The sequence below is a fragment of the Pseudomonas sp. Ost2 genome (genome assembly GCF_018326065.1).
GTDB lineage: Bacteria > Pseudomonadota > Gammaproteobacteria > Pseudomonadales > Pseudomonadaceae > Aquipseudomonas > Aquipseudomonas gingeri.
Genome location: NZ_AP021904.1, coordinates 6,650,001 through 6,707,671 on the forward strand (window position 1 = coordinate 6,650,001; position 57,671 = coordinate 6,707,671).

Annotated in this window: 50 protein-coding genes, 1 tRNA gene and 2 pseudogenes; 28 read left to right on the forward strand and 25 right to left on the reverse strand. The window is 62.1% G+C overall.

Going from position 1 to position 57,671, the window contains the following annotated elements; all coding sequences use genetic code 11:
- Position 1 precedes the first annotated feature (1 nt).
- A complete protein-coding gene (tyrS, locus tag KI243_RS29495; RefSeq protein WP_177084598.1) occupies positions 2 to 1,201 on the reverse strand; it encodes a tyrosine--tRNA ligase in 1,200 nt (399 codons plus the stop codon).
- Between the two features lie 210 nt (positions 1,202 to 1,411).
- Here tyrS and KI243_RS29500 point away from each other — a divergent pair, with 210 nt between their 5' ends.
- Both KI243_RS29500 and KI243_RS29505 read left to right on the forward strand, forming a co-directional pair.
- Positions 1,412 to 2,830, forward strand: a complete 1,419-nt coding sequence (locus KI243_RS29500; protein ID WP_177106785.1) for a peptidoglycan DD-metalloendopeptidase family protein — start codon at positions 1,412 to 1,414, stop codon at positions 2,828 to 2,830.
- Positions 2,831 to 2,833: 3 nt separating this feature from the next.
- Entirely contained in the window at positions 2,834 to 3,937 is a 1,104-nt protein-coding gene (locus tag KI243_RS29505; protein WP_212810187.1) for an anhydro-N-acetylmuramic acid kinase, read from the forward strand.
- A gap of 78 nt (positions 3,938 to 4,015) precedes the next feature.
- Here the strand turns inward: KI243_RS29505 and erpA are convergent, their stop codons facing one another.
- Positions 4,016 to 4,366, reverse strand: coding sequence for an iron-sulfur cluster insertion protein ErpA (gene erpA, locus KI243_RS29510; RefSeq protein WP_003176443.1), 351 nt, complete (start codon positions 4,364 to 4,366; stop codon positions 4,016 to 4,018).
- A 170-nt stretch (positions 4,367 to 4,536) separates the two neighbouring features.
- The gene (argC, locus tag KI243_RS29515; RefSeq protein WP_017128655.1) at positions 4,537 to 5,571 is read right to left on the reverse strand and encodes an N-acetyl-gamma-glutamyl-phosphate reductase; all 1,035 of its coding nucleotides are present in this window, start codon (positions 5,569 to 5,571) and stop codon (positions 4,537 to 4,539) included.
- Positions 5,572 to 5,706: 135 nt separating this feature from the next.
- On the opposite strand from argC, the gene hemJ reads away from it, so the two are divergent.
- From hemJ to coq7, 6 genes are all read left to right on the forward strand, one after another.
- Positions 5,707 to 6,135, forward strand: a complete 429-nt coding sequence (hemJ, locus tag KI243_RS29520; protein WP_017128656.1) for a protoporphyrinogen oxidase HemJ — start codon at positions 5,707 to 5,709, stop codon at positions 6,133 to 6,135.
- Between the two features lie 33 nt (positions 6,136 to 6,168).
- A complete protein-coding gene (locus tag KI243_RS29525) occupies positions 6,169 to 7,137 on the forward strand; it encodes a nitronate monooxygenase family protein (RefSeq protein ID WP_177084604.1) in 969 nt (322 codons plus the stop codon).
- A 72-nt stretch (positions 7,138 to 7,209) separates the two neighbouring features.
- Positions 7,210 to 8,100: a DUF805 domain-containing protein gene (locus tag KI243_RS29530; RefSeq protein WP_212810188.1), complete on the forward strand. Its 891-nt coding sequence runs from the start codon at positions 7,210 to 7,212 to the stop codon at positions 8,098 to 8,100.
- A 61-nt stretch (positions 8,101 to 8,161) separates the two neighbouring features.
- Complete coding sequence (locus KI243_RS29535; protein WP_017128659.1) at positions 8,162 to 8,950, forward strand: SDR family oxidoreductase; 789 nt, start codon at positions 8,162 to 8,164, stop codon at positions 8,948 to 8,950.
- Positions 8,951 to 9,013: 63 nt separating this feature from the next.
- The gene (locus KI243_RS29540) at positions 9,014 to 9,352 is read left to right on the forward strand and encodes a histidine triad nucleotide-binding protein (RefSeq protein ID WP_017128660.1); all 339 of its coding nucleotides are present in this window, start codon (positions 9,014 to 9,016) and stop codon (positions 9,350 to 9,352) included.
- 186 nt (positions 9,353 to 9,538) lie between these two features.
- Positions 9,539 to 10,186 (forward strand): 2-polyprenyl-3-methyl-6-methoxy-1,4-benzoquinone monooxygenase, encoded by a 648-nt coding sequence (gene coq7, locus KI243_RS29545; RefSeq protein ID WP_212810189.1) that lies wholly within the window; start codon positions 9,539 to 9,541, stop codon positions 10,184 to 10,186.
- 84 nt (positions 10,187 to 10,270) lie between these two features.
- Here the strand turns inward: coq7 and KI243_RS29550 are convergent, their stop codons facing one another.
- Positions 10,271 to 10,693 carry an OsmC family protein gene (locus tag KI243_RS29550; protein ID WP_017128662.1) on the reverse strand — a complete coding sequence of 141 codons (423 nt, stop codon included), beginning with the start codon at positions 10,691 to 10,693 and terminating at the stop codon, positions 10,271 to 10,273.
- A gap of 207 nt (positions 10,694 to 10,900) precedes the next feature.
- On the opposite strand from KI243_RS29550, the gene crp reads away from it, so the two are divergent.
- Entirely contained in the window at positions 10,901 to 11,551 is a 651-nt protein-coding gene (gene crp, locus KI243_RS29555; RefSeq protein ID WP_017128663.1) for a cAMP-activated global transcriptional regulator CRP, read from the forward strand.
- Here the strand turns inward: crp and KI243_RS29560 are convergent.
- The 14 genes and pseudogenes from KI243_RS29560 to KI243_RS29625 form a co-directional block, all read right to left on the reverse strand.
- Entirely contained in the window at positions 11,548 to 12,249 is a 702-nt protein-coding gene (locus KI243_RS29560; protein ID WP_177084608.1) for a lipoate--protein ligase family protein, read from the reverse strand. The two genes, crp and KI243_RS29560, sit on opposite strands and share 4 nt — an antisense overlap.
- Before the next feature lie 203 nt (positions 12,250 to 12,452).
- Positions 12,453 to 13,292, reverse strand: coding sequence for an indole-3-glycerol phosphate synthase TrpC (gene trpC, locus KI243_RS29565; protein ID WP_212810190.1), 840 nt, complete (start codon positions 13,290 to 13,292; stop codon positions 12,453 to 12,455).
- On the reverse strand, positions 13,289 to 14,338 hold the full coding sequence (gene trpD / locus KI243_RS29570) for an anthranilate phosphoribosyltransferase (protein ID WP_177084610.1): 1,050 nt from the start codon (positions 14,336 to 14,338) through the stop codon (positions 13,289 to 13,291). Before trpD ends, trpC begins: the two co-directional genes overlap by 4 nt.
- A gap of 9 nt (positions 14,339 to 14,347) precedes the next feature.
- Positions 14,348 to 14,941, reverse strand: a complete 594-nt coding sequence (locus KI243_RS29575; RefSeq protein WP_017128667.1) for an aminodeoxychorismate/anthranilate synthase component II — start codon at positions 14,939 to 14,941, stop codon at positions 14,348 to 14,350.
- Between the two features lie 13 nt (positions 14,942 to 14,954).
- Positions 14,955 to 16,442, reverse strand: coding sequence for an anthranilate synthase component I (trpE, locus tag KI243_RS29580; protein WP_017128668.1), 1,488 nt, complete (start codon positions 16,440 to 16,442; stop codon positions 14,955 to 14,957).
- A 70-nt stretch (positions 16,443 to 16,512) separates the two neighbouring features.
- Complete coding sequence (locus KI243_RS29585) at positions 16,513 to 17,331, reverse strand: phosphoglycolate phosphatase (RefSeq protein ID WP_017128669.1); 819 nt, start codon at positions 17,329 to 17,331, stop codon at positions 16,513 to 16,515.
- The gene (rpe, locus tag KI243_RS29590) at positions 17,328 to 18,002 is read right to left on the reverse strand and encodes a ribulose-phosphate 3-epimerase (RefSeq protein WP_177063045.1); all 675 of its coding nucleotides are present in this window, start codon (positions 18,000 to 18,002) and stop codon (positions 17,328 to 17,330) included. Before rpe ends, KI243_RS29585 begins: the two co-directional genes overlap by 4 nt.
- 116 nt (positions 18,003 to 18,118) lie before the next feature.
- Complete coding sequence (locus KI243_RS29595) at positions 18,119 to 19,267, reverse strand: iron-containing alcohol dehydrogenase (RefSeq protein WP_212810191.1); 1,149 nt, start codon at positions 19,265 to 19,267, stop codon at positions 18,119 to 18,121.
- Positions 19,268 to 19,403: 136 nt separating this feature from the next.
- Positions 19,404 to 20,228 carry an ABC transporter permease gene (locus KI243_RS29600; RefSeq protein ID WP_017128672.1) on the reverse strand — a complete coding sequence of 275 codons (825 nt, stop codon included), beginning with the start codon at positions 20,226 to 20,228 and terminating at the stop codon, positions 19,404 to 19,406.
- 13 nt (positions 20,229 to 20,241) lie between these two features.
- Positions 20,242 to 21,489 carry an ABC transporter permease gene (locus tag KI243_RS29605; RefSeq protein WP_017128673.1) on the reverse strand — a complete coding sequence of 416 codons (1,248 nt, stop codon included), beginning with the start codon at positions 21,487 to 21,489 and terminating at the stop codon, positions 20,242 to 20,244.
- Between the two features lie 222 nt (positions 21,490 to 21,711).
- Positions 21,712 to 22,755, reverse strand: a complete 1,044-nt coding sequence (locus tag KI243_RS29610) for an ABC transporter substrate-binding protein (protein ID WP_177084616.1) — start codon at positions 22,753 to 22,755, stop codon at positions 21,712 to 21,714.
- Positions 22,756 to 22,825: 70 nt separating this feature from the next.
- Positions 22,826 to 23,950, reverse strand: coding sequence for an ABC transporter ATP-binding protein (locus tag KI243_RS29615; RefSeq protein WP_017128675.1), 1,125 nt, complete (start codon positions 23,948 to 23,950; stop codon positions 22,826 to 22,828).
- Positions 23,951 to 24,209: 259 nt separating this feature from the next.
- Complete coding sequence (locus KI243_RS29620; protein ID WP_017128676.1) at positions 24,210 to 24,839, reverse strand: response regulator transcription factor; 630 nt, start codon at positions 24,837 to 24,839, stop codon at positions 24,210 to 24,212.
- Between the two features lie 28 nt (positions 24,840 to 24,867).
- Positions 24,868 to 27,287: pseudogene (locus KI243_RS29625) on the reverse strand (transporter substrate-binding domain-containing protein).
- 73 nt (positions 27,288 to 27,360) lie between these two features.
- Here KI243_RS29625 and KI243_RS29630 point away from each other — a divergent pair.
- Positions 27,361 to 28,347: an alpha/beta hydrolase family protein gene (locus KI243_RS29630; protein WP_177084620.1), complete on the forward strand. Its 987-nt coding sequence runs from the start codon at positions 27,361 to 27,363 to the stop codon at positions 28,345 to 28,347.
- Positions 28,348 to 28,387: 40 nt separating this feature from the next.
- Here KI243_RS29630 and KI243_RS29635 read toward each other — a convergent pair whose 3' ends face one another.
- From KI243_RS29635 to KI243_RS29645, 3 genes and pseudogenes are all read right to left on the reverse strand, one after another.
- On the reverse strand, positions 28,388 to 29,155 hold the full coding sequence (locus KI243_RS29635) for a TerB family tellurite resistance protein (protein WP_177084622.1): 768 nt from the start codon (positions 29,153 to 29,155) through the stop codon (positions 28,388 to 28,390).
- Position 29,156: 1 nt separating this feature from the next.
- Entirely contained in the window at positions 29,157 to 29,831 is a 675-nt protein-coding gene (murU, locus tag KI243_RS29640) for an N-acetylmuramate alpha-1-phosphate uridylyltransferase MurU (RefSeq protein ID WP_212810192.1), read from the reverse strand.
- A pseudogene (locus KI243_RS29645) lies at positions 29,828 to 30,852 on the reverse strand (phosphotransferase). Before KI243_RS29645 ends, murU begins: the two are co-directional and overlap by 4 nt.
- A 131-nt stretch (positions 30,853 to 30,983) precedes the next feature.
- Here KI243_RS29645 and KI243_RS29650 point away from each other — a divergent pair.
- From KI243_RS29650 to KI243_RS29700, 11 genes are all read left to right on the forward strand, one after another.
- Positions 30,984 to 33,809, forward strand: coding sequence for an LPS-assembly protein LptD (locus KI243_RS29650; RefSeq protein WP_177131854.1), 2,826 nt, complete (start codon positions 30,984 to 30,986; stop codon positions 33,807 to 33,809).
- Positions 33,790 to 35,106, forward strand: coding sequence for a peptidylprolyl isomerase (locus tag KI243_RS29655; protein ID WP_042936631.1), 1,317 nt, complete (start codon positions 33,790 to 33,792; stop codon positions 35,104 to 35,106). The genes KI243_RS29650 and KI243_RS29655 overlap by 20 nt, the downstream gene beginning before the upstream one ends.
- Positions 35,103 to 36,092 carry a 4-hydroxythreonine-4-phosphate dehydrogenase PdxA gene (gene pdxA / locus KI243_RS29660; RefSeq protein ID WP_017128684.1) on the forward strand — a complete coding sequence of 330 codons (990 nt, stop codon included), beginning with the start codon at positions 35,103 to 35,105 and terminating at the stop codon, positions 36,090 to 36,092. The genes KI243_RS29655 and pdxA overlap by 4 nt, the downstream gene beginning before the upstream one ends.
- Complete coding sequence (gene rsmA / locus KI243_RS29665) at positions 36,089 to 36,907, forward strand: 16S rRNA (adenine(1518)-N(6)/adenine(1519)-N(6))-dimethyltransferase RsmA (RefSeq protein WP_017128685.1); 819 nt, start codon at positions 36,089 to 36,091, stop codon at positions 36,905 to 36,907. Before pdxA ends, rsmA begins: the two co-directional genes overlap by 4 nt.
- Before the next feature lie 119 nt (positions 36,908 to 37,026).
- The gene (gene apaG / locus KI243_RS29670) at positions 37,027 to 37,407 is read left to right on the forward strand and encodes a Co2+/Mg2+ efflux protein ApaG (RefSeq protein WP_017128686.1); all 381 of its coding nucleotides are present in this window, start codon (positions 37,027 to 37,029) and stop codon (positions 37,405 to 37,407) included.
- Complete coding sequence (locus KI243_RS29675; protein ID WP_017128687.1) at positions 37,407 to 38,282, forward strand: symmetrical bis(5'-nucleosyl)-tetraphosphatase; 876 nt, start codon at positions 37,407 to 37,409, stop codon at positions 38,280 to 38,282. The genes apaG and KI243_RS29675 overlap by 1 nt, the downstream gene beginning before the upstream one ends.
- A gap of 35 nt (positions 38,283 to 38,317) precedes the next feature.
- Positions 38,318 to 38,647: a thiosulfate sulfurtransferase GlpE gene (gene glpE / locus KI243_RS29680; RefSeq protein WP_017128688.1), complete on the forward strand. Its 330-nt coding sequence runs from the start codon at positions 38,318 to 38,320 to the stop codon at positions 38,645 to 38,647.
- Between the two features lie 300 nt (positions 38,648 to 38,947).
- Positions 38,948 to 40,870: a PrkA family serine protein kinase gene (locus KI243_RS29685; RefSeq protein WP_017128689.1), complete on the forward strand. Its 1,923-nt coding sequence runs from the start codon at positions 38,948 to 38,950 to the stop codon at positions 40,868 to 40,870.
- 138 nt (positions 40,871 to 41,008) lie between these two features.
- Positions 41,009 to 42,280: a YeaH/YhbH family protein gene (locus KI243_RS29690; RefSeq protein WP_017128690.1), complete on the forward strand. Its 1,272-nt coding sequence runs from the start codon at positions 41,009 to 41,011 to the stop codon at positions 42,278 to 42,280.
- Positions 42,277 to 43,848, forward strand: a complete 1,572-nt coding sequence (locus KI243_RS29695) for a SpoVR family protein (RefSeq protein WP_017128691.1) — start codon at positions 42,277 to 42,279, stop codon at positions 43,846 to 43,848. The genes KI243_RS29690 and KI243_RS29695 overlap by 4 nt, the downstream gene beginning before the upstream one ends.
- 64 nt (positions 43,849 to 43,912) lie before the next feature.
- Complete coding sequence (locus tag KI243_RS29700; RefSeq protein ID WP_017128692.1) at positions 43,913 to 45,142, forward strand: multifunctional CCA addition/repair protein; 1,230 nt, start codon at positions 43,913 to 43,915, stop codon at positions 45,140 to 45,142.
- Positions 45,143 to 45,263: 121 nt separating this feature from the next.
- On the opposite strand, the gene folK is transcribed toward KI243_RS29700, so the two are convergent.
- Both folK and folB read right to left on the reverse strand, forming a co-directional pair.
- Positions 45,264 to 45,794 (reverse strand): 2-amino-4-hydroxy-6-hydroxymethyldihydropteridine diphosphokinase, encoded by a 531-nt coding sequence (gene folK, locus KI243_RS29705; RefSeq protein WP_017128693.1) that lies wholly within the window; start codon positions 45,792 to 45,794, stop codon positions 45,264 to 45,266.
- The gene (gene folB / locus KI243_RS29710; protein ID WP_017128694.1) at positions 45,785 to 46,138 is read right to left on the reverse strand and encodes a dihydroneopterin aldolase; all 354 of its coding nucleotides are present in this window, start codon (positions 46,136 to 46,138) and stop codon (positions 45,785 to 45,787) included. Before folB ends, folK begins: the two co-directional genes overlap by 10 nt.
- A gap of 74 nt (positions 46,139 to 46,212) precedes the next feature.
- Between folB and plsY the strand changes: the two genes are divergently transcribed.
- On the forward strand, positions 46,213 to 46,782 hold the full coding sequence (gene plsY, locus KI243_RS29715) for a glycerol-3-phosphate 1-O-acyltransferase PlsY (RefSeq protein WP_017128695.1): 570 nt from the start codon (positions 46,213 to 46,215) through the stop codon (positions 46,780 to 46,782).
- A gap of 43 nt (positions 46,783 to 46,825) precedes the next feature.
- Here the strand turns inward: plsY and tsaD are convergent, their stop codons facing one another.
- Complete coding sequence (tsaD, locus tag KI243_RS29720) at positions 46,826 to 47,851, reverse strand: tRNA (adenosine(37)-N6)-threonylcarbamoyltransferase complex transferase subunit TsaD (RefSeq protein ID WP_212810193.1); 1,026 nt, start codon at positions 47,849 to 47,851, stop codon at positions 46,826 to 46,828.
- Positions 47,852 to 48,046: 195 nt separating this feature from the next.
- On the opposite strand from tsaD, the gene rpsU reads away from it, so the two are divergent.
- The 6 genes from rpsU (at position 48,047) to KI243_RS29750 (ending at position 56,536) form a co-directional block, all read left to right on the forward strand.
- Positions 48,047 to 48,262 carry a 30S ribosomal protein S21 gene (rpsU, locus tag KI243_RS29725; protein ID WP_002551877.1) on the forward strand — a complete coding sequence of 72 codons (216 nt, stop codon included), beginning with the start codon at positions 48,047 to 48,049 and terminating at the stop codon, positions 48,260 to 48,262.
- Between the two features lie 142 nt (positions 48,263 to 48,404).
- Positions 48,405 to 48,599 carry a hypothetical protein gene (locus KI243_RS29730; protein WP_146049139.1) on the forward strand — a complete coding sequence of 65 codons (195 nt, stop codon included), beginning with the start codon at positions 48,405 to 48,407 and terminating at the stop codon, positions 48,597 to 48,599.
- 99 nt (positions 48,600 to 48,698) lie between these two features.
- Positions 48,699 to 50,663, forward strand: a complete 1,965-nt coding sequence (gene dnaG, locus KI243_RS29735; RefSeq protein WP_177084770.1) for a DNA primase — start codon at positions 48,699 to 48,701, stop codon at positions 50,661 to 50,663.
- Between the two features lie 67 nt (positions 50,664 to 50,730).
- Complete coding sequence (gene rpoD, locus KI243_RS29740) at positions 50,731 to 52,578, forward strand: RNA polymerase sigma factor RpoD (protein WP_017128699.1); 1,848 nt, start codon at positions 50,731 to 50,733, stop codon at positions 52,576 to 52,578.
- Between the two features lie 122 nt (positions 52,579 to 52,700).
- Positions 52,701 to 56,444, forward strand: a complete 3,744-nt coding sequence (locus KI243_RS29745) for an EAL domain-containing protein (RefSeq protein ID WP_017128700.1) — start codon at positions 52,701 to 52,703, stop codon at positions 56,442 to 56,444.
- Positions 56,445 to 56,459: 15 nt separating this feature from the next.
- A tRNA-Ile gene (locus KI243_RS29750) sits at positions 56,460 to 56,536 on the forward strand.
- Positions 56,537 to 56,680: 144 nt separating this feature from the next.
- On the opposite strand, the gene KI243_RS29755 is transcribed toward KI243_RS29750, so the two are convergent.
- Entirely contained in the window at positions 56,681 to 57,070 is a 390-nt protein-coding gene (locus tag KI243_RS29755) for a hypothetical protein (protein ID WP_212810194.1), read from the reverse strand.
- Positions 57,071 to 57,671: the final 601 nt, after the last annotated feature.

Here is a 57,671-nt window from a genome sequence, read left to right on the forward strand (position 1 = left end):
TTTATTCGGATTTCAGCGTAATACGCGCAAACGCCTTCTTCCCGGCCTGGCAAACATGGGTAGCGCCCAGCTTGTATATAAAGGTGCGATCGACAACCTCACCATCTATACGCACACCACCCGAACCGAGCAGGTCACGAGCGACCGCCGAGTTCTTGACCAGGCCCGCCTTGTTGAGGATCGCCGCGATCGGCATGTCTTCTGCCGCGCTCAGCTCGACTTCCGGCAGATCATCCGGCAGCTCGCCGTCCTTCATGCGGTTGCCGGCACCGCGATGCGCATTGGCCGCAGCCTCCTCGCCATGGAACCGCGCAACGATCTCTTCCGCCAGCTTGATCTTGATATCGCGCGGGTTCGCACCAGCCTCGACATCCTTGCGGAACTGATTGATCTCATCCATCGAGCGGAAGCTCAGCAGCTCGAAGTAGCGCCACATCAACGCATCGGGGATGGAGACCAGCTTGCCATACATCACACCCGGCGCCTCCTGGATACCGACGTAGTTGCCCAGAGACTTGGACATCTTCTTCACGCCGTCCAGGCCTTCGAGCAACGGCATGGTGAGGATGCACTGCGCTTCCTGCCCATAGGCACGCTGCAACTCGCGCCCCATCAGCAGGTTGAACTTCTGGTCGGTACCACCCAGTTCGACATCGGCACGCAAGGCCACCGAGTCATAACCCTGCACCAGCGGATAAAGGAACTCGTGGATCGCGATAGGCTGCTTGGAGCTGTAGCGCTTGTCGAAGTCATCACGCTCGAGCATGCGCGCCACGGTGTACTGCGAGGTCAGGCGAATGAAGTCCGCCGGCCCCATCTGGTCCATCCAGGTGGAGTTGAACGCCACTTCGGTCTTGGCCGGATCGAGGATCTTGAATACCTGAGCCTTGTAGGTCTCGGCATTGTCGAGCACCTGTTCACGCGTCAGCGGTGGACGCGTCGCACTCTTGCCGCTCGGATCACCGATCATCCCGGTGAAATCGCCAATCAGGAAGATGACCTGATGGCCCAGCTCCTGGAACTGGCGCAGCTTGTTGATCAGCACCGTATGACCCAGGTGCAGGTCCGGCGCCGTCGGGTCGAAGCCAGCCTTGATCCGCAGCGGCTGGCCGCGCTTGAGCTTCTCGACCAGTTCGGCCTCGACCAATATCTCTTCCGCACCACGCTTGATCAGCGCTAGCTGCTCTTCAACCGACTTCATAACCAACCTGCAAGGCTCAGATTCAAAGGGATCCAACCATACAAGATCGCCGCCCAAATACAAGTTTTGCCCGGCGTACGGCCAAGGTTCTGCGGGCCGGCACATGACAGACTTGCTTCAGAGATGTTTTGGTTATATTTTATACAGTTATTTCATCTTCATCATGTCATTCATCTTTTCCAATTCATCTTCTTCAAAGTCAAATTACCTATGACCACAGAACCGTCTAAAGCGCCGCCGCTTTATCCGAAGACCCACCTGCTAGCCGCAAGTGGTATCGCCGCCCTCCTCAGCCTGGCGCTGCTGGTATTCCCTTCCAGCGATGTAGAAGCCAAAAAGACGACCCTGAGCCTTGAACTGGAAAGTCCTGCCGCTCAACTGACACAAGACAATGACGCTGTAGACCTCGATCAAGCCACAAATGAAGGCAATCCATCGCCCTTCGCCCAGATCGACAACAGCGCCGAAGATACCAAGGACACCGCCAAGACCGAGGCGGCGCCTGCTGTAGAAGAGAAAAAGGCCCCCGGCCACCGCGAAGTGATCGTGGCCCGCGGCGATACGCTCTCCACCCTGTTCGAGAAGGTCGGCCTGCCTGCTGCCTCAGTACATGAGGTCCTGGCCAGCGATAAACAAGCCAAGCAGTTCTCCCAGCTCAAGCATGGCCAGAAACTGGAGTTCGAACTGAGCCCCGATGGCCAGCTGAACAACCTGCACAGCAAGGTCAGCGACCTGGAAAGCATCACCCTGACCAAGGGTCCGAAAGGCTTTACCTTCAATCGCGTAGTCACCAAGCCCACCGTGCAGTCGGCTTATGTCCACGGCGTCATCAACAGCTCCCTGTCCCTCTCGGCCCAGCGCGCGGGCATGCCCCACAGCCTGACCCGGGAAATGGCCAGCGTGTTCGGCTATGACATCGACTTCGCCCAGGACATCCGCCCTGGCGACGAATTCGAGGTGATCTACGAGCAGAAAGTGGTCAACGGCAAGTCCGTCGGCACCGGCAATATCCTTTCCGCCCGTTTCACCAACCGCGGCAAGACCTACACCGCCGTGCGCTACACCAACAAGCAGGGCTCCAGCAGCTACTACACGGCCGACGGCAACAGCATGCGCAAGGCCTTTATCCGTACGCCGGTGGATTTCGCGCGTATCAGCTCGCGCTTCTCCATGGGCCGCAAACACCCGATCCTGAACAAGATCCGCGCCCACAAAGGCGTCGACTATGCCGCACCGCGTGGCACCCCGATCAAGGCAGCGGGCGATGGCAAGGTACTGCTGGCCGGTCGCCGTGGCGGCTACGGCAATACCGTGATCATCCAGCACGGCAATACCTACCGTACGCTCTATGGCCACATGCAGGGCTTCGCCAAGGGCATCCAGACCGGCAGCAACGTCAAGCAGGGCCAGGTGATCGGCTATATCGGCACGACCGGTCTCTCCACCGGCCCGCACCTGCACTATGAGTTCCAGGTCAACGGCGTCCACGTCGATCCACTGGGCCAGAAGCTGCCCATGGCCGACCCGATCGCCAAGTCCGAGCGCGCCCGCTTCCTGGCCCAGAGCCAACCGCTGATGGCGCGCATGGACCAGGAAAAGGCCACCAAGCTCGCCTCGGCCAAGCGCTGAGTCATGGCGCTCTATATCGGCGTGATGTCTGGCACCAGCCTGGATGGGCTGGATATCGCGCTGGTCGAGCTGGATACACGGATCAGGTTGCTGGCGACCCACTACATCCCCATGCCTGACGCCCTGCGCCGCGAGTTGCTCGGCCTGTGTGCCAGCGGCCCGGATGAAATCGCCCGGGCCGCGATTGCCGAGCACAACTGGGCAACCCTCGCCGCGCAAGGCGTCAACACCCTCCTCGCCCAACAGTCACTGGCGCCTGAAGCGATTCGCGCCATCGGCAGCCACGGCCAGACCATCCGCCACGAACCCGCCCGCGGCTTTACCGTGCAGATCGGCAATCCGGCGCTATTGGCGGAGCTGACCGGCATCAGCGTCGTCAGCGACTTCCGTCGACGCGACGTCGCCGCCGGCGGCCAAGGTGCGCCCCTGGTTCCAGCCTTCCATGAGGCACTGTTCGAAGAGCGCAACGGCAAGGCGCTCAATAGTAGCGCGGTGTTGAATATCGGCGGCTTCAGCAACCTGAGCCTGATCGAACCGGGCAAGCCCGTCTCTGGCTTCGACTGCGGCCCCGGCAACGTGCTGCTGGACGCCTGGATCCATGACCAGCGCGGCGAAAGCTATGATCGCAACGGCCAATGGGCGGCCAGCGGCCAGGTCGAGCCGGCGCTACTGCAAGCGCTGCTCGGCGATCCCTTCTTCCGCACCACCGGCCCCAAGAGCACCGGACGCGAAGTCTTCAACCTGAACTGGCTGAAACAGCATCTGGGACAACTGCCCGCCTTCAAGGCCGAAGACGTCCAGGCCACACTGCTCGAACTGACAGCGCAGACCATCATCGAGTCGCTGACGAGCGCCCAGTCCGCCACGCAGGAATTGCTGGTGTGTGGCGGCGGCGCCCATAACGCGGCCCTGATGAGCCGCCTGGGCCAACTGCTGCCAGGTGCGACGGTCGCCAGCACCGCGAGCCATGGTGTCGATCCCGACTGGGTGGAAGCCATGGCATTCGCCTGGCTGGCCCATTGCTGCCTTGAAGGCATCCCGGCCAACCGCCCCAGCGTCACCGGCGCCCGCGGCTTGCGGATACTGGGCGCGATCTACCCCGCCTGAATCCCTCGAGAAAAAAGGCCCACACAGCAAAACGCCGCGAAGATTCGCGGCGTCGAGGGTGAAACACTTGCCAATCGATCAGATCGAGAACGACGAGCCGCAACCACAAGTCGTGGTGGCATTCGGGTTCTTGATGACAAACCGGGAACCCTCCAGGCCTTCCTGGTAATCCACCTCTGCGCCTGCCAGGTACTGGAAGCTCATCGGATCAACCACCAGACTGACGCCCTCGCGCTCGACGATGGTGTCATCATCGGCGACATCTTCATCGAAGGTGAAGCCGTACTGAAACCCTGAACAACCGCCGCCCGTAACGAATACGCGCAGCTTCAAGCGATCATTACCCTCTTCATCGACCAGGCTCTTCACCTTGTGCGCGGCACCGTGGGTGAATTGCAAAGCCGTGGGGGTGAAGGATTCGACGCTCATGCTGACTATCTCCCGGCGTTACGCCGCCATAATGCGTGATGACGCGCATTATCCGCTTCTCCTAGAAAAGCGGTCAACTATTGTTATGGTATATCAATCAACCCGCACGGCATCACGGAATGCAAAAAGGCCCGCTTGACGGGCCTTTTCCGTTGAACGAGGGCGCTGCGTTACGGCAGCATGCCGGCATGGGACAAGCCCAGGCGTTCATCCAGGCCGAACAGGATGTTCAGGTTCTGTACCGCCTGGCCCGAAGCGCCCTTGACCAGATTGTCGATCACCGAAAGCACGACCACCAGGTCGCCATCCTGTGGGCGATGCACGGCAATCCGGCACACGTTCGCACCACGCACACTGCGGGTTTCCGGATGGCTGCCGGCCGGCATCACGTCAACGAACGGCTCGTCGGCATAACGCTTCTCGAACAGTGCCTGCAGGTCGACGGAACGATCCACCACGGTCGCGTAGAGCGTCGAGTGAATACCGCGAATCATCGGCGTGAGGTGAGGAACGAAGGTCAGGCCGACGTCCTTGCCCGCGGCACGGCGCAGACCCTGGCGGATTTCCGGCAAGTGGCGGTGGCCCTTGACGGCATAGGCCTTCAGGCTTTCCGAGGTCTCGGAGTACAGCGAACCGACACTGGCGCCGCGGCCGGCGCCGCTGACACCGGATTTGCAGTCGGCGATCAACCGCGAAGTGTCAGCCAGGCCGGCTTCGAGCAACGGCAGGAAACCCAGCTGGGTAGCGGTCGGATAGCAGCCGGGCACGGCAATCAGGCGCGCCTGCCGGATCTTCTCGCGATTCACTTCCGGCAGGCCATAGACCGCCTCGTCCAGCAGGGCGGGCGCGCCGTGCGGCTGGCCGTACCACTTGGCCCACTCATCGGCGTCCTGCAGGCGGAAATCCGCGGACAAGTCGATCACCTTGGTCCCGGCGGCCAGCAATTCACCGGCCAGGGCATGGGCAACACCGTGAGGCGTGGCGAAGAACACCACGTCGCAGGCGCCGAGGGTCTTGATATCCGGCACGCTGAACGCCAGGCCATCGTAATGGCCGCGCAGGTTCGGATACATGTCGGCCACGGCCAGCCCAGCCTCGGATCGAGAAGTGATGACCACCACTTCTGCCTGCGGATGCTGCGCCAGCAGACGCAGCAATTCGACACCGGTGTAACCCGTGCCGCCGACGATACCGACCTTGACCATGACCTGCCCCTCAACGAAACCACTGGAAAGCCCACGATAATAGGGGCCGCGCGCGCCTGCGACAACCGTCAAGGTGACGTGCGGACGCTCAAGCCTCTACTATTCGGCCTACCGTGAACCTGGGAATAACCAAAAATGCTTTATCTATGGCTCAAAGCCTTTCATATCGTCAGTGTCGTCTGCTGGTTTGCCGGCCTGTTCTACCTGCCACGCCTGTTCGTCTACCACGCCCAAAGCGAGGATGCGCTCAGCAAGGAACGCTTCAGCGTCATGGAGCGCAAGTTGTATCGCGGGATCATGGGACCGGCGATGATCGCCACGCTGATTTTCGGTGGCGGGCTGATCGCCCTCAACCCGGGCATCTTCAGCCAGGGCGGCTGGATACACGCCAAGTTGACCCTGGTGGTGTTGCTGATCGGTTACCACCACATGTGCGGCGCCCAGGTGAAGCGTTTTGCCCGTGGCGAGAACACCCGCAGTCATGTCTTTTATCGCTGGTTCAATGAAGTGCCGGTTCTGATATTGCTGGCTATTGTAATTCTGGTCGTGGTCAGACCGTTCTGAATTCAACCCGCCTTCACTCTCGGAGTACCGCCAATGTCGCTGCCCGCTCTGCTCGAACAACGCCTGCGCCTCCCCGTCGTGGCCGCACCCATGTTCCTGATCTCCAACCCGCAACTGGTGCTGGCGTGCTGCCGCAACGGCGTGGTGGGCAGCTTCCCGGCACTCAACCAGCGGGAAAGCAGCGGCTTCAAGGCCTGGCTGGAAGAAATCGAGGCCGGCCTGGCACAGCTGGATGATCCGGCACCCTATGCCGTCAACCTGATCGTGCACAACAGCAACCCGCGCCTGCAGGCAGACCTGCAGATCTGCATCGAGCACAAGGTGCCGATCGTCATCACCAGCCTGGGTGCGGTCAAGGAGCTGGTGGATGCGGTCCACGACTATGGCGGCCTGGTCTTCCACGATGTGACGACCCGGCGCCACGCGGAAAAAGCCGCCGAAGCGGGAGTCGACGGCCTGATCGCGGTTGCCGCCGGTGCCGGTGGCCATGCCGGCACCTGGAGTCCGTTTGCCCTGATCGCCGAGATCCGGCAGTTCTTCGACAAGACCCTGCTGCTGGCCGGCTGCCTCAACCACGGCCATGAGATTCTCGCCGCACAGTTGCTGGGGGCCGACCTGGCCTATTTCGGCACCCGCTTCATCGGCACCACGGAAAGTCATGCCCCAGAAGCCTATAAGGAGATGTTGCTGACCTCCCGCGCCGCCGATATCGTGCATACCGCCGCCGTCTCGGGCGTGCCGGCCAGCTTCATGCGCCAGAGCCTGGAAAATGCCGGCTTCGACCTCGCCGCCCTGCAGGGCAAGGGCGAAGTCAACTTCGGTTCGAAGCTCAAGCCCCTCAGCGACGAGGCCAAGGCCTGGAAGACCGTCTGGTCGGCGGGCCAGGGCGTCGGTGAGATCGGTGACTTGCCGAGCGTCGACCAGTTGATCGCACGACTCGATGATGAGTACCGCAAGGCCCAGGCCCTCGCCGCCCAACTGCCACAGCGCTGGCCACGCTAGCAACCGTATGGCCTGCAAGCACCTTGCGGGCCTACACTACGCGCCAACACTGCCGCGACAAGGACGCCCTCCATGAGCAACAACCGCTTCAAAATCGTATTCGACGGCGCCCTGCTGCCCGGAGTGGAACAAACCACTGCCCAGTTCAACCTGGCCGAACTGTTCAGGACCGATGTCGCCTCCGTGGAAAAACTGTTCAGCGGCCGGCCGATCGCCCTGAAACGCGATCTTTCCTCCGTCGAGGCGCACTCCTACCTCGAAGCCCTGCGCAAGACCGGTATCGATGCCCGCATCGAAGAGGAAGCGCCAGCCGTCGAACTGAGCCTGGCGGATATCAACGAACTTCCGCCCAGTGTCGCACCGCCGGCCACCCGCATCGCAGATTCGCCTTACGCACCACCAACCGCCCAGGTCGGCGAGAGCCTGCCGACGTTCGGCCCGCTCAAGGCCTTTACCGCCAAGGGGCGGATCGGTCGGCTTCGCTACCTGGCCTGGAGCATGGTTGCCACGTTTATCGCGCTGATCGCCGTCGCCGTGATTGCAATCGCCCTGAGCGGGTCCACCTCCGCCGGTATCAGCCTGGCCCTGATCGCGATGACCGTGTTCATTGTCTGCACCATCCAGATCGCCATCCAGCGCCTGCACGACATCGGCTGGTCCGGCTGGCTCTGGTTGTTGACGCTGGTGCCCTTTGTCGGCAGCGTGTTCCCTTTCGTCCTCGCGTTCTACCCGGGCAATGCCGGCGCCAACCAATACGGCGCCCCGCCACCGCCCAACAGCACCGCGGTCAAGGTACTGTCGGTTCTGGCGGTGATCGGTATCGTCGCCATTATCGTTTTTGGCGCAGGAGGTGGCGTCAAGGACATCGAGGATCGCTACAACAATGAAGCGGCCAGCCAGTCCGACAACCGCGACGAGGCAGCCGAAGCCGCCGCGCCCGCTGTAGACTATGAGAAAGAATAAACAGCGCTGACCTTGCGACCTCCCTGTCCCAAGGCTCTGCGCCGTTGCCATGGAGAATTGCATGACCCGTTACGCCCTGATCACCGGCGCTTCCAGCGGTATCGGCCTGGCCCTGGCCGAAGCCCTGGCACGCCGCGGTCGCAACCTGATCCTGGTTGCCCGTCAACGTGATCGGCTGGAAAGCATTGCCATCGAGTTGACCCAGCGCTTCGGCGTCGAAGTACTCTTCCGGGCCTGCGACCTGGGCGAGCCGCTGCGCCTGTCCGGATTCCTGCTGGAGCTGGAGGAAGGCGAGCGCCAGATCGACCTGCTGGTCAACTGTGCCGGCATCGGCACCTGCGGTCCGTTCCTCGCCCAGGACTGGGGCACCGAGCAGGACCTGATCGAAGTGAATATCCTCGCCCTCACCCGCCTGTGCCACTCACTGGGCAACCTGATGGCGATACAGGGCGGCGGGCAGATCCTCAACGTGGCGTCCGTTGCCGCCTTTCACCCCGCGCCATGGATGAGCAGCTACTACGCGAGCAAGGCCTACGTCCTGCATTTCAGCGAAGGCCTGCGCGAGGAGCTGAAAAAAACCGGGATCAAGGTTTCGGTACTCTGCCCCGGCCTGACCCGCACCGCGTTCTTCGATACCGCCCAGTTGCAAGTCGACAAGCTGCGTAACAACAAGCTGATGATGAGCCCCGAAGAAGTTGCGCTCTACACCGTCCGCGCCCTGGAAAAAAATCGCGCGGTGATCATCCCCGGCTGGCGCAACCGCTGGTTGTCCCGGGCTCCGCGCCTGGGCAGCCGCTGGATGGTGCGCAAGCTTGCCGGCTGGGTCACCCGCGGCTATTGCCCGCGCTGACACTTGAACTCATGGCCCGCTGCAGACAGACTCTGGCCCGCCCCCACCCAAGGAGAAATAGCTGTGGATACTCTGTTCACCAAGATCATCAACCGGGAAATACCCGCGAAGATCATTTACGAGGACGACCAGGTCCTGGCCTTTCACGATATCGCCCCGCAGGCCCCGGTGCATTTCCTGGTGATTCCGAAGAAACCGGTACGCACCCTCAACGACCTGACCGAGGATGACAAGGCGCTGGCCGGGCATATCCTGTTCACCGCCCAGCGCCTGGCACTGGAGTTGGGCTGCGAAGAAGGTTTCCGGGTGGTGATGAACTGCAACGAGCTGGGCGGACAGACGGTCTATCACATCCATATGCATGTGCTGGGTCAGCGCCAGATGAACTGGCCACCGGGCTGATAAACCAGAAAGCACGCAATTGCCCTGTAGGCACTGGTTTGCGGCCGCCATCGCTGGCAAGCCGGCTCCTGCAGGTCTGGCGGCGCCTGAAAAATCGTGTCCCGTCGTCTCTACCTCATGACCCAACGCAAACCTTCCCCGCCCGATTGCGGTAAACTGCAGGCCGAGATTCCTCCGGAGGTCAGCATGACTACCCAACGTCACTACTCGCCGATTGACCGTCTGCTACTGCAAGCCGATACGGCGATGCGCACCTTGCTGCCATTCAGCGGCCAGCCATATCGCCCGTCGCCGGCCGTTGTCCAGCCCGAAGCGCAGATGAGCGAGGACGACACCCGGCACGTCGCGGGGCTGATGCGGATCAACCACACCGGCGAAGTCTGTGCCCAGGCGCTGTATCAGGGCCAGGCACTGACCGCCAAGCTGCCTCATGTACGCGAAGCGATGGAACACGCTGCCGAGGAAGAAATCGATCACCTGGCCTGGTGTGAGCAACGCATCCGCCAGTTGGGCAGCCATCCCAGCGTGCTGAACCCACTGTTCTATGGCCTGTCCTTTGGGATCGGCGCGGTTGCCGGACTGATCAGCGACAAGGTCAGCCTGGGATTCGTCGCAGCGACCGAAGACCAGGTGTGCAAACACCTGAACGAGCATCTCGAACAGTTGCCCGTGGAGGATGAGAAATCCCGGGCGATTCTCGAACAGATGCGCATCGACGAAGAACACCACGCCGAATCCGCGCTCGACGCTGGAGGCTTCCGCTTCCCGGCACCGGTGAAGTTCGGCATGAGCCTGCTGGCCAAGGTCATGACCAAAAGCACCTACCGCATCTGAGGCACCAGATCGCGAAGACAAAAAAGGGCGCCCTGTGCGCCCTTTTCGCTGCCTGCCCGTTTTCAGCGCAGGCGAAACCTCGACTCAGCCGAGCTCGATGATCTCGTAGTCATGGCTGATGGCGACGCCCGCGGCACCGAGCATGATCGAGGCCGAGCAGTATTTCTCGGCGGACAGCTCGATCGCCCGCTTGACCTGGGCTTCCTTCAAGCCACGGCCCTTGACCACGAAATGCAGGTGGATCTTGGTGAACACCTTCGGATCTTCGGTCGCCCGTTCGGCTTCGAGGAAGGCTTCGCAGCTTTCGATGGCCTGACGCGACTTCTTCAGGATGCTGACCACGTCGAAATTGCTGCAACCGCCCAGACCCAGCAGGAGCATTTCCATGGGACGCACGCCCAGGTTGCGGCCACCGCTTTCCGGCGGGCCATCCATCACCACCACATGCCCGCTACCCGACTCTCCGAGGAACATGGCTTCGCCAGCCCATTGGATGCGTGCCTTCATCGCCAAGACTCCACTGCTAAAAAAGGGTCGCCAGCTTAGCACAGCGCCAGACGCGTCCAGGCGACGACCGGCCGGTCGACCCGCTAAATTCCCAAATCTCGACACAATGTGTCTGTTAAGCTGGCGCCAAATCGCTGGCGTTCTGCCAGCTTTCGAGCTACGACTAAAAAAACAAACCACACCGTGCAGTCTTTTCGGGATACAACCATGGTTGCTCTGGCTTCCGCTTCCGCCCCCAAGATCAAGAACCTCGACAAACTGCTGATGCATTGTCAGCGCCGACGCTACCAGGCCAAGAGCAATATCATTTGCGCCGGTGACCGTTCGCAAACCCTGTTTTTCATTGTCAAAGGCTCGGTCACCATCCTGATCGAGGACGATGACGGCCGGGAAATGATCATCGCCTATCTCAACGCCGGCGACTTCTTCGGTGAGCTGGGCCTGTTCGAGCAGGCCGGCCATGAACAGGAGCGCAGTGCCTGGGTGCGCGCCAAGATCGAATGTGAAGTGGCGGAAATCAGCTACTGCAAGTTCCGCGAACTGGCCCAACAGGACCCGGACATTCTCTACGCCCTCAGCGGACAGATCGCCCAGCGCCTGCGCAACACCACCCGCAAGGTCGGTGACCTGGCGTTCTTCGACGTCACCGGACGTGTCGCCCGCTGCCTGCTGGAACTGTGCAAGCAGCCGGATGCCATGACGCACCCGGACGGCATGCAGATCAAGATCACCCGCCAGGAAATCGGGCGTATCGTCGGCTGTTCACGGGAAATGGTCGGCCGCGTGCTCAAGGATCTGGAAGAACAGAACCTCGTTCACGTCAAAGGCAAGACCATGGTGGTGTTCGGGACACGCTAGACGGACAGCATGTCCGCCAGCATCTGCTGGTACACGCCGGCCAGGCGCTCAAGGAATAGCGGGGCCGGATACACCTCGTGCAGGGCAATATGGCTTGAAGCACGTACACGCTGCTCCAGCCCACACGCCTGATTGAAACGATTGACCGCCGCGACCATCGAATCGCGTTCGTCGTCGATCAGCATCGCCCCGTGCACCAGGCCCACCGGGCGGGTTCCGCCGCGACTTTGCCGCCAGCGCTGGGCAGTGCCGACCATCTTGCGACCATTGAGGTTGACGTTATAGCGGCCATCGCAAAACGCACCCTCGATTTCCCCCAGGGAGGCCGTCCCGCCCAACTCGTCCAGCACCGCACAGATCGGCTGGCACAGACGCAGGTAGCCGGTTTCAATACGGTTCTGATCACCCTCGCTGCGCGGCGGCGCGTAGACCAGGGCGACATTGACCGTCGAGGCGGATTGCGGCACCGGTTCGCCACCGGTCTCGCGTAACAGCACCGGCCAATCGTCGGCCGCCAGCGCTTCACAGGCCGCCTCGAAGCCCGGCAGACGGCTCAGGCGCCGGGGCATGACCAGCGCGCGGTCGGTGGGCTGCCAGAACAGCAGGCCCCACTCCTGCTCACCGGCACAGACTGCCGCGAGCAAATCCTGTTCGGCGCGCAGGCCGGCTTCGACGGTAAGGGCAACGGGCAGTGTCATGGCAAGAAGATCCCTCTTTATCGTGCCTGCAAGCAAGGCCGGTGGGAGCGGTTTGTGTGGGAGCAGGTTGTGTGGGAGCGGGCTTGCCCGCGAAGAGGCCCTCAAGACCGCCAAGAGCTTCGCGGGCAAGCCCGCTCCCACAAAAGCACCTCATAAAGGCTCACATCGCAAACAAGCCCATTCCTGCATACGAACAGCTCGATTCAATCGAGGGTAGAACCGCTGACCACGGGCGATCCGCGCTCCGGGAAGAACAGTCGCTGCAGCTCGTCGCCCGGGCTTTCCGCGCGCATGAACGCTTCGCCAACCAGGAACGAGTACACCTCGCTGATTTCCATCAGCTCGACGTCGGCACGATTGAGGATACCGCTCTCGGTAATCACCAGGCGGTCGCGCGGCACGATCGGCAGCAGGTCGAGGGTGGTTTCGAGGCTGACTTCGAAGGTATGCAGGTTACGGTTGTTGATACCGATCAGCGGTGTATCGAGATACTTCAGCGCCCGTTCCAGTTCGGCGGCGTCATGGGACTCCACCAGCACATCGAGGCCGACGCCCTTGGCGACCGCGGCCAACTCGGCCATCAACCCGTCGTCCAGTGCCGCGACGATCAGCAGGATACAGTCGGCGCCCATCGCCCGGGCCTCGACGATCTGGTATGGATCGACCATGAAGTCCTTGCGGATCACCGGCAACTTGCAGGCCCCGCGGGCCTGTTGCAGGTACAGGTCCGAACCCTGGAAGTAATCGACGTCGGTGAGTACCGAAAGACAGGTCGCCCCACCCTTCTCGTAGCTCCTGGCGATATCGGCAGGGATGAAGTTCTCGCGAATGACGCCCTTGCTCGGCGAGGCCTTCTTGATTTCGGCAATCACCGCCGGCTGCTTCAGCCGGGCCTGCTCGATCAGCGCCTTGGCGAAGCCACGCGGTGCGTCAGCGGCCCGGGCCAGGTTCTCCAGCTCGGCCAGGCTCACGCGAGCGCGACGCTCAGCCACTTCCTCGGCCTTGCGGGCGAGGATCTTCTCCAGAACGGTCGGCACACTCATGCTTCATTCTCCTGCTTGAACACGGCGGTGAACGCGCCCAGCTCTTCGAGCTTCTCACGGGCCAGGCCGGTGTGAAGTGCGTCGTGAGCCAGGGCAACGCCCTCTTTCAGGCTGCTGGCATGATCGGCGGCATACAGCGCGGCACCGGCATTGAGCACGATCATTTCCGCGGCTTTCTGGCCATTCTCGGTTTTGCGGCGACCCAGCGCATCGCGGATCAACTCCAGGGACGCCGCCGGACTATCCACCACCAGGCCGAACAGACTCTGGCTTTTTATACCCAAGTCTTCGGGCTGAACCCAATATTCTGTTATTGCATCGTTTTTCAGCTCGGCCACATAGGTCGGCGCCGCCAGGCTGAATTCGTCCAGGCCGTCCTGGGAGTGCACCACCAGCACATGCTTGCTGCCCAGGCGTTGCAGGACTTCAGCCAATGGACGGCAGAGCGCCTGGGTGAAAACGCCCACCACCTGATGCTTCACGCCGGCCGGATTCGTAAGCGGGCCGAGCATGTTGAACAAGGTGCGCAGGCCGAGATCACGGCGCGGACCGGCCGCGTGCTTCATCGCACGGTGATGGGTCTGGGCAAACATAAAGCCGATGCCGACATTGTCGATGCAGCGTGCCACCTGGACCGGTGTCAGGTTCAGGTAGATGCCGGCCGCCTCAAGCAGGTCGGCGCTGCCGCTCTTGCCCGACACCGCGCGGTTGCCGTGCTTGGCGACGGTACAGCCGGCCGCCGAGACCACGAAGGCCGAGGCGGTGGACACGTTGAAGATATTCGCGCCATCGCCGCCGGTGCCGACCACGTCGACCACGCCGTCGAGGCTCTTGAGCTCGACCTTGTCCGCCAGTTCGCGCATGACCGATACCGCGCCGACGATCTCGTCGATGCTTTCGCTCTTCATGCGCATGGCCATCATGAAGGCGCCGATCTGCGCCTCGGTGCATTGCCCGGTCATGATTTCACGCATGACATCGCGCATTTCTTCGGTACTCAGGTCCAGATGGCCGACGATACGGCTCAGGGCAGTCTTGATATCCATGAAAAGTCCTTAGCGCGTGCCGCCGGTCTGCTTGAGAAAGTTGGCGAACAGCTGGTGGCCCTGCTCGGAAAGAATCGACTCGGGGTGGAATTGCACCCCTTCGATGTTCAGTGTCTTGTGGCGCAAGCCCATGATCTCATCGACCGAGCCGTCCTCCAGTTGCGTCCAGGCGGTCAGCTCCAGGCACTCGGGCAGGGTTTCGCGCTTGACGATCAGGGAATGATAGCGGGTGACGGTCAACGGCAGGTTGAGACCTTCGAACACGCCCTTGCCTTCGTGGAACAACGGGCTGGTCTTGCCGTGCATGACCTGGCGGGCACGCACCACATCGCCGCCAAAGGCCTGGCCGATGGACTGGTGTCCCAGGCAGACGCCGAGAATCGGCAGCTTGCCGGCGAAATGCCTGATCGCCTCCAGGGAAATACCGGCTTCGGTCGGCGTGCAGGGCCCCGGCGAGACCACGATGCGCTCAGGCTTGAGGGCTTCGATTTCGGCCACGGTCAGTTCGTCGTTACGCACGACCTTGACGTCCGCGCCCAGCTCGCCGAGGTATTGCACGACGTTGTAGGTAAACGAGTCGTAGTTATCGATCATCAGCAACATGACAAAAAGCTCCTCAGGCGTCGGACGCGGGGGTTTGTTCAGCGAGGGCGACCGCACGGAACATCGCGCGACGCTTGTTCAGCGTTTCTTCCCACTCCAGCGCCGGCACCGAGTCGGCGACGATACCGCCACCGGCCTGCACATGCAGCTCGCCGTCCTTGATCACCGCGGTACGAATGGCGATAGCGGTGTCCATGTTGCCGTTCCAGGCGTAGTAACCGACCGCGCCGCCGTATACGCCGCGCTTGACCGGTTCGAGTTCGTCGATGATTTCCATGGCGCGGATCTTCGGCGCACCGGACAAGGTGCCCGCCGGCAGGATCGCCCGCAATGCATCCATGGACGTCAGGCCGCTTTTCAGCTGGCCGGTGACGTTGGACACGATGTGCATGACGTTGGAATAGCGTTCGATCACCATCTTCTCGGTGAGTTTTACCGAGCCGATCTCGGATACCCGCCCGGTATCGTTGCGGCCCAGGTCGATCAGCATCAGGTGCTCGGCGATTTCCTTGTCATCGGACAGCAGGTCCTCTTCCAGCGCCCGGTCGGCTTCTTCGGTGGCGCCCCGCGGACGGGTACCGGCGATCGGCCGCACGGTGATCAGGTTGTCCTCGACCCGCACCAGCACTTCCGGCGAACTGCCGACGACATGGAAATCGCCGAAATTGAAGAAGTACATGTACGGCGTCGGGTTGAAGCAGCGCAGCGCCCGGTACAGGTCGATGGGCGCGGCCTTGAAGTCGATGGACATGCGCTGGGACGGCACCACCTGCATGCAGTCGCCGGCCAGGATATATTCCTTGATGGTATCGACCGCACGCTCGTAGTCGCCCTGGGTAAAGCTCGAGCGGAATACCGGGTCGGCGGCCGGCGGCCGGTCGAGTTCCAGCCCGCGGCGTGGCGTGATCGGCTGGCGCAATTGCCCCAGCAACTCCTGCAGGCGTGCCTGGCCCTGTTCGTAGGCATTGTCCCGGGAAGGGTCGGCCAGAACGATGGCGTGCATCTTGCCGGCCAGGTTGTCGAAGACCACCACGGCGTCGGAGACCATCAACAGGATATCCGGCACGCCCAGCGGATCCGGATTCGGGCATTTGCCCAGGCGCTTCTCGACGTAGCGCACGCAGTCATAACCGAAGTAGCCCACCAGGCCGCCGTTGAAACGCGGCAGGCCGGCGATGGTCGGTACATTGTAGCGGGCCTTGAATTCCTCGACGAAGGCCAGGGGATCCTCGGCTTCGCAGCTTTCGATCTCGACGCCGTCATGGGTCACGCTGATGCGGTGGTCATGCACTCGCAGCACGGTGCGGCACGGCAGGCCGATGATCGAGTAGCGGCCCCATTTCTCACCGCCCTGCACCGACTCCAGCAGATAGGAATTGGGCTGGTCGGCCAGTTTCAGGTAGATCGACAACGGCGTATCGAAGTCGGCCAGGGTTTCGCAGGCAAGCGGGATGCGGTTATAGCCGGCAGCGGCCAAACGCAGGAATTCTTCGCGGGTCATGATATGCCTCGTGGCTTGAGGTTCAAACAGTCAGGTATGCAAACGCGCCGCACAGGCGGCCAGGATCATGTCAGGCGCGCCAACGCCAACGGGCCAGGGCCTTGATGACTTTCATCCAGAGTTTGCGAGTGACCACCACGATGGCGTTTCCAGGAGGGGATTGAAGACAGTCCGCCGACATTAGCTCAGCGCCAGCTTCCAGGCAACCGGGAATCAGTGCCCGCAGGTCGTCGATGACCAGCGCCGGCTGTTCTTCGGCGATCGGCCGGCCATGGTTGTAGCCATAGCTGAGGGCCACGCAGATGACACCCGCAGCCTTGGCGGCCTGCACATCGTTGCGTGAATCGCCGACGAACAGGCACTGCGATGCCGGAATCCCGGCCATTTTCATCACATGGAACAGCGCCGCGGGGTCGGGCTTGCGCTGCGGCAGGGTATCGCCGCCGATGATCCAGCGGAAAAACCGCCCCAGCTTCATTTCATCGAGCAGCGGCGCGACAAAGCGTTCGGGCTTGTTGGTGATCAGGGCCATTTCCACGCCCTGCTTCTGCATCCACTTCAGGGCTTCGCGCACGCCGGGGTAGACCGTGGTCAGGTCATGGCCGCCGTCATAGGCGTCCATGAAGATTTCCAGCGCATGTTCGGCTTCGCTGTCGGCCACCGCCGCATGATCGAGACCGCCGGCCAATGCCCGGCGCACCAGCACCAGGGCACCGTTGCCGACCCATTCGCGCACGGCCTCGAGGCCGGCGGTGGGACGTCCCAGGGTGAGCAGCATCTTGTCCACCGCCGTCGCCAGGTCCGGCACCGAATCGATCAACGTGCCATCCAGATCGAACATCACCAGTTTGGGCAGACGGCCCGGAAAGAGCTGCTCGAAGCCGCTCATGGACGAGCCAGCGCCAGTTCGGCGCGCATCTTCTCGATCACTTCCCGGTAGTCCGGGGCGTTGAAGATCGCCGAACCGGCGACAAAGGTATCGGCTCCGGCGGCGGCGATTTCGCGGATGTTGTTCACATTCACGCCACCGTCGATTTCCAGGCGGATATCCCGGCCCGAGGCGTCGATCAGCGCCCGCGCTTCACGCAGCTTGTCGAGGGTGCCGGGAATGAACTTCTGCCCGCCGAAGCCCGGGTTGACGCTCATCAGCAGGACCATGTCGACCTTGTCCATCACGTACTTGAGCACGTCGAGCGGCGTCGCCGGGTTGAACACCAGGCCGGCCTTGCAACCACCTTCGCGGATCATCTGCAGGGAGCGGTCGACGTGCAGCGTGGCTTCCGGGTGGAAGGTGATGTAGGTCGCGCCGGCTTCGATGAAGTCGCCGATGATGCGGTCTACCGGGCTGACCATCAGGTGCGCGTCGATCGGCGCGGTAATGCCGTATTTGCGCAACGCCGCACAGACCATCGGGCCGATGGTCAGGTTGGGGACGTAATGGTTGTCCATGACATCGAAGTGAACGATGTCGGCGCCGGCGGCGAGAACATTGTCCACTTCCTGGCCCAGGCGGGCGAAGTCGGCGGAGAGAATCGACGGAGCAATTGCGAAGGGCTGCATGACGCACCTTTTTTGAGCAGAATCACGGTGGCGCGCATTGTATACCTCCTGCTTCGCCACGCGCACCGTGACCGCGATGATTGGCCGCACCGTCGCCAGGCAGCCTTGCTGCGACTTCAGTAGGCGGCGCGGTAGATCTTCTCGATATCCATCGCACTCAACCGCCGCGGGTTGTTGCGCATCAGCCGCTCGATGCCCGCCGCCTCCACGGCCATGGCCGGGATCGCGTCCATGGGTACGCCGAAGCTGTTCAGGCCGACCGGAATCTCCACCGCGCGACACAGTTCACTCATAGCGGCGACCGCCTTGTCCGCCGCCTCGATGGTACTCAGGCCGGCAATATTCACGCCCATGGCAATGGCGATGTCCTGCATGCGCTCGACACAGGCCAGCTTGTTCCACTGCATGACATACGGCAGCAACAGTGCATTGCTCACCCCGTGGGCGATATTGAAGCGCCCGCCGAGAGGATAGGCCAGGGCATGCACCGCGCCGACGCCGGCATTGCCGAAGGCCATGCCGGCCATCAGGCTGGCCGTGGCCATGTCTTCGCGGGCCGGCAGGTTGGCCGGGTTGGCATAGGCCTTGGGCAAGGCCCTGGCAATCAGCTTGATGGCGCCAATGGCCAGGGCGTCGGTGATCGGCGAGGCGTTGAGCGACAGGTAGGCCTCGACCGCGTGCACCAGCGCATCGACACCGCTGGCGGCGGTCACGCCACGGGGGCAGGTCAGGGTCATCTGCGGGCTGACCAGGGCCACGTCCGGCAGCAGGTAGTCACTGACAATGCCTTTCTTCAGTTGCGCCTGCTTGTCGGAAAGGATCGCTACATTGGTCACTTCGGAACCGGTGCCGGCGGTGGTCGGGATGGCAATCAGCGGCGGGCCTTTGCGCGGTACATGATCGATGCCGAACAGGTCTTCGAGGGCGCCGTGATAACCGGCGTAGGCCGAAACACTCTTGGCGATATCGATGGCGCTGCCGCCACCCAGGCCGATCAGGCCATCGTGCCCGCCTTCGCGGTAGACCTGCATGCAGTCTTCGACAATGGCGATTTCCGGGTCGGGCATTACCCGATCGTAGATCTCGTAGCTGCGTCCGCCCAGATGGGCGAGGGCCAGTTCGACAGTACCGGAGGTGACCAGCGCGGCATCGGTCACGATCAACGGGTTGTCGACATCCAGCCGGGTCAGTTCATCGGCCAGTTGCTCGATGGCGCCGGAGCCGGTGATCAGTTTATGGGCGATCTTGAATGCGGAAATGCTCATGGTCGCAGCCTTCTTGTCGTGATGATCAGGGCACGAGCAAGAATAGCCGGGGATTGGCCTTTTTCAGCCTATTCAAACGATGAATGGCAAGCCGATCGTTCCCCCGCAGGCGCGAGGGAACGATCGGACAGGTTGTTCATACCTGGGTGGTACGCAGTTTCTCGCTGCGTCCGCGCAACCACTCCAGGGTCAGCAACAGGATCACCGAGAAGACGATCAGCAGCGTGGCGGCGGCGGCAATGGTCGGGCTGAGGTTCTCGCGGATACCGCTGAACATCTGCCGCGGCAGCGTCGCCTGCTCGGGACCTGCCAGGAACAGCGTCACCACCACTTCATCGAACGAGGTGGCAAAGGCGAACAGCGCCCCGGAAATCACCCCCGGCGCGATCAGCGGCAAGGTCACCCGGCGGAACGTTGTCAGCGGCGAAGCGCCGAGGCTGGCCGCGGCCCGCACCAGATTGTGGTTGAAGCCCTGCAACGTCGCCGAGACGGTAATGATCACAAAGGGCACGCCCAGCACCGCATGCACCACGATCAGGGAAAAGAAGCTGTTGCCCAATCCCAGCGGCGCGAAGAACAGGTAGCTCGCCACGCCGATGATCACCACCGGCACCACCATCGGTGAAATCACCAGGGCCATGACCAGCGACTTGCCCGGGAAGTCGCCGCGGGTCAGGCCGATCGCCGCCAGCGTGCCGAAGACCATCGCCAGCACGGTCGCCGCCGGCGCCACGATGATGCTGTTCTTCAAGGCACGCATCCACTCGGCCGAGCCGAAGAAGTCCTGGTACCAGTGCAGGGAAAAGCCTTGCAGCGGATAGACCAGGAAGCTGCCCGAGTTGAACGACAGGGGAATGATCACCAGCACCGGCAGGATCAGGAACAGCAGGATCAGCCCGCACAGAATGCGCAAGCTGTAGAACCAGACCCGCTCGACGGGCGACATGTACGGACTCAGCATTTCGATTCTCTCCTTAGCTCAGGCGCAGGCGGCTTGCACCGACCAGCCGGCTGTAGATCAGGTACAGCAGCACGGTGGCCAGCAGCAGCAAGCCACCCAGTGCCGTCGCCATGCCCCAGTTGATGCTGGTGTTGGTGTAGAAGGCGACGAAATAGCTGACCATCTGGTCGTTCGGGCTGCCCAGCAGTGCCGGGGTGATGTAGTAACCAATCGCCAGGATGAACACCAAGAGACAGCCCGCGCCAACCCCGGCATAGGTCTGCGGGAAGTACACCCGCCAGAAACTGGCGAACGGATGGCAGCCCAGGGAAATCGCCGCCCGCATATAGGTCGGCGAGATACCCTTCATCACGCTGTAGATCGGCAGGATCATGAACGGCAGCAGGATGTGCACCATGGAGATGTAGACCCCGGTACGGTTGAAGACCAGTTCCAGCGGCTTGTCGATCACGCCCATGGCCAGCAGGGCGCTGTTGATCAGGCCGCCCGACTGCAGCAGCACTATCCAGGCCGCGACCCGAACCAGGATCGATGTCCAGAACGGCAGCAGCACCAGGATCATCAGCAGGTTGCTCTTGCGCGCCGGCAGGTTCGCCAGCAGGTAGGCCAGCGGATACGCCAGGACCAGGCAGATCGCGGTGATGACCAGGCCCATCCAGAACGTGCGGGCAAAGATATCCAGGTAAATCGCTTGGTCCGGAGTGGCCGGGGCCAGTTCGCCGAGGTCGTCGATCCGATGGTCGACGGCCGCCAGCAGGTAATAGGGGGTCATGCTACTGGTGTTGCGGCGGATCGCCTGCCAGTACGCCGGGTCGCCCCAACGCTCATCGAGGGCTTCCAGGGCTTCTTTATAAGAGGCCGGCTCGGTCTTGAACGGCAAGGCGCGGGCGGTCTTGGTCAGCAGGCTGCGGTAGCCGGCCAGTTCCATGTTCAGGCGCTTGGACAGATCGCCCAGGGTCTGGTTCTTGCGCGCTTCGCCCAGGTCTTCGCTGAGGGCCTTGTACACCGGCTCGCCGGGCAGGCTCTTGCCGTCCCAGGCAGCGACGGCGGCCACGGTCCGTGGCATGGCACCGACCACCTCCGGGTTGCCGACGCTTTTATAGAGCAGCGCCACGATGGGGACCAGGAACACCAGCAACAGAAACAGCACCAGCGGCGCGATCAAGGCCTGGGCCTTCCAGCGGTTGACCCGCTCGGCACGCGCCAGGCGCTGCTTCAGGGTGGGACTGGTCCCCTCGTTCAGAGGAACGGTGATGGCCATGGCGAACTCCGGAATACTTTATTGTGACAACGGCCGGTATCCCGTTACGGGACACCGCCTGCTGTTCTTCTGAAACACACAAACCCAACGGGTTGAACAGGGTCCCTGTGGGAACCGGCTTGCTGGCGATGAGGCCCGTAAGGCTTGCATCGCCTGATCGGCCGTCATCGCCGGCAAGCCGGCTCCTACAGGGTTATGCAGCGTCTGCGAGACCGTGTTCCGTTACTTCGCGGCCCAGGCGTTGAAGCGCTGCTCCAGTTGCTCGCCGTTGTCAGCCCAGAAACTGACGTCGATCTGCACCTGGTTGGCGATGTTTTCCGGAGTGGTCGGCATATCCTTCAGGATGTCCTTGGCCAGCAGCGGTACTGCCTGGGTATTGGCCGGGCCGTAGGCGATGTTTTCCGAGTAGGTCTTCTGCTGCTGCGGCATGACCGAGAAAGCGATGAACTTCTTCGCCGCATCGGCACGCGCCTTGTCCAACCCCTTTGGAATGGCCCAGGCGTCGAAATCGTAGATCCCGCCGTTCCAGACCACTTTCAGGTTGCTTTCCTTCTGCACGGCAGCAATCCGGCCGTTGTAGGCCGAGCTCATGACCACGTCGCCGGAAGCGAGGTACTGCGGCGGCTGGGCACCGGCTTCCCACCACTGGATGTAGGGCTTGAGCTCATCGAGCTTCTTGAATGCGCGGTCCTGGCCATCCTTGCCGGCCAGTACCTTGTAGACGTCCTTGGGTGCGACACCGTCGGCCATCAAGGCGAATTCCAGGGTGTACTTGGCGCCTTTACGCAGGCCGCGCTTGCCCGGGAATTTCTTGGTATCCCAGAAATCGGCCCAGCTGGCGGGTGCCGAAGACAGCTTGTCGGCGTTGTAGGCGAGCACGGTCGACCAGACGAAGAAACCGACGCCGCAAGGCTGGATGGCGCCCTTGACGTAGTCTTCGGACTTGCCGAACAGGGCCGGATCCAGTTGCTCGAACATGTCTTCATCGCAACCACGGGACAGTTCCGGCGATTCGACTTCCACCAGGTCCCAGGACACGCTCTTGGTGTCGACCATGGCCTTCACCTTGGCCATCTCGCCGTTGTATTCGCCGGCAACGATCTTGCCGTTGCCCGCCTGGGCTTCCCAAGGGGTGTAGAAGGCCTTGACCTGGGCCGCCTTGTTCGCGCCACCAAAGGACACCACGGTCAGGTCGGTCGCCGCCATGGCATTTGCCGCGCACATCAGCCCTAACGCGAGGGCACTGAATTTCAGGGATTTGAGCATTTATTCTTCTCTCCACGAGTGCAGGTTGGTGAAGCACGGGGCGATTGATTCGCCTCTTGGGTTACAGCGCTCAGCCAGCGTCGAGCAACGGGTCCAGCGCGCGAACGTGCTCGACCTGCCAGCCAATGGGTACGACATCGCCGACCGCCAGTGCCGGATCCAGCTCGGCAATGGGTTGTTTTACGAAGAAGTCGGTCTTGCCGCAGACTTCCAGGCGCACACGAACGTGGTCGCCCAGGTAGATGAATTCGGCCACGCGGCCCGAGAAGCGGTTGACGCAGGATTCGCTGGAGCCGTTGAGGCTGATGCGCTCCGGCCTGATCGACAGGGTGACCGGCTCGCCGGCCTTGCCGACATTCACCGCCAGCGCCTCGACCTTTTCCCCGCGCCCCAGCTCGACCACGCAGCGATCGCCGGTGTGGCTGTGCAGGCGACCGTTGAGGCGGTTGTTCTCGCCGATGAAGTTGGCGACGAAGGTGTTCTTCGGCTCTTCATAGAGGGTGCGCGGCGGGGCGATCTGCTGGATTTCCCCCTGATGGAACACCGCCACGCGGTCGGACATGGTCAGGGCTTCACCCTGGTCGTGGGTCACATAGACCACGGTCACGCCCAGGCGCTGGTGCAGGTGCTTGATCTCCATCTGCATGTGTTCACGCAATTGCTTGTCCAGCGCCCCCAGCGGTTCGTCCATCAGTACCAGTTGCGGCTCGAACACCAGGGCCCGGGCCAGTGCCACGCGCTGTTGCTGGCCGCCGGACAGTTGCGCCGGATAACGCTGGGCGAACTTGTCGAGCTGGACCATGCCCAGGACACGCTTGACCCGCTCGCTGACGTCGGTCTTGCTCAGACCGCGCACGGTCAGCGGGAACGCCAGGTTCTCGGCAACGGTCATGTGTGGGAACAAGGCATAGTTCTGGAACACCATGCCGATATCGCGCTTGTGCGGCGGCACGTTGTTGATGGAGCGTCCGGCCAGTTGGATCTCGCCGGCGGTCGGGGTTTCGAACCCGGCCAGCATCATCAGGCTGGTGGTCTTGCCGGAACCGGAAGGCCCGAGCAGGGTAAGGAATTCGCCCTTGCGAATGTCCAGGTTGAGGTCCTTGACGATCAGGTTCTCGCCATCGTAGCTCTTCTGCACACCACGAAAGCTGACCAGAATGTCCTTCGCCCCAGCGCTTGAATCGACCTCGCTCATACCCACACCTTTTGTTTTTGACTGCCGTGGTCTAAGCCTAGTGAACCCTTGCGGCAGCGCAAATCGGGGGGTGTGAGAGATTGTCCTCAGCAGTGTGGAAGAATTGGGGTAGGGATTGCCCTACAAGGATGGCGTTATTGGATAAGCGGGAAAGCCCTGCCCGGCGAAAGGGCCCGAAGCACCGTTGGACGCACGCGCCAGCCTGTCGTTAATGAGCATGTACCGCCCCTCTGTCTGTCGGAACCGCGGGCGTCGATCCCTACAACAGCTTGTGCTCCATCGCGTATTTCACCAGCTCGGCAAGGGAAGTGATGTTGAGCTTCTGCATCAACCTGGCCTTGTGGGTGCTGATGGTCTTGCTGCTCAAGGCCAGTTGCTGGGCGATATCGTTCACATTGGCGCCCTGGGCGAGGCGCTCGAACACCGAGAACTCCCGCTCCGACAGCAGGGCGTGCAAGGGACGCGAGTCGGTCAGGCCGACTTCGAAGACCATCCGGTCGGCCAGGTCCGGGTCGATATAACGACCGCCAGCCGCCACCTTGCGAATGGCCGTCAACAGCAGTGCCGGATCGCTGTCCTTGGTGGCGTAGCCGGCGGCACCGACCTTGAGCGCGCGGGCAGCCATCTGAGCTTCGTCATGCATCGACAACACCAGGATCGCCGGCGGATTATTCAACGCCCGGATCCGCGGAATCGCTTCCAGGCCGTTGACGCCGGGCATCGAGATGTCCAGCAGCACGACCTCGCAGGGCGTGTGCCGCAGGGCTTCGAGCAACTGCTCGCCATGGCTCGCCTCCCCCACGACCTGGAGATCCTTGGCCAGGCCGATCAATTGCTTGATGCCTTCGCGGACAATGGTGTGGTCTTCGGCTACCAGTACACGGATCACGCGCTACTCCTGCTCGATCAAAGGGGGATCATCTATCCTGGGGCCGATCCAACGGCACACGGACGCTCAGGGTCGTGCCCTCGCCGACGTGGCTTTCCAGCGAGAGGCTGCCGCCGAGCATCAGCACTCGCTCGCGCATGCCCACCACCCCGAAGGATGTCGGCCGGCCACTGGGGGCGACAAAACCCACGCCATCGTCGCTGATACTCAGGCACAGGTCCTGGCCATCAATCGCCAATGTCAGTTCGACAGTATGCGCCTGAGCGTGGCGCATGACATTGGTCAACGCCTCCTGGAGGATCCGGAACAGGCCGATGGCCTTGGCGTCGCTGAGTCTCGGCAGGTTTTCCGGGACCTGCACCAGGCACGGGATCTGCGTGCGCGCTTCAAAGCGCCGGGCCTGCCACTCGATCGCCGAGGCGATACCGGCATCGAGAATCGGCGGACGCAGCGCCGTCGCCACATCACGCACCAACTGGAACAACTGGGCGATCAGCTTTTTCATGCTGTTGAGGCGTTCATTCAGCCCGGGGTTCAGTTGAGCGTAGGCCAACTCGCACATGGAGGTTTCCAGCTTGAGCACCGTCAGCATCTGACCCAGTTCGTCATGGACCTCACGGGCGATACGGGCCTTTTCTTCTTCGCGGACACTCTCCAGGTGCGCCGACAGTTCGCGCAACTGCTCGCGGGAACTGGCCAACTCCAGTTCGATGCGCTTGCTTTCACTGATATCCCAGACGATACCGTCCCAGACCACCGTACCGTCCTCGAGGCGGCGGGTGATGGCCTTGATCTCCGCCCACCGCTGCCAGCCCTCGCGGGTCATGATCCGGCCCTGCCAGGACCAGTCGCTCCCGGAGTCCACGGCCAGGTCCTGGACGCGGTGATAATCGGCCCGGTCGTGCGCATGCACCAGGCTGCGCAGGCCGATATCCGGCTGGCGCAGGGTGGCCGGGGGATAGCCCACCAGGCTCTCGCTGCCTTCGCTGATATAGGGAAAATACAGTTCGCCGGTCTGCGGCACGCGCTCCAGGCGAAACACCAGGCCGGGGACATTCGCCGCGATCCCCTTGAGCCGCGCCTCGCTTTCCTGCAAGGCCGCCAGGGCACGGCGGCGCTCCGTGACGTCGTTGATATAGACCACCAGGTACTCACCGTCGCGAAAGCGCAGGAAGCTGAGGGACACATCCGCGGGCAGGATGCTGCCATCGGCGCGCAGGCAGCGGGTCTCGAAACTTTGCGGTGCCTCGTCACTGGCCCGGGCGCGTTTCCACAGGTTCAGCCAGCGGTCCATATGCAGGTTCGGCTCGAAGTCGATCAGCGGCCGATCGAACAGGGCACCGGGCGGGTAACCCAGCATGGCTTCCGCCGCCCGGTTGGCATAGCGTACATGGCTGTCCCAGTTGACCCAGAGGATCCCCACCGTGCTCTGGTCGATGGAGAACTGGGTCAGGCGCAGGGCCTCTTCGCTGGCTTCGCGCAAGGCGAGATCTTCACGAGAGGCCAGCAGGGCCTGCTCGAGGCTGCGTTGCTGACGACGCAACCAGAACACGATCGCCAGGCTCGCCAGCAACATCACCGCCAGCAGCAGGCAGAGGTTCTGCCAGAACCCCGGCGAGGCGGAAAGTCGCGGATACTTGGGCTGCAACCAGCGCATATGCAACTGGTCGAGGTCCCGGGCCGGCACCGCATGCAGGGCCTTCTCGACGATCCCGGCCAGTTCCGGCCAGTCGCGCCGGGTCGCCACCCGCAGCAGTTGCGGCAGGCCGATATCCCCCACCACCGCCAATCCGGCAAACTCTTCCTCGGCGGACAAACGACTGAGCTGGGCCTCGTCGACCACCGCGTAACGGGCCTGCTGGCTCAGCAGCAATTGCAGTGCCTGGCGTTCCAGCGGCACGCCCTGCAGATTGAGGTTGGCATAGGTGCTACGCAGGTAATCGGCAATGGCACTGGGCATGCGCACGGCGACACGGGTCTGGCTGTCGAGCTTTTCCAGCTCGACAGCCCCGGCACCGTTGCGTTCGCCCACCACCAGCTGCGGCACGCGCATGTAGGGATCGGAGAACAACCACAGGCGCAGACCGGCCGGCGTCTGGGTCAGGCCCGGGGCGAGGTCGATCTCGCCTTCGCCCAGGGCTTTTTCCAGTTGGGCCTGATCGGGAAAGTTACGCCAGGTCAGCTCCACATTCATGGCCTTCGCCAACCAGTTCATCAGCTCGACATTGGCCCCCGACAGCCGCTGCAAGCGTCGGTCGTACTGGGCATAGGGTGCCTGCAGCACCAGGCCGACACGCAATTCCCGATGCGCGTCGAGCCACTGCTGCTGCGCGCCGGACAACGGCAGGCCGGTCCCGTGAGGCGCAGGCGCAGCCCAGGCCCCGAGGGAAAAGCCATCAAGGGAAAACACAAACAGCCGATAACCCACAGGCAGCAAAAACGCATGATACGACTCATCCACACTGACAAATACTGACCAACCCATTAGGCTGCCAGGATTACTTCTGGCCTGGAAAATCCGATGCCCCCTGTCTACCGCTCGGCACTCCCCGCGCTGTGCCTGTCGTTGATACTACCGCTTGCCGCGCCGGTCCTGGCGGCCGATCCGGCACCCGCAGCAGCACCAGCCCCCGCCGAAAAACCGGTCGAGCGCCAGCCCTTGCCCGAGCGCAGCCAGGAAGACGCGACCGCGCTGGAGCGACAACTGCCGCAGCAGGAGCAGCAACAACTGCAAGCCGCGGGCGACAACTTCCTCGCCCTGTGGAAACCGGCCAACACGCCCTCGCCCACCGGGGCGGTGATCATCATCCCGGGCGCCGGCGAAACCGCTGACTGGCCCCAGGCCGTCGGGCCCTTGCGACGCAAGCTGCCGGACGCCCAGTGGAGCAGCCTGAGTCTGACACTCCCGGACCTGCAAAGCGAAGCCAGCCTGCCGCGGGTCGTCGAAGCCGCCAAACCGGCCGAGCCGGCATCCACCAACAGCAAGGACGCCAGTACCACCGCCAAACCCATCGAGCAGGCGGCCAGCGCCGAAGCCGACAGCCCCGACCCGGCCGTGGTGGAGAATAGCGAAGACCCGCTCAAGGCCGATGCCGAACGGATCTTTGCCCGATTCGATGCCGCCATTGCCTATGCGCAACAGCAGAATGCCCGCAGCATCGTTCTGCTCGGCCATGGCACCGGTGCCTACTGGGCGACCCGCTACATGACCGAAAAGGCCTCGCCGCAGGTGCAGAAGCTGGTGCTCGTGGCGGCGCAGACGCCGATCAGTGCCAAGCCGGACCTGGGGCAACTGACGCCGGGGTTGAAACTGCCGATCGCCGACTTCTTCTACCAGGACAACCCGCTGGATCGCAAAGCCGCCTTGCAGCGCCTGCAGGCCAGCAAGCGTCAGAAGACCTCCAGCTACACCCAGGTGTCACTGAAGGCGCTGCCGGGCAATCCGGGCCAGGAACAGTTGTTCCGTCGTATTCGTGGTTATCTGAATCCCCAGGACGACAGCCAGTAGTTTCCTGGCTGTTGCTCCTGGCTGTTCATGGGCAAACGCCCTAGCGAAAATCCCGCCGCTCGCGGATCAGCGCATAGGCCTGGTGCAGCTCGCGGGTTTTCTCGGTGGCGTCCTGCACTTCGGCGGGTGTCGCCCCGCCGCCCGCCACCTTGTCCGGATGATGGCGACTCAACAGGCGCCGATACGCCCGCTTGATCTGCGCCGGTTCGCTGGTGGGCGCTACCCCCAGGATCCGCAGGGCATCCTGATAGCTTCCGGCACTGCTCATCAGCGGCCTGCGCGCGGGTTCGTAGTCGCTGGCCAGGGCCTGGATCTGCTGCGATGTCCAGCCCAGCCACTTGCCCCAGAGCAGAATCAGTTCACGCTCCTCGCGCCCGGCCCGGCCATCGGCCCAGACCATCCGCCAGCAGGCCCGCAGCACACCTTCCGCGGCGTGGGGTTGAGCCTTGAGGTGGCGCAGATAGCCACGCAGGCGGTCACTCCCCGACTTGCCGCGATTGAACGCGGCAATCGCCCGGCGCTGCGCGGCTTCGCCCATATCCAGCTGGCGCATTTCCTGACGTGCCTGCTGGATATGCCCATCCACTACCCGCCCATCGCTCTTGGCAAGGCGTCCGAGCAGGACAAACAACAACTCGTCGTTGCGCAATGCCGGCTTGCCGCCCAGGCGCTCGCGCAGATGCGCCAGGCTGTGCAGTTGCAGGCGCCGATCCAGCGCCTGCCCCAGCAATGCGCCGAGCATGGCCCCCGGAATGCTGGCAATGGCAAAGCCCGCCCCGGCTCCAATCAGAGTCCCTGGCCACAACATATCAGTGTCTCTCTTCCAGCAATTGCTCGACCTGGGCCAGGCGCTCGACAGTGCCGACGTCCACCCAGTGCCCCTTCATATGTTCTCCGCTGACCTGCCGCCGGGCCATCGCCTGACGCAGCAGCGGTGCGAGCTTGAACGCCCCCGCGACGCAACCGGCAAACAACCCGGGATGCAGCACCGAGATGCCGCTATAGGTCAGCCTGGCCGCATACGGCTCATCATCACGCACCTGACCGTCATCCAGGACAAAGTCTCCGCCCGCCGGATGATGAGGCGGATTGTCGACCATCACCAGGTGCGCCAGCCCGGCCAGCGGACGACGCAGTGCCGAAAAGTCGTAGTCGGTCCAGATATCGCCGTTGACCACCAGGAAGGGCTCTTCTCCCAACAACGGCAGCGCCCGGAAGATTCCCCCACCGGTTTCAAGCGGCTCACCTTCCGGCGAATAGGCGATGCTCAAGCCATAACGCGAGCCATCGCCAAGGTAGTCTTCGATCTGCTGCCCCAGCCAGGCATGGTTGATGACAATCTCCTTGAAGCCCGCCGCCGCCAGAGCCCGCAGGTGGTAGTCGATCAACGGGACGCCCCTGGCACGAATCAGCGGCTTTGGCGTGTGCAGGGTCAGCGGGCGCATGCGCTCGCCCTTCCCCGCCGCCAGGATCATCGCCTTCATACGACAGCACCCGCGGGCTGGCGCAGGCTGGCCAACAACTCGCCCAGCTCGGCCAGTTCCGGACGGCGCGCCAGTACCGCCTCTATATAGGCAAAGAAGCGCGGTACATCCGCCAGGTAGCGCGGCTTGCCATCACGATGGCAGATACGGGCGAAGATCCCGATCACCTTCAAGTGACGCTGCACGCCCATCAGGTCGCTGGCCCGGCGAAATTCCTCGAAGTCCGGCTGGACCGGAATGCCCAGGCGCCCGGCTTGCTGCCAGTAGCTGTGCAACCAGTCACCGACCCGGGCTTCGGGCCAACTGAGGAAGGCGTCCTTGAACAGACAGGTGATGTCATAGGTCACCGGCCCATAGACCGCATCCTGGAAATCCAGCACGCCCGGATTGGGCTCGCTCAGCATCAGGTTGCGCGGCATGTAGTCGCGGTGCACCAGCACTTTCGGCTGCGCCAGCGCGCTGTCGATCAACAGCGTACTGACCCGTTGCCAGCGCTCGAGCTGTGCCTGGCTGAAATCGATGCCCAGCTCACGCCCCACATACCACTCGGGAAAGAGTTCCAGCTCGCGGCGCAACAGCGCGACATCGTAGCTCGGCAGTCCGGCATCCATCGGCAGTTGCTGAAAAGCCAGCAAGGCATCGATGGCATCGGCGAACAGGGCATCGGCGTTTTCGGCGTCGATCACATCCAGATAGGTCCGGTTGCCCAGGTCGTTGAGCAAAAGAAATCCGTTCTGCAGATCCTGCGCATGAATTTTTGGCACGTTGATGCCGGATTTCGCCAGCAAATGGGCGATATCCACGAAGGGTTTGCAGTTTTCCCGGGGGGCGGAGCGTCCATCACGATAAAGCTGCGGCCCTCGCCTTCCCAACGGAAATATCGGCGGAAACTCGCGTCGCTGCTGGCCGCGGTCAATGTGGCCGCGGGCACGGCACCCCAGCCTTCAGTCAGGAACAACGTGGTCAACTGCTTATCCAGCCAAACTTTCAGGTGTTGCAAGCGTAGATCTTGGTCAGGCATTACAAGGGTCTCCGACGGCGCTAGCCGTCAAGCGGGTCATGCTTTATTATCCAGCATCTTTTTCAGACCATCGATAGGCGTGCGGCCCTTTACCGCGGGCAGATGGCACGCAGGAAGCCCGGACTAATAAGATGGCATTGAAATCCCCCGCGTTTCGTAGAAAGTTTCCGTTGCTGGTCACCGGCGGTTTGCTGGCCCTGCAACCTTTAGCCACTTCGTTCGTCGTCGCTGCTGAACAGTATGACTGTTCGGCCTCAGCTTCGGGCGCCTGGAGCTGTGCGCCCAAGGCGACCACCGCCCAGTTGCCACCACGTCCCGTGCATGAAGCGGGTTCGGTTGGCGGCAGCACGGAGGCCACGGCTGACAGCGGTTCCGGCGGCGATTCCGCACCGGCGACCAAGCTGGTCACCGAAGCCAAGGGCCGTGGCCTGAAATCGCGCAGTGCCGACTACAGTCACCTCGACTGGGTCCCACGCGAGAAGCTGACGCCTGCGCAATTGGCCGAAACCGGTCCTTACTGCTCTGGTTCCTATATCGAACCGATTCGTCCTGGCATGAATGACAAGACGAATAAAAGTGACGCGCCGACCTTTATCGGTGCCAAGGCTTCCCGTTACGAGCAGGACCAGCAGGTCGCCAGCCTGGCCGGCGACGTGGTCATGCGCCAGGGCAGCATGCAGGTCGAGGCCGACGAGGCAAGCCTGTACCAGGCGGAAAACCGTGGTGAGCTGAACGGCAACGTGCGTGTCCGCGACAACGGCGCCCTGCTGGTCGGCGATCACGCCGACGTGCAACTGGACACTGGCGAAGCCAAGGTCGACAACGCCGAGTACGTTCTGCACAAGTCGCGTATCCGCGGTAGCGCGCTGTATGCCAAGCGTGCCGAAAACGCGATCATCCGTCTCAAGGACGGTACGTACACCACGTGCGAACCGAACAGCAACGCCTGGCAGCTCAAGGGCAACAACATCACCTTGAACCCGGCGACCGGTTTCGGTACCGCGACCAACGTGACACTGCGGGTCAAGGACATTCCGGTCCTGTACACGCCGTACATCTACTTCCCGATCGACGACCGTCGCCAGTCCGGCTTCCTGCCGCCGAGCTTCAGTTCGGGTGGCGATAGCGGCTTCACGTTTGTCACCCCGTACTACTTCAACCTGGCGCCGAACTACGACGCCACGTTGTACCCACGCTACATGACCAAGCGCGGCTTGTTGATGGAAGGCGAGTTCCGCTACCTGACCAAGTCCAGCGAAGGCCAGTTCGGCGGCGCGTACCTGAACGACGACAGCAATGATCGCTCGAAGCAGACCGACTCCGAAAAAACCCGCTACATGATCAACTGGCAGCACAAGGGTGGCCTGGATTCGCGTGTACTGACCGAGGTCGACTACACCAAGATCAGCGATCCCTACTACTTCCAGGACCTGACAAGCGACCAGATCGGCGTCAAGGATTCCAGCGCCTACGTCAACCAGCAAGGCGCCGTCAGCTACCGCGGCGACGATTACACCGCCCGGCTCAATGTGCAGGCCTACCAGTTGGCCAGCGTGTCGAACATCACGCCTTACAACCGGCTGCCGCAGATCACCTTCAACGGTACATTGCCCTACCACCCTGAAGGCCTGGATTTCACTTACGAGACTGAAGCGGTACGTTTCGAGCGCAGCCTGGAAACCGGCAATTTCTTCGACAAGGATGGCGGGCCGTTCGACGCCAACGGGAACCCCACCGGCGGTACTCCTCGCCTGGACACCAACGTGGTGGGTCTGGCACGTGCCAACGGCACTCGCCTGAACCTCAAACCGGGTGTCAGCCTGCCGATGAACTGGACCTATGGCTATATCACGCCATCGCTCAAGTACCAGTACACCAAGTATGATCTGGACCTGGGCTCCCAAGGCCGGGACGATCTGGTCAACAACCCGCTCGCGACTCCTCTCGGCGAGTCTTTCGATAGTTCGCAGAGCCGTAGCGTTCCGATCGCCAGCATCGACAGTGGTCTGTATTTCGACCGCAACACCAGTCTGTTTGGCACCAACTATCGCCAGACCCTGGAACCGCGCCTGTTCTATCTCTATGTTCCGGAGAAAGACCAGAAAAACATTCCGGTGTTTGACACTGGCGAGTACAGCTTCAACTATGCCTCGTTGTTCCGCGACAACCGCTTCTCCGGTTCGGACCGCGTCGGCGACGAGAACAAGCTGTCCCTGGGCCTCACCAGCCGCTGGATCGAAGACAATGGCTTCGAACGTCAACGCGTGAGTATCGGCCAGGCGCTGTACTTCAAGGACCGTACCGTCCAGTTGCCGGGTGTCAATTACCGTACTCGCGCCGACGCCACCTCCAACGTTTCGCCCTACGCCCTGGAATACGCCTATCGCTTCAACCACGACTGGCGTGCGACGGCCGACTACAACTGGGACCCGGACAGCCACAGCCCGCGTTCCGGCAGCGCAATGTTCCACTACCAGCCTGAAGACAACCCGAACAAGGTCTTCAACGCCGGCTATCGCTATCGCAACGACCAGGTGATCTACAACCAGAACACCGGCCAATGGCAGTTCGGTGGCGACTACGGCACCCCGGGCACACCAGGCTTCGTGAAGGACTACTACAAGATCCAGCAGCACGACTTCTCGGTGATCTGGCCGATCGTGCCGCAGTGGAACGTCATCAGCCGCTGGCAGTACGACTACAACCGCAACCGTACGCTGGAAGCCTTCGGTGGTTTCGAGTACGACAACTGCTGCTGGAAACTGCGCCTGATCAACCGTTACTGGGTCAAGTATGACGAGTTCAGCCAGGACGCCCCGCAAAACGAGAAAGGCGACCATGGCATCTTCCTCCAAATTGTCCTGAAGGGACTCGGCGGCGTTACCGGCGCCAAGCTAGAGAGCTTCCTCGACAAAGGCATCCAAGGTTATCGTGAACGTGAAGATCAAGCTTTCTGATTGTCTGCGCCCGCTGATGCTGGGCGCGCTGGTCCTGAGCGCGGCGGTTCACGCCGCCGTGCAGCCCCTCGACAACGTCGTGGCGATCGTCGACAACGACGTGATCATGCAGAGCCAACTGGACCAGCGCGTCCACGAAGTCCAGCAGAGCATCGCCAAGCGTGGCGGCGGCGTACCACCGACCAGCGTCCTGGACCAGCAGGTCCTCGAGCGCCTGATCGTCGAAAACCTGCAACTGCAGATCGGCGAACGCTCCGGCATTCGCATCTCCGACGAGGAACTGAACCAGGCCATCGGCACCATTGCCCAGCGCAATAACATGTCGGTGGACCAGTTCAAGGCCGCGCTGGCCCACGACGGCCTCTCCTATGAGGACGCACGGGATCAGGTCCGCCGCGAAATGGTCATCAGCCGCGTGCGCCAGCGCCGCGTTGCCGAACGCATCCAGGTCTCCGAGCAGGAAGTGAAGAACTTCCTCGCCTCCGACCTGGGCAAGATGCAGCTCTCCGAAGAACTGCACCTGGCCAACATCCTTATCTCCACGCCGGACAGCGCCAGTTCGCAGGCGATCCAGGCCGCAGCGGCCCAGGCCCAGGACGTCTACCGGCAGCTCAAGCAGGGTGCCGACTTCGCCCAGCTGGCCATTGCCAAATCCGGTAGCGACAACGCCCTCGAAGGCGGCGACATGGGCTGGCGCAAGCCGGCGCAACTGCCACCACCGTTCGACCATTTGCTGAGCAGCATGCCAGTCGGTGACATCACCGAACCGGCGCGTACTCCGGGCGGTTTCATCATCCTGAAGGTGCTGGAGAAGCGCGGCGGCGAAACCCAGATGCGCGACGAAGTCCATGTTCGTCACATCCTGATAAAGCCGAACGCCATTCGCAGCGAAGCCGAGACCCAGGCCCTGGCCCAGAAACTCTACGAGCGCATCCAGAATGGCGAAGACTTCGCCACCCTGGCCAAGAGCTTCTCGGAAGATCCGGGTTCGGCCCTCAACGGCGGCGACCTGAACTGGATCGACCCGAAGGTACTGGTTCCGGAGTTCCAGGAAGTGATGGCAAAAACGCCACAAGGCGTGCTGTCCAAGCCGTTCAAGACCCAATACGGCTGGCACGTGCTGGAAGTCCTTGGCCGTCGCGCCACCGACAGCACCACGCAGGCACGCGAACAGCAGGCCATGACCGTGCTGCGTAACCGTAAGTACGATGAAGAGCTGCAAACCTGGCTGCGCCAGATCCGCGACGAAGCCTACGTTGAAATCAAGCTCCCTGGCGCAGACCAGGCGGCCCAGTGAAACCCAAGCGTTTCGCGTTGACACCCGGCGAGCCGGCGGGCATAGGTCCAGACCTTTGCCTGCTGCTCGCCTCGCAACCCCAGCCTCATCCCCTGATTGCCATTACCAGTCGTGACCTGCTCGCCGAGCGGGCCGCGCAACTGGCCGTGGCCGTCGACCTGCTGGCGGTGGGGCCGGGCAACTGGCCCGAACGACCGGCCCCGGCAGGCAGCCTGTATGTATGGGATACGCCGCTGGCGACCCAGGTCGTCGCCGGCAAGCTGGACAAGGCCAATGCGGCCTTTGTGCTGGAAACCCTGACCCGCGCCGGCCAGAGCTGCCTGGACGGCGATTTCGCCGGCATGATCACCGCCCCGGTCCACAAGGGCGTGATCAACGATTCCGGCATCGCGTTCTCCGGCCACACGGAGTTCCTCGCGGACCTGACCCACACGAGCCAGGTCGTCATGATGCTGGCCACCCGCGGATTGCGGGTGGCGCTGGTCACCACTCACCTGCCCTTGCGCCAGGTGGCGGACGCGATCACTCCCGAACGCCTGGAGCGCGTCACACGTATCCTGCATGCCGATCTCAAGGAAAAATTCGGCATTGCCCAACCGCGCATCCTGGTCTGCGGGCTCAACCCCCATGCCGGCGAAGGCGGCCATCTGGGCCACGAAGAGATCGACATCATCGAACCCACCCTGGAGCGTCTGCGCATCGAAGGCATGGATCTGCGTGGCCCGCTGCCCGCCGACACTCTGTTTACCCCCAAATATCTGGAGCACTGCGATGCAGTGCTGGCGATGTACCACGACCAGGGCCTGCCCGTACTGAAATACAAAGGTTTCGGCGCGGCAGTCAATGTGACCCTGGGCTTGCCGATCATCCGCACCTCGGTCGACCATGGCACCGCCCTGGATCTGGCCGGCAGCGGCAAAATCGACACCGGCAGCCTGCAAGTCGCCCTGGAAACCGCCTACCAGATGGCCGAGACCCGTTTATGAGCGAGCAATACCAACACCGGGCGCGCAAGCGTTTCGGGCAGAACTTCCTGCACGACGCCGGCGTGATCGACCGCATCCTGCGCGCCATCCATGCCAAGTCCGAGGACCGCCTGCTGGAGATCGGCCCGGGCCAGGGCGCCTTGACCGAAGGCTTGCTGGGCAGCGGTGCACAGCTGGACGTGGTTGAACTGGACAAGGACCTGATCCCGATCCTGAACCAGCAGTTCGCCGGCAAGGCGAATTTCAACCTGCATCAGGGCGATGCGCTGAAATTCGACTTCACCAGCCTGAATGCCGCGCCGAACAGCCTGCGAGTGGTCGGCAACCTGCCGTACAACATCTCCACGCCGCTGATTTTCCACCTGCTGCACAACGCCAGCCTGATCCGCGACATGCACTTCATGCTGCAAAAGGAAGTCGTCGAGCGCCTGGCCGCCGGCCCGGGTGGCGGCGACTGGGGTCGCCTGTCGATCATGGTCCAGTACCATTGCCGCGTGGAACACCTGTTCAATGTCGGCCCCGGCGCGTTCAATCCGCCACCGAAGGTCGATTCGGCGATTGTCCGCCTGGTGCCCCACGCCGTGCTGCCGCACCCGGCCAAGGACCATCGCCTGCTTGAGCGGGTCGTTCGCGAAGCCTTCAACCAGCGTCGCAAGACCCTGCGCAACACGCTCAAGGCCCTGCTCGGCAGCGCCGAGATCGAAGCCGCCGGTGTCGATGGCAGCCTGCGTCCGGAACAACTGGATCTCGCCGCTTTCGTGCGCCTGGCCGACAAGCTCAGCGAACAGTCCGACACGGCAGCCGTCGCCGACTGACATAGCCTCATCGCGCCCGGGTACGCCGCCGGATTCCATATCTGGCCTACTGCCCGGCACTTGGCCTAGACTGAGCACCACCAGTCGTGTCTTCCGCTTTTGCTTCCAAGGCCTTTCGCATGTCCGATCCCCGCTACCAGGTCGACGTCAGCGTCGTCACCCGCTTCCTCGCTGAACAATCACAGCCCGAGCAGAACCGTTTCGCCTTTGCCTACACCATTACCGTGCAGAACAACGGCCAGCTCCCGGCCCGACTGCTCTCACGGCACTGGGTGATCACCGATGGCGACGGCCATGTCGAGGAAGTCCGTGGTGCCGGCGTGGTCGGCCAGCAGCCGCTGATCGAAGCCGGCGACAGCCACACCTACAGCAGCGGCACGGTGATGACGACCAAGGTCGGCAACATGCAGGGCAGCTACCAGATGCTCGCCGAGGACGGCCAGCACTTCGATGCGATCATCGCACCGTTCCGCCTGGCCGTACCCGGAGCCCTGCACTGATGGCGGTATACGCCGTTGGCGATCTGCAAGGCTGCCTGGAACCGCTCAAATGCCTGCTGGAGCGGGTCAGCTTCGACCCTGCACAGGATCGCCTGTGGCTGGTGGGCGACCTGGTCAATCGCGGCCCGCAATCCCTGGAAACCCTGCGCTTCCTTTATGGAATGCGTGAATCCCTGGTCTGCGTGCTCGGCAACCACGACCTGCACCTGCTGGCTGCCGCGCGGAACATCGAGCGCCTGAAGAAAAGCGACACCCTGCGCGAGATCCTCGACGCTGCCGATGGTCCGGAACTGCTCGACTGGTTGCGCCGGCAAAAACTGCTGCACCATGATCCGGAGCGCAACGTGGCCCTGGTCCATGCTGGCATTCCACCGCAATGGACGCTCAAGAAAGCCCTGAAGCTCGCCGCCGAGGTCGAAGAAGCCCTGCGCGACGACAATCTGTTCGCGCCGTTCCTGGACGGCATGTACGGCAACGAGCCGAACAAGTGGGACGGCGATCTGCAAGGTGTCGCACGCCTGCGGGTGATCACCAACTACTTCACCCGCATGCGCTTCTGCACCGCCGAAGGCAAGCTCGACCTCAAGGGCAAGGAAGGCGCCGACACCGCGCCGGCCGGCTATGCCCCGTGGTTCAGCTACAAGGAACGCAAGACCCAGGGCCTGAAAATCATCTTCGGCCATTGGGCGGCCCTCGAAGGCCAGTGCGACGAGCCGGGGATCTTTGCCCTCGATACCGGTTGCGTCTGGGGCGGCGCCATGACCCTGATGAACGTCGATACCGACGAACGCCTGACCTGCAAATGTGACACCCAGGGCGGCGTCGCGCCGCCCCCGACCCTGGCCGAGCGATTCAGGGCCTGGCTCTATCGCTAAACTGTACGACCTACTCGCCCCAGACGGAGCCCATGATGAGCGAATTCAAACGCATTCCCCCCGAACAAGCCCAGGCCCTGCGCGAGCAAGGTGCCGTGGTCGTCGACGTCCGCGATCCGCAGGCGTTTGCCCAGAACCACATCAGCGGTTCCAAGCACCTGGACAATCACTCCCTGCACGATTTCATCGCCAAGGCCGACCTCGACCAACCCCTGGTGGTGTGCTGCTACCACGGCAATTCCAGCCAGGGGGCGGCGGCCTATCTGGTCAGCCAGGGCTTCTCCGAGGTCTACAGCCTGGACGGCGGCTTCGAACTGTGGCGTACGACCTTTCCGTCGGAAACAGCCCAGGATAATTCCGAATAATTTTTTTCTTTCGCTCCAGCCCGCGCCAATAGCGGGCTAGAGCGTTTGCTGACGAACGGTCAGGCGCAACTAATTGCGCATCTCACCTTGATCTCCCGGATTCCGAACTATCCTTAAGCCCAGGCCATCCAAATCAGGGGAGAGCCGGTACACCGGCGTACGGGTCATCGGTAGTAATTTTCAAGGCTATCGTCGCCTTGGAGGTGTTCTGGGGGGTAAACAGCAACTGTTCCGCGGTTGCATGCCAGCACTTGACTGACTGATCCGGCACCGGCTCCAAGTATCGAGCGAGGTGACGTCATGAGCATATTCAGCCATTTCCAACAACGCTTCGAATCCACACGGCAAGAAGAACTCACGCTGCAGGAGTATCTCGAGCTGTGCAAAAAGGATCGCAGCGCCTACGCGTCGGCAGCCGAAAGGCTGCTACTGGCAATCGGCGAACCCGAACTGCTGGACACGTCCACCAACTCACGGTTGTCGCGCATCTTCTCCAACAAGGTGATCCGTCGCTATCCGGCCTTTGAAGACTTCCACGGGATGGAAGAATGCATCGACCAGATCGTTTCGTATTTCCGCCACGCCGCCCAGGGCCTGGAAGAGAAGAAACAGATCCTCTACCTGCTCGGTCCCGTTGGGGGCGGCAAGTCATCCCTGGCCGAGAAACTGAAACAGCTGATCGAGAAAGTCCCCTTCTATGCCATCAAGGGCTCGCCGGTCTTCGAGTCGCCGCTGGGTCTGTTCAACGCCACGGAAGATGGCGCGATCCTCGAGGAAGACTTCGGTATCCCCCGCCGCTACCTGAACACCATCATGTCGCCGTGGGCCACCAAGCGCCTGGCCGAATTCGGCGGCGACATCAGTCAGTTCCGCGTGGTCAAGCTCTACCCTTCGATCCTCAACCAGATCGGCGTGGCCAAGACCGAGCCGGGCGACGAGAACAACCAGGACATCTCCGCGCTCGTGGGCAAGGTCGATATCCGCAAGCTGGAAGAGTTCCCGCAGAACGACGCCGATGCCTACAGCTATTCGGGCGCACTGTGCCGGGCCAACCAGGGCCTGATGGAATTCGTGGAAATGTTCAAGGCACCGATCAAGGTGCTCCACCCGCTGCTGACCGCGACCCAGGAAGGCAACTACAACAGTACCGAAGGCCTCGGCGCGATCCCGTTCACCGGGATCCTGCTGGCCCACTCCAACGAATCGGAGTGGCACACCTTCCGCAACAACAAGAACAACGAAGCCTTCATCGACCGGATCTACATCGTCAAGGTGCCGTACTGCCTGCGGGTCAGCGACGAAGTGAAGATCTACGACAAGCTGCTGTTCAACAGCTCCCTGGCCAAGGCCCATTGCGCCCCCGACACCCTGAAGATGCTCGCCCAGTTCACCGTGCTTTCGCGCCTCAAGGAGCCGGAAAACTCGAACATCTACTCGAAAATGCGGGTCTACGACGGCGAAAATCTCAAGGACACCGATCCGAAGGCCAAGTCGATCCAGGAATACCGCGACAGCGCGGGCGTCGACGAAGGCATGAACGGCCTGTCGACCCGCTTCGCCTTCAAGATCCTGTCGAAGGTCTTCAACTTCGATCCCCATGAAATCGCCGCCAACCCGGTACACCTGCTGTACGTACTGGAGCAGCAGATCGAACAGGAACAGTTCCAGGCCGAAACCCGCGAGCGCTACCTGCGCTTCCTCAAGGAATACCTGGCGCCACGCTATATCGAGTTCATCGGCAAGGAAATCCAGACCGCGTACCTGGAGTCCTACAGCGAGTACGGCCAGAACATCTTCGATCGTTATGTGCTGTACGCCGACTTCTGGATCCAGGACCAGGAATACCGCGACCCGGAAACCGGCGAAATCCTCAATCGCGTCGCCCTGAACGAGGAACTGGAAAAAATCGAAAAACCGGCCGGCATCAGCAATCCGAAGGATTTCCGCAACGAGATCGTCAACTTCGTCCTGCGCGCCCGGGCCAACAACAATGGCAAGAACCCGACCTGGCTCAGCTACGAGAAGCTGCGGGTGGTGATCGAGAAGAAAATGTTCTCCAACACCGAGGACCTGCTGCCGGTCATCAGCTTCAACGCCAAGGCCAGCAAGGAGGACCAGCAGAAACACAACGACTTCGTCACACGCATGGTCGAACGCGGCTACACCGACAAACAGGTACGCCTGCTCTCCGAGTGGTACCTGCGGGTCAGGAAGTCGCAGTAAAGGCAGCTGCAAGCGCCAGGCTGCAGGTCCCGGGCACGTTGCCGAACGTGCCTGCGACCGTCGCGGCCGACCGCTTGTCTTTAAGCTTCCAGCCTGCCGCTGGAAGCTTGTAACTTGAAGCTGCCCGGAGGGCTCCCCATGAGCTATGTGATCGACCGACGTCTCAATGGCAAGAACAAGAGCACGGTGAACCGTCAGCGCTTCCTGCGGCGTTATCGTGACCATATCAAAAAGGCGGTCGAGGAAGCCGTGAGCCGCCGTTCCATCACCGATATGGAACACGGCGAGCAGATCAGCATTCCCGGTCGCGATATCGATGAGCCGGTACTGCACCATGGTCGTGGCGGCAAACAGACCGTGGTCCATCCCGGCAACAAGGAATTCACCAGCGGCGAACATATCCCCCGGCCGCCGGGCGGAGGCGGTGGGCGCGGTCCCGGCAAGGCCGGCAACTCCGGCGAAGGGATGGACGAGTTCGTCTTCCAGATCACCCAGGAAGAATTCCTCGAATTCATGTTCGAAGACCTGGAGCTGCCGAACCTGGTCAAACGCAATCTCACCGGCACCGACACCTTCAAGACCGTCCGCGCCGGGATCAGCAACGAAGGCAACCCTTCGCGCATCAATATCATCCGGACCCTGCGCTCGGCCCATGCGCGGCGGATCGCCCTGTCCGGCAGCAGTCGCGCGAAACTCAAGGAGGCCAAGGCCGAACTTGAGCGACTGAGACGCGAAGAACCGGACAATTTCGGCGATATCCAGGAAATCGAGGCAGAAATCGAGAAACTCAGCGCACGCATTCATCGCGTGCCGTTCCTCGACACCTTCGACCTGAAATACAACCTGCTGGTCAAGCAACCCAACCCCAGCTCCAAGGCCGTGATGTTCTGCCTGATGGACGTCTCCGGCTCCATGACCCAAGCCACCAAGGATATCGCCAAGCGCTTCTTCATCCTGCTGTACCTGTTCCTCAAGCGGAACTACGACAAGATCGAAGTGGTGTTCATCCGCCATCACACCAGCGCCCGGGAAGTGGACGAGGAGGAGTTCTTCTATTCGCGGGAAACCGGCGGCACCATCGTCTCCAGCGCCCTGAAGCTGATGCAGGAGATCATGGCCGAGCGCTACCCGACCAATGAATGGAACATCTACGCGGCCCAAGCCTCCGACGGCGACAACTGGAACGACGACTCGCCGATCTGCCGCGATATCCTGATCAACCAGATCATGCCGTTCGTGCAGTACTACACTTACGTAGAGATCACCCCCCGCGAACACCAGGCCCTGTGGTACGAATACGAGCGCATCAGCGAGGCGTTCAGCGATACGTTTGCCCAGCAGCAGCTGGTGTCGGCCGGCGATATCTATCCGGTCTTCCGTGAACTCTTCCAGCGCAGGTTAGTGACATGACCGCCAGAGAGCAGAAACAACAGAGGCGCCAACCCATTTCCACCGGTTCGGAATGGACGTTCGAGCTGATCCAGGCCTACGACCGCGAAATCAGCCGTATCGCGGAACGTTATGCCCTGGACACCTACCCCAACCAGATCGAAGTGATCACCGCCGAGCAGATGATGGATGCCTATGCCTCGGTGGGCATGCCCCTGGGCTACCACCACTGGTCCTACGGCAAGCACTTCCTCAGCACGGAAAAGTCCTACAGCCGGGGCCAGATGGGCCTGGCCTACGAAATCGTGATCAACTCCGACCCCTGCATCGCCTACCTGATGGAGGAAAACACCATCTGCATGCAGGCACTGGTGGTGGCCCATGCCTGTTACGGCCATAACAGCTTCTTCAAGGGCAACTACCTGTTCCGGACCTGGACCGATGCCAGCTCGATCATCGATTACCTGGTCTTCGCCAAGCAGTACATCATGCAATGCGAGGAACGCCACGGCATCGATGCGGTGGAGGACCTGCTCGACTCCTGCCACGCCCTGATGAACTACGGCGTCGACCGCTACAAACGGCCTTACCCGATCTCCGCGGAAGAAGAACGGCGGCGGCAGAAGGATCGTGAAGAGCACCTGCAAAAGCAGATCAACGACCTGTGGCGCACCATTCCCAAGGGCGCGGACAAGTTCAGCGACAAGGACAATGCGCGCTTCCCCGCCGAACCCCAGGAAAACATCCTCTACTTCATCGAAAAACACGCGCCGCTGCTGGAGCCGTGGCAACGGGAAATCGTGCGGATCGTGCGCAAGATCGCCCAGTACTTCTATCCGCAGCGCCAGACCCAGGTGATGAACGAGGGCTGGGCGACGTTCTGGCACTACACCCTGATGAACGACCTCTACGACGAAGGGCTGGTCACCGAGGGCTTCATGATGGAGTTCCTCACCTCCCACACCAGCGTGGTCTTCCAGCCCGGCTTCGACAGCCCCTACTACAGCGGGATCAACCCCTACGCCCTGGGCTTCGCCATGTACCGGGATATCCGGCGGATGTGCGAGGAACCGACGGAGGAGGATCGTCGCTGGTTCCCGGACCTGGCCGGCAGCGACTGGCTGTCCAGCATCAAGTTCGCCATGAGCAGCTTCAAGGACGAGAGTTTTATCCTGCAGTACCTGTCGCCCAAGGTGATCCGCGACCTCAAGCTGTTCAGCATCCTCGACGACGACCAGCGCGACGACCTGCTGGTCCCGGCCATCCATGACGAAGGCGGCTACAGGACCATTCGGGAAACCCTTGCCGCGCAATACAACCTCGGTAACCGCGAACCCAACGTGCAGATCTGGAGCATCGACCGTCGTGGCGACCGCTCCCTGACCCTGCGCCACCAACAGCACGACCGCAAACCCCTGGGCGACTCGACGGAGGAAGTACTCAAGCACCTGCACCGCCTCTGGGGCTTCGACATCCACCTGGAAACCCTGCAGGGCGACCAGATCATGAAGACCCACCACGTCCCGCCCAGAGGCGAGCACAGCGAAGGCGAATACGGTCGACTGGACCTGGCCGTCATTCACCTCTGAGCACACACGATGCCTCCGTTGGCCGGACACACAGGTTATCCTGTCGCGCTAACGGAGGTTTTTCATGCAGATCTATAAAGTCGGCGGCGCGGTTCGCGATCGCCTGCTGGGCCAACCCGTCACCGATATCGACTGGGTCGTGGTCGGTGCAACCACTGAAGAGATGCTCGCCCAGGGTTTTCGCCCGGTCGGCGCCGATTTCCCAGTCTTTCTCCACCCCAGGAGCGGCGAGGAATATGCCCTGGCCCGCACCGAACGCAAAAGCGGACGCGGCTACGGCGGCTTTACTTTCCATGCCAGCCCCGAGGTCACCCTCGAAGAAGACCTGATCCGCCGCGACCTGACGATCAATGCCATGGCCGAGGACGACCATGGCAAGCTGACCGATCCCTATCATGGCCAGCAGGATCTCGAAGCCCGCATACTCCGTCACGTTTCCCCCGCGTTCGCCGAAGATCCCCTGCGAGTCCTGCGCGTGGCCCGCTTTGCCGCACGCTACGCCGGCCTGGGCTTCAAGGTCGCACCGCAGACCCTGGCCCTGATGCGCCAACTGGCTGAATCCGGCGAACTCCAGGCCCTGACACCCGAACGCAGCTGGAAGGAAATTTCCCGCGCCCTGATGGAAGACCAGCCCCAGGTGTTTCTCGAGGTACTGCGCGAGTGTGGTGCGTTGGCGGTACTGTTTCCCGAAGTCGATGCCCTGTTCGGTGTACCGCAACCCGAGGCTCACCACCCCGAAATCGACAGCGGCATCCACACCCTGAGCGTGCTGGAGCAGGCCGCCCGCCATCGGCAGCCATTGACCGTGCGCTGGGCCTGCCTGCTGCATGACCTGGGGAAAGGCCTCACGCCCGAGAGCGAATGGCCACGACACATCGCCCATGAGTTCAAGGGACTGAAACTGATCAAGGCGGTCAATGAACGCTACAAGGCCCCTCGCGACTGCCAGGAACTGGCCTTGCTGGTGGGCGAATACCACACCCACGGTCATCGCGCCCTGGAGCTGAAGCCCTCGACCTTGCTGGAACTGTTGCAGAGCTTCGACGTTTATCGCCGCCCGCAGCGTTTCGAGGAATTTATCGCCGCCTGCGAGATGGATGCCCGGGGTCGCCAGGGCCTCGAACAGCGGGATTATCCGCAGGCCGATTATTTACGCGGTGCGGCGGCGGTCGCCAAGGCCGTCGCGGTTCAGCCGTTGCTGGAAAAAGGCTTCAAAGGGCCTGAATTGGGTGAAGCCCTCAAGCGCGAGCGGCTGAAAGCCATCAAGGCCTACAAAGAAAAGGGCATTGGCTGATCGCGAATCCGGTGGGAGCCGGCTTGCTGGCGATGGCGACCAAATAGGCATCACAAGGCTCTAGGCCCTCATCGCTGGCAAGCCAGCTCCTACAAGGACCGCGCGGGCCGTGATGACGAGGTCAAGCCGGCCCTTGCAACAGATCCGTGGGGGTCAACCGGGTACCACGCCACTCGAACGCAACCGGCGCCAACACCTGATCGATACCCGCTTCCTGCCATAGCGCGGCAAAGCTCCTGCCCACTTCAGGATGCAGCTTTGTCGGCGCGATCAACGACAATGGCCACAAGACAAAGGCATTTTTCAGAATTTCCGCACGGGGCAGGATCAACCCATCGAAATTCCCCACCTGCTCGCCATACAGCAAGACATCGATATCCAGCGGCAGGCCCTTGCGGTCCGGCGCATACCGGCCGTTGTCGGCCTCGATGAACTTCAACCGACGATCCAGCTCCAGCAACGGCAGGTCGGTCACTGCCGACACCACCAGATTGAAGAACGGCCCGCTCTTGATCCCCACCGGCTGGCTTTCGAACACCGGCGAGCAACGAATATCCAGCAGAAAGCCGGACAGCGCATCAAGGCCGGCGCACAAGTGGGTTTCGCGCTCGATATTGCTGCCGAGCCCGAGATAAACCTGAGTTAGCGACATCCGCGCTCGATCTCCACGCCCACGCCCCTGGCGGCCGCGACGGCACCCGGCTTGGTCAGCTTGAGGTGCAACCAGGGGATCTGGAACTCGCTCATCAGCACTTCGGCCAGGCGCTCGGCGAAGGTTTCCACCAGCTGGAACTGCGATTGCCCGGCAAAGGCCTGGATACGCGCCGATACGCTGGCATAGTCGAGCGCCAGGGTCAGGTCGTCACCCGCGGCCGCCGGACGGTTGTCCCAGGCGAAACTGAGGTCAAGACGCAGGCACTGCTTGATGCCGCGCTCCCAGTCATAGGCACCGATCACGGTGTCGACTTCCAGGCCCTCGATAAACACTCTGTCCAAGCGCTCTTCTCCACAGCACGACAAGGGCGCAATGCGCCGTTAGAATCAGGGCGTCCTCGCCCGGAATAGTTAGCATGTTTTGGTTACTGGCGATCCTCGCCTACCTGCTCGGCTCTCTGTCCTTTGCCATTTTGCTCAGCCGCCTGACCGGAAACCCCGATCCGCGAATGAGTGGCTCGGGCAATGCCGGCGCAACCAACATGCTGCGCCTGGCCGGCAAGAAGCTGGCGATCCTGACGCTGCTCGGCGACCTGCTCAAGGGCCTGCTGCCCGTGCTGATCGCCGGGCTCGCCGGGCTGTCACTGCAACAACAGGCCTGGGTCGGACTCTGCGCCGTCCTCGGCCATCTGTTCCCGCTCTACTTCCGCTTTCGCGGAGGCAAAGGCGTCGCGACGGCCGCCGGCATGCTGCTGGGGCTTTACCCACCTGCCGCCCTGCTGGCCATCGCCGCCTGGATCCTGACCTTCTACCTCACCCGCACCAGCTCGCTCGCGGCCTTGATCGCGACACCGCTGACCCTGCCGCTGCTGGCCTGGCAGGAACCGGCGGCGCTGTTGCCGATGAGCGTGCTGACCGGCCTGATCGTCTGGCGCCACCGTGGCAATCTACGCGACCTCTTTGCCGGTCGCGAACGACATTTCTGATCGTCGAGCGTGAAAACACTTCAACCCGGTCGCTGGCCAGCCATCAAAGCGGCGACAGCTGCTCCATCGGCCAACGCGCCTGCACGCTGATCGCCAGGGTCTCCTGCTGCCCTGCCTGCAACCGCTGGCAACCGGCAAAGGCGATCATCGCGCCGTTATCGGTACAGAACTCAGGACGGGCGTAGAACACATTGCCCTGCATCTCACCGAGCATTTTCTCCAGCGACGCGCGCAAGGCCTTGTTGGCGCTGACGCCGCCGGCGATCACCAGGCGCTTCATGCCCGTCTGCTTCAATGCCCGCTTGCACTTGACGGTCAAAGTCTCCACCACTGCCTGCTGGAAGGCCAGCGAGATGTCGCAACGGGTTTGCTCACCGTCGTCCCCAGTGCTGACACACTGCTGCCAGGTGTTGAGCGCGAAGGTCTTCAGGCCGCTGAAGCTGAACGCCAGGCCCGGTCGGTCGCACATCGGCCGCGGAAAGACGAAACGTCCGGACACGCCCCGCTCCGCCAGGCGGGCAATTTCCGGCCCGCCCGGATAATTGAGGCCGATCATCTTCGCCGTCTTGTCGAAGGCCTCGCCGGCGGCATCGTCCAGGCTCTCGCCCAGCAGCTCGTACTGACCGATGCCATCGACACGAACCAGCTGCGTATGACCGCCCGAGACCAGCAAGGCGACGAACGGGAACTCCGGCGGCTGCGCTTCCAGCATCGGCGCCAACAGATGGCCTTCCATGTGATGCACGCCCAGGGCCGGAATCCCCCAGGCAAAGGCCAGCGCCTGGGCACACGAAGCGCCGACCAGCAAGGCGCCGACCAGGCCCGGGCCGGCGGTATAGGCGATCGCATCGATCTCGGTCGGCACGCAGTCGGCCTCGGCCAGCACCTGGCGAATCAGCGGCAGCATGCGCTTGACGTGATCACGGGAGGCCAGCTCCGGCACCACGCCGCCGTAGGCCCGATGCAGGTCGATCTGACTGAACAGCGCATCGGCCAGGAGTCCGCGTTCACTGTCGTACAGCGCGACACCGGTTTCGTCGCAGGAAGTTTCCAATCCCAGTACTAGCATGGGTTTACGCCCTGAGGCTGAATTCGAAGGCGCGCATAATAGTCGCCACTCAGGGCCCCGACCAGCGGTTTTCGATCAGAGGCTTTGCATTCCTGACGTTGAGGGGTTAACATCCGCAACCCTTAAAAACCGACGATCTCCAGTGCGCTTTTGCCTGAGGACGTTGACCCCGGTAATGAATGAAGGTAGCTCTGGATGCCAGCCGTCAAAGTTAAAGAGAACGAACCCTTCGACGTAGCTCTGCGTCGTTTCAAGCGCTCCTGCGAAAAAGCCGGTGTTCTGGCTGAAGTTCGTAGCCGCGAATTTTACGAGAAGCCGACTTCCGAGCGTAAGCGCAAAGCAGCAGCTGCTGTCAAGCGTCACGCCAAGAAAGTTCAGCGCGAACAGCGCCGCGCCGTTCGTCTGTACTAATACACAGACGTTCGTTGCAAGCTTCTGCCAAGCCCGGCCCTCAGCCGGGCTAATGGCATTTGCGGATATCGCTTGATGCTTCACCGTCAAAGCCGCCGATGCGACCCAGACGAACCCGCTTCATCACGTCAGAACTGGCTTCTTGCCAGTGGTGCGCGTCTTTACTGACGAGCCTGCCAAGGCTACCGACGAGCACACCCTTTCCAGCTTGCGGCATTGCGTGGTCACCTTGACCTGCGGCGCGCCCGACAGCGACAGTTATAAATCGAAACCTGAAAGGCTGATTGAAATTAAGGTCAGTGAGTTTTCGGCAGATACACTTCCCGACGATGATTGAGCAGACGACGAATGATCGAGCAGCGCATATGCCTGCACGCCCCGACGACGTCCAGCCCCTTTCGGGATCTCCTTGCAGCGCAGCAACGACGAGAACGCCATGGCCGGGTTGATTCCCCAGAGCTTCATTGACGACCTTCTGAACCGCACCGACATTGTCGACGTGGTCAGCTCGCGCGTGCAAATGAAAAAGGCCGGCAAGAACTACACCGCCTGCTGCCCGTTCCACAAGGAAAAGACCCCGTCCTTCAGCGTCAGCCCGGACAAGCAGTTCTACTACTGCTTTGGCTGCGGCGCGGGAGGCAACGCCCTCGGCTTCATCATGGACCACGACAACCTGGACTTCCCCCAGGCCGTCGAGGAACTGGCGAAAGCCGCCGGCATGGAGATCCCCCGCGAGGAAAGCGGCCGGCCACACAAGCCGCGCCAGCCGACCGACTCGCCGCTCTACCCGCTGCTGACCGCGGCCGCCGACTTCTATCGCCAGGCACTGAAAAGCCACCCGGCGCGCAAGGCCGCCGTGGACTACCTCAAGGGCCGCGGCCTGACCGGGGAAATCGCCCGCGACTTCGGCCTGGGTTTTGCCCCGCCAGGCTGGGACAACCTGTTCAAGCACCTGTCCAGCGACACGCTGCAACAGAAAGCCATGATCGACGCCGGCCTGCTGATCGAGAACGCCGAAACGGGCAAACGCTATGACCGCTTCCGCGATCGCGTAATGTTCCCGATCCGCGACAGCCGCGGCCGCATCATCGCCTTCGGCGGCCGGGTGCTCGGCGACGACAAGCCCAAGTACCTGAACTCGCCGGAAACCCCGGTGTTTCACAAGGGCCAGGAGCTCTACGGCCTGTTCGAGGCCCGCAAGAACAACCGCAACCTCGACGAGATCATCGTCGTCGAGGGCTACATGGACGTCATCGCCCTGGCCCAGCAAGGCCTGCGCAACGCCGTGGCGACGCTCGGCACCGCGACCAGCGAAGACCACATGAAGAAGCTGTTCCGCATCGTGCCCAACGTGCTGTTCTGCTTTGACGGCGACCAGGCCGGCCGCAATGCCGCCTGGCGCGCACTCGAGGCGACCCTGACCAGCCTGCAGGACGGACGGCGCGCGCGCTTCCTGTTCCTGCCCGAGGGCGAAGACCCGGACACCCTGGTCCGCGCCGAAGGCACCGACGCCTTCCGCGCGCGGATCAACCAGCACGCGCAACCGCTGGCCGACTACTTCTTCCAGCAACTGACCGAAGAAGCCGATCCGCGCTCGCTGGAAGGCAAGGCGCACATGGCCACCCTCGCCGCACCCCTGATCGACAAGATTCCCGGGGCGAACCTGAAGATCCTGATGCGCCAGCGCCTCACGGAAATCACCGGCCTGACCAACGAAACCGTCAGCCAACTGGCCCACAGCGCCCCGCTGGACGCCCCGCCGCCGGCCTATGATCCCGGCATCGACTACGATGCCATCCCGGACTATTCGGACTACCACCAACCGCAGGAGGCCTATGCGCCCCAGCAGGAATGGACGCCGAAGAAACCGGGCGCCGGCGGCAAGAAATGGGACAAGAAACCCTGGGACAAGAACGGCAAGCGTGGCGGCGATCGCGACCAGCCACGTGCCCCGAGAGTCCCGGCCGCCGTCGAACCACCGACCCTGACCGCCTTGCGGACCCTGGTCCACCATCCGCAACTGGCCGAGAAGGTCGAGACCGCCGGTCACTTCGCGGATGAAGACAACACCAATACACAGCTTCTGGTGGCCTTGCTCGAAGCCGTGCAAAAGAATCCTAAGCTAAGCTCATTTCAGTTGATCTCACGTTGGCACGGCACCGAACAGGGCCGATTGCTGACCCGCCTGGCGGAAAAGGAGTGGCTGATCGAGGGAGAAAACCTTGAACAACAGTTTTTCGACACCATAACTAGCTTGTCAGCCCGCCAGCGCGAGCGAAAGCTGGAACAACTTCTCAGGAAATCGCGGCAAAGCGAGTTGAGCGCCGAAGAGAAATCTTTGTTGCTTGACCTGCTAAAACGCAATCTTCCTGCATCAAACCCGACCTCAACTGGCGCGTGAGGTCATAGCTCGGGTATAATCCTCGGCTTGTTTTTTGCCCGCCAAGACCTTCAGTGGATAGGGTGTTATGTCCGGAAAAGCGCAACAGCAGTCTCGCCTCAAAGAGTTGATCAGCCGTGGTCGTGAGCAGGGTTACCTGACTTACGCGGAGGTCAACGACCACCTGCCGGAGGATATTTCAGATCCGGAACAGGTGGAAGACATCATCCGCATGATCAACGACATGGGGATCAACGTATTCGAGAGTGCTCCGGATGCGGATGCCCTTTTGTTGGCCGAAGCCGACACCGACGAAGCAGCCGCCGAAGAAGCAGCTGCGGCGTTGGCGGCCGTGGAAACCGACATTGGTCGCACTACCGACCCAGTGCGCATGTACATGCGCGAAATGGGCACGGTGGAGCTGCTCACACGTGAAGGCGAAATCGAAATCGCCAAGCGTATCGAAGAGGGCATCCGTGAAGTGATGGGCGCAATCGCGCACTTCCCCGGCACGGTTGAACACATCCTCTCCGAGTACACTCGCGTCACCACCGAAGGTGGCCGCCTGTCCGACGTCCTCAGCGGTTATATCGACCCGGACGACGGCATTGCGCCGCCTGCTGCCGAAGTTCCACCGCCCATCGATGCCAAGGCCGCGAAAGCGGACGATGACAGCGACGACGATGAAGCCGAAGCCAGTGACGACGAAGAAGAAGCCGAAAGCGGTCCCGATCCGGTCATCGCCGCACAACGCTTCGGCGCCGTGGCCGATCAGATGGAGATCACCCGCAAGGCCCTGAAAAAGCACGGTCGCCACAACAAGGCGGCAATCGCCGAACTGTTGGCCCTGGCCGACCTGTTCATGCCGATCAAACTGGTGCCGAAGCAATTCGAAGGCCTGGTCGAGCGTGTTCGCAGCGCCCTGGATCGCCTGCGTCAGCAAGAGCGCGCCATCATGCAGCTGTGCGTGCGTGATGCCCGCATGCCGCGTGCCGATTTCCTGCGCCAGTTCCCGGGCAACGAAATCGACGAAAGCTGGACCGATGCCCTGGCCAAAGGCAAGAGCAAGTACGCCGAAGCCATCGGCCGTCTGCAGCCGGACATCGTCCGTTGCCAGCAGAAGCTGACCGCACTCGAGGCCGAGACCGGCCTGACGATTGCCGAGATCAAGGACATCAACCGTCGCATGTCGATCGGTGAGGCCAAGGCCCGCCGCGCGAAGAAAGAGATGGTCGAAGCCAACTTGCGTCTGGTGATCTCCATCGCCAAGAAGTACACCAACCGTGGCCTGCAGTTCCTCGACCTGATCCAGGAAGGCAACATCGGATTGATGAAAGCGGTGGACAAGTTCGAATACCGTCGTGGCTACAAGTTCTCGACCTATGCCACCTGGTGGATCCGTCAGGCGATCACTCGCTCGATCGCCGACCAGGCCCGCACCATCCGTATTCCGGTGCACATGATCGAGACGATCAACAAGCTCAACCGTATTTCCCGGCAGATGCTGCAGGAAATGGGTCGCGAACCGACGCCGGAAGAGCTGGGCGAACGCATGGAAATGCCTGAGGACAAGATCCGCAAGGTATTGAAGATCGCCAAAGAGCCGATCTCCATGGAAACCCCGATCGGTGATGACGAAGACTCTCATCTGGGTGACTTCATCGAAGACTCGACCATGCAGTCGCCAATCGATGTCGCCACTGTCGAGAGCCTCAAGGAAGCGACCCGCGAAGTCCTTTCCGGCCTCACTGCCCGTGAAGCCAAGGTCCTGCGCATGCGCTTCGGCATCGACATGAATACCGACCACACCCTTGAGGAAGTCGGCAAGCAGTTCGATGTCACCCGCGAGCGGATTCGTCAGATCGAAGCCAAGGCGCTGCGCAAGCTGCGCCACCCGACGAGAAGCGAGCATCTGCGCTCCTTCCTCGACGAGTAACACCAAAACCCCCGGCCCGCCGGGGGTTTTGCTTTCTGCACAGAGACAAAAGCGGCCTCCCCTCCCCGAATAGCCCGTCTACACTCGAATGATTCCCCGTGCCATAACGAGACCGTTACGTTATGCCCAGACTGCCGGCCCTGCTTCTGCTGATGCTGCTCACCTGGACCGCAACGGCTGGCGCGCTGACTCTGACCGATGATGAACGTAGCTGGCTGGCGAACCATCCGGACCTGCGCCTGGGTGTCGATGCGTCCTGGCCGCCCTTCGAGTTTCGCGACGAAGAAGGCCATTACCAGGGCCTGGCCGCCGACTATATGGCGCTGGTCGAGAAGCGCCTGGGCGTCAAGCTCAACCCCATCGAACCCATGAGCTGGACGGCCGTGCTGCAACTGGCCAGGAACAACCAGGTCAACCTGCTGCCCGGCGTCATGTCCACGCCGGAACGCCAGAGCTATCTGGCCTTCACCCGCCCCTACCTGGACTTTCCGATTGTCATCCTCGCCCACGAGGGCGGCGCCCAGCCACACAACCTGAAGGAACTCTACGGTCTGAAGATCGCCGTAGTGGAGAACTACGCCCCCCATGAGCTGCTGCGTACCCACCATCCGGACCTGAACCTGGTGGCCCTGCCCAATGTCAGCTCGGCCCTGCAGGCATTGGCCACCGACGAGGTGGATGCCGTAGTGGGCGACCTTGCCTCCAGCGTCTGGAGCCTGCGCCAGCTCAAGCTCGAAGGGCTGTATGTCAGCGGTGAAACACCCTACCGCTACCAGCTGGCAATGGGCGTACCGCAGGAACAGAAGATCCTGGTGGGCATCCTCGACAAGGTCCTGGCCGACATGAGCCCCAGCGAAGTCGACGCCATCCAGAAGCGCTGGGTCGGCAATGTGCTGGTCAATCCCTCGTTCTGGCCCGATGTCCTGGTCTACGGCCTGCCGGGCATCCTGCTGCTGATCACCGTGCTGGCGGTGGTGATCCGTATCAACCGGCGCCTGAGTTCGGAAATCTCCCGGCGGGTGGCTCTCGAACAGGAACTGCGCAGCAGCGAATACCACTACCGCGGCCTAGTGGAGAGCCTGTCGGCGATCGCCTGGGAATCGCGCATGAGCGATTACACCTACACCTATGTTTCGCCCCACGCCGAGGCCCTACTCGGTTATCCGCTGTCCCACTGGCTGGTGCCCGGCTTCTGGCGCAGCATCGCCCACCCCGCCGACCTGATCCGGGCCCAGTCCTTCTGCGACCATGAGACCCTGGCCGGGCGCGACCACAGCCTCGACTACCGGGTGATCACCGCCGATGGCCGGGTACTCTGGGTACGTGACATCGTCAGCCTGATCGAACACGGCCACGAGCCGGTCATGCGCGGGCTGATGATCGACATCAGCGAAACCAAGCGCACCGAAGAGGCCCTGCGCCTGTCGGAACAGAAATTCGCCTCGGTGTTCCAACAATGCCCGGACATCCTGGTGATCGCCCGCCTGTCCGACGGTTGCCTGCTGGAGGTCAACGAAGCCTTCGAGGAACAGATCGGCCTGAGCGCGCAAGACGTCGTCGGTCGCACCGCCACCTCACTGAACATCTGGGGTATCGAGGGCGTCGGCCCGGAGCTTCTGCAGCGTCTGCAGGCCGGCAGCATCCGTAACCTGGAGATGCCCTTCCGGCGCAGCAATGGCCAACTGTTCACAGGCCTGATTTCCGCCGAGCCCTTTGATCTCGATACCACGCCCGCCCTGGTGGTCGTGGTGCGGGATATCAGCCAGCTCAAGGAAACCCAGCAGCAACTGCAAACCTCCGAGGAGAAGTTTGCCAAGGCTTTCCACGCCTCTCCCGACGGCTTGTTGCTGAGCCGTCAGCGCGACGGCCTGCTGATGGAGGTCAACGAGGGCTTCAGCCGTCTCACCGGCTACAACAGCGCCAGCTCGCTGGACCGCTCGACCCTGGACCTGGGCATCTGGGTCAACCTGAACGAACGCAAGCACATGCTCGAACTGATGCTGCGTGACGGTTTTGTCCGCGACTTCAGTTGCCATATCCGCCGCAGCGACGGGCAGATCCGCCTTTGCGAAGTCTCCAGCCGGCCCCTGCCCATCGGCGGCGAAGACTGCATGCTGACAATCGCCCGGGACATCACCGAACGCCACCTCATGCAGGAAAAACTGCAACAGGCCGCCACGGTGTTCGAAAGCACGGCCGAAGGCGTGTTGATCACCGACACCCAGCAGCACATCAGCGCGGTCAACCGCGCCTTCACCGAAATCACCGGCTACAGCGAAACCGAAGCCCTCGGCCACACCCCGCGCCTGCTTGCTTCCGGCCAGCATGACAGCGCCTTCTATGCCGCCATGTGGCACCAGTTGAGCGCCGAAGGCCACTGGCAGGGCGAGATCTACAACCGACGCAAGAACGGCGAGCTCTATCCTAGCTGGTTGACCATCAGCGCCGTACGCAATCGCGACAAGTTCATCACCCACTTCGTTGCCGTGTTCGCCGATATCTCCAGCCTGAAACACGCCCAGGCGCGGCTCGACTACCAGGCCCACCACGACCCGCTGACCGGGCTGCCCAACCGCACCCTGTTCGAAAGCCGGTTGCTGGCCGCCCTCAACAGCCAACAGGAAAATGGCGGCCAGGGCGCGGTGCTGTTCCTCGATCTCGACCGCTTCAAGCACATCAACGACAGCCTCGGCCATCCGGTCGGCGACCTGCTGCTCAAGGGCATCGCCCTGCGCCTGAAGGAGCAGTTGCGGGATATCGACACCGTCGCCCGCCTCGGCGGCGACGAATTCATCATCCTGCTGCCCGGCCTGCAACAGCCCAGCGACGCCGAGTACCTGGCCGAAAAACTGTTGAACTGCTTCGGTGCACCGTTCCAGGCCGGCGAGCACGAGTTCTTTATCAGCGCCAGCATCGGCACCAGCCTCTATCCCAAGGATGGCAACGACGTCGCCACCCTGATCAAGAATGCCGATGCGGCCATGTATCGCTCCAAGGCCAAGGGGCGCAACCGCGTCGAAAGCTATACCCGCGACCTCACTGCCCAGGCCAGCGAGCGCGTGGCCCTGGAGCACGAACTGCGGCGGGCCATCGAGCGCCAGGAACTGTTCCTCTACTACCAGCCCAAGGTCAGCCTCGATAGCGGCGCCCTGGTCGGTGCCGAAGCCCTGATCCGCTGGCATCACCCGACCTTCGGCGACGTGCCGCCCGAGCACTTCATCCCGCTGGCGGAAGAGAACGGCATGATCCTCCAGCTCGGCGATTGGGTGCTGGAGCGCGCCTGCCGCCAGATGCAGCGCTGGACGACGCGCTATGGCGACTTCGGCCCCCTGTCGGTCAACCTCGCCGGCGCCCAACTGCGCCAGCCGAACCTGCTGCCGCGCATCGAGCAGTTGCTCAAGGACAACCACCTGCGACCCGGCTGCCTGCAACTGGAGATCACTGAAAACTTCATCATGAGCCAGGCCGAAGAAGCCCTGGAAGTACTGCACCAGCTCAAGCGCCTCGGCGTGCAACTGGCCATCGACGACTTCGGCACCGGCTACTCATCCCTCAGCTATCTCAAGCGCCTGCCACTGGATATCCTGAAAATCGACCAATCGTTCGTCCGCGGCCTGCCGGACGATCCCCATGACGCCGCCATCGTGCGCGCCATCATCGCCCTGGGTCGCAGCATGCAGTTCACGGTGATTGCCGAGGGCGTGGAAAACCTGGCGCAACAGGCATTCCTGGCAGCCGAAGGCTGCGAACAGATCCAGGGCTACATCGTCAGCCTGCCGCTGGCGGCCGAGGAATTCGCCGCGACTTTTCTTCATATAACGCTTTCGGAGTTTTCGGATAGCACAGGCGAGAAACCGTCGCTATAATTCGCGGCCTACTGAGGGCCTATAGCTCAGTTGGTTAGAGCAGAGGACTCATAATCCTTTGGTCCACGGTTCAAGTCCGTGTGGGCCCACCACCTTTGAAAGCCGCGCATTGCGCGGCTTTTGCGTTTCTGAAGGGTCAATTACCCACCCGCGAGGGCAAGAAAATGATACTTCGGCTCCTTGAGAGTACGCTCCGCCCGATTCATGATGCCGAGACGGCAGATTGAACTCTCCAGTTAAGGCTCGCCCGCTGCCAGCAGCGAGTCCACCACCGCTCGCGAAAGCTCAAGCGAATGCATCACGCCTATGAACAGATCGCGCTCGACACTGCCGAGGCGCGGGCCGATTTCGTCGGCATTCAGTTCGGCGACTCTGAGCAGATCCGACACATGGGTCAGTGCCACCCTGGCGGTGATGCCCGGTTGGACGGCAAATAACGGTGACTTATCAGCGGAGTCGGAGTAGGTGGGCTTGAAAGCGGTTGTTTCGAGGGTATCGAGCGAAAGAGGCGGCGGGTCTGAATTTATCTGATCTAAAGCGCTGTGCAGGATGCCGCGCAGAAAGACGCTCTTTTCAGAAAGACTTGAAGTGCGGCAAGGCGGTGGATCAGGCGTGATTTTTTTCATCGTCGGTAAACCCTTGTTTCAGAGACACCTTGAGGAAGCCCGCCATCTTTCGTGTCCAAGCGAAAGGGTGGCGAACCGTGCGCAGGTTGGACAACCGGGGAAACAAGTAAACCCGGCACACCCATTACAAGTGTCCCGCGCACAGTCCGCCATAAAGCAGACACAAGAATACCGCTTACGCGGCATTGTGCGCTTGTTTCCAAAAACACGGGTGTCCAAGCCCGGTCGCTGAATTGGCAGCGACGCCTCAACACTAGTCGCCGACCGAAACCGAATCAACGCGATAGACGTGGGAACCACCCGCTAAAAGGTGCTCTTCTTTCCCAATCTGATGACAGAAAAATAACCACTGAGAAAGCGGCATCCCATCACCATCACTTTGCCTCTCGACTGGACGCTGAGCCGAATAACTCGCGTAATCGGCTCACCAAATGAGCCGAATAGCATTCCTATTCGGCTCAGGTACATGCCGAGATATCAACCTTGTCCTTGTCGTCATGGCATTTGAAACTCAATGCCGAGATACCGAAAGGCGAACACACAGGAACGAAAAGGCCCGGTGGCAAACCGGGCCTTTAACGTTACCAGTACAGCGCTGTCG

Excerpts from the sequence above, each read along its gene's own strand:
- tyrS (WP_177084598.1), bottom strand. The coding sequence starts at position 1,201 with ATGAAGTCGGTTGAAGAGCAGCTAGCGCTGATCAAGCGTGGTGCGGAA.
- KI243_RS29500 (WP_177106785.1), top strand. The coding sequence starts at position 1,412 with ATGACCACAGAACCGTCTAAAGCGCCGCCGCTTTATCCGAAGACCCAC.
- KI243_RS29505 (WP_212810187.1), top strand. The coding sequence starts at position 2,834 with ATGGCGCTCTATATCGGCGTGATGTCTGGCACCAGCCTGGATGGGCTG.
- erpA (WP_003176443.1), bottom strand. The coding sequence starts at position 4,366 with ATGAGCGTCGAATCCTTCACCCCCACGGCTTTGCAATTCACCCACGGT.
- argC (WP_017128655.1), bottom strand. The coding sequence starts at position 5,571 with ATGGTCAAGGTCGGTATCGTCGGCGGCACGGGTTACACCGGTGTCGAA.
- hemJ (WP_017128656.1), top strand. The coding sequence starts at position 5,707 with ATGCTTTATCTATGGCTCAAAGCCTTTCATATCGTCAGTGTCGTCTGC.
- KI243_RS29525 (WP_177084604.1), top strand. The coding sequence starts at position 6,169 with ATGTCGCTGCCCGCTCTGCTCGAACAACGCCTGCGCCTCCCCGTCGTG.
- KI243_RS29530 (WP_212810188.1), top strand. The coding sequence starts at position 7,210 with ATGAGCAACAACCGCTTCAAAATCGTATTCGACGGCGCCCTGCTGCCC.
- KI243_RS29535 (WP_017128659.1), top strand. The coding sequence starts at position 8,162 with ATGACCCGTTACGCCCTGATCACCGGCGCTTCCAGCGGTATCGGCCTG.
- coq7 (WP_212810189.1), top strand. The coding sequence starts at position 9,539 with ATGACTACCCAACGTCACTACTCGCCGATTGACCGTCTGCTACTGCAA.
- KI243_RS29550 (WP_017128662.1), bottom strand. The coding sequence starts at position 10,693 with ATGAAGGCACGCATCCAATGGGCTGGCGAAGCCATGTTCCTCGGAGAG.
- crp (WP_017128663.1), top strand. The coding sequence starts at position 10,901 with ATGGTTGCTCTGGCTTCCGCTTCCGCCCCCAAGATCAAGAACCTCGAC.
- KI243_RS29560 (WP_177084608.1), bottom strand. The coding sequence starts at position 12,249 with ATGACACTGCCCGTTGCCCTTACCGTCGAAGCCGGCCTGCGCGCCGAA.
- trpC (WP_212810190.1), bottom strand. The coding sequence starts at position 13,292 with ATGAGTGTGCCGACCGTTCTGGAGAAGATCCTCGCCCGCAAGGCCGAG.
- trpD (WP_177084610.1), bottom strand. The coding sequence starts at position 14,338 with ATGGATATCAAGACTGCCCTGAGCCGTATCGTCGGCCATCTGGACCTG.
- KI243_RS29575 (WP_017128667.1), bottom strand. The coding sequence starts at position 14,941 with ATGTTGCTGATGATCGATAACTACGACTCGTTTACCTACAACGTCGTG.
- trpE (WP_017128668.1), bottom strand. The coding sequence starts at position 16,442 with ATGACCCGCGAAGAATTCCTGCGTTTGGCCGCTGCCGGCTATAACCGC.
- KI243_RS29585 (WP_017128669.1), bottom strand. The coding sequence starts at position 17,331 with ATGAGCGGCTTCGAGCAGCTCTTTCCGGGCCGTCTGCCCAAACTGGTG.
- rpe (WP_177063045.1), bottom strand. The coding sequence starts at position 18,002 with ATGCAGCCCTTCGCAATTGCTCCGTCGATTCTCTCCGCCGACTTCGCC.
- KI243_RS29595 (WP_212810191.1), bottom strand. The coding sequence starts at position 19,267 with ATGAGCATTTCCGCATTCAAGATCGCCCATAAACTGATCACCGGCTCC.
- KI243_RS29600 (WP_017128672.1), bottom strand. The coding sequence starts at position 20,228 with ATGCTGAGTCCGTACATGTCGCCCGTCGAGCGGGTCTGGTTCTACAGC.
- KI243_RS29605 (WP_017128673.1), bottom strand. The coding sequence starts at position 21,489 with ATGGCCATCACCGTTCCTCTGAACGAGGGGACCAGTCCCACCCTGAAG.
- KI243_RS29610 (WP_177084616.1), bottom strand. The coding sequence starts at position 22,755 with ATGCTCAAATCCCTGAAATTCAGTGCCCTCGCGTTAGGGCTGATGTGC.
- KI243_RS29615 (WP_017128675.1), bottom strand. The coding sequence starts at position 23,950 with ATGAGCGAGGTCGATTCAAGCGCTGGGGCGAAGGACATTCTGGTCAGC.
- KI243_RS29630 (WP_177084620.1), top strand. The coding sequence starts at position 27,361 with ATGCCCCCTGTCTACCGCTCGGCACTCCCCGCGCTGTGCCTGTCGTTG.
- KI243_RS29635 (WP_177084622.1), bottom strand. The coding sequence starts at position 29,155 with ATGTTGTGGCCAGGGACTCTGATTGGAGCCGGGGCGGGCTTTGCCATT.
- murU (WP_212810192.1), bottom strand. The coding sequence starts at position 29,831 with ATGAAGGCGATGATCCTGGCGGCGGGGAAGGGCGAGCGCATGCGCCCG.
- KI243_RS29650 (WP_177131854.1), top strand. The coding sequence starts at position 30,984 with ATGGCATTGAAATCCCCCGCGTTTCGTAGAAAGTTTCCGTTGCTGGTC.
- rsmA (WP_017128685.1), top strand. The coding sequence starts at position 36,089 with ATGAGCGAGCAATACCAACACCGGGCGCGCAAGCGTTTCGGGCAGAAC.
- apaG (WP_017128686.1), top strand. The coding sequence starts at position 37,027 with ATGTCCGATCCCCGCTACCAGGTCGACGTCAGCGTCGTCACCCGCTTC.
- KI243_RS29675 (WP_017128687.1), top strand. The coding sequence starts at position 37,407 with ATGGCGGTATACGCCGTTGGCGATCTGCAAGGCTGCCTGGAACCGCTC.
- glpE (WP_017128688.1), top strand. The coding sequence starts at position 38,318 with ATGAGCGAATTCAAACGCATTCCCCCCGAACAAGCCCAGGCCCTGCGC.
- KI243_RS29685 (WP_017128689.1), top strand. The coding sequence starts at position 38,948 with ATGAGCATATTCAGCCATTTCCAACAACGCTTCGAATCCACACGGCAA.
- KI243_RS29690 (WP_017128690.1), top strand. The coding sequence starts at position 41,009 with ATGAGCTATGTGATCGACCGACGTCTCAATGGCAAGAACAAGAGCACG.
- KI243_RS29695 (WP_017128691.1), top strand. The coding sequence starts at position 42,277 with ATGACCGCCAGAGAGCAGAAACAACAGAGGCGCCAACCCATTTCCACC.
- KI243_RS29700 (WP_017128692.1), top strand. The coding sequence starts at position 43,913 with ATGCAGATCTATAAAGTCGGCGGCGCGGTTCGCGATCGCCTGCTGGGC.
- folK (WP_017128693.1), bottom strand. The coding sequence starts at position 45,794 with ATGTCGCTAACTCAGGTTTATCTCGGGCTCGGCAGCAATATCGAGCGC.
- plsY (WP_017128695.1), top strand. The coding sequence starts at position 46,213 with ATGTTTTGGTTACTGGCGATCCTCGCCTACCTGCTCGGCTCTCTGTCC.
- tsaD (WP_212810193.1), bottom strand. The coding sequence starts at position 47,851 with ATGCTAGTACTGGGATTGGAAACTTCCTGCGACGAAACCGGTGTCGCG.
- rpsU (WP_002551877.1), top strand. The coding sequence starts at position 48,047 with ATGCCAGCCGTCAAAGTTAAAGAGAACGAACCCTTCGACGTAGCTCTG.
- dnaG (WP_177084770.1), top strand. The coding sequence starts at position 48,699 with ATGGCCGGGTTGATTCCCCAGAGCTTCATTGACGACCTTCTGAACCGC.
- rpoD (WP_017128699.1), top strand. The coding sequence starts at position 50,731 with ATGTCCGGAAAAGCGCAACAGCAGTCTCGCCTCAAAGAGTTGATCAGC.
- KI243_RS29745 (WP_017128700.1), top strand. The coding sequence starts at position 52,701 with ATGCCCAGACTGCCGGCCCTGCTTCTGCTGATGCTGCTCACCTGGACC.
- KI243_RS29755 (WP_212810194.1), bottom strand. The coding sequence starts at position 57,070 with ATGAAAAAAATCACGCCTGATCCACCGCCTTGCCGCACTTCAAGTCTT.